Genomic DNA, 47,157 nt, shown 5'->3' with positions numbered 1-47,157 from the left:
CAGGCGTGGATACGGATCAACCGGATTCGGTATCATGCGCCGCGGCGCCCGCTCGAACGAACGTCGCCGGCCGGTTTATCGGCACATCCCGCGTTTCCCCACTTCCCGACCTCGTTCGCAACGGCGGCACTCAGCCGCTGCCCGGAGCGGTCATGCTCAGCACGACCTTCCCGAAGTGGGACCCGCTTTCCATGTGGCGCAGCGCGTTTACGGCGTCCGCGAACGGGAACGCGCGGTCGATGACCGGCCGGATCTGCTTCTCGGTGATGACCCGGTTCATCTCCTCGAACATGGCCCGGGAGCCGACGAACACCCCCTGGAGTCGGACGGCTTTCATCAGCACCGGTACCGGGTTCATCGTGCCGCCACCGGTCAGCACCCCGATGACCGCGACGTGCCCGCCCGTTTTGACCGCCCGGATCGACCGGTCCAGCGTGCCCGCGCCGCCGACCTCGACCACCACGTCCGCCCCCGCGCCGCCGGTCTGCTGCCGCGCCCACTTGTCCCAGTCCGGATCGGTGCGGTAGTTCACCCCGGCGGCCGCGCCGAGCCGCGCCGCCCGCGCGAGCTTGTCGTCACTGCTGGAGGTGATGAGCGCCCGCGCCCCCAGGACCGTTGCCAGTTGGAGGGCGAAGATCGATACGCCCCCGGTCCCCTGGAGCAGCACGGTGGTGCCTGGACCGGTGCTGGCGGCCGTCAGCGCGTTCCAGGCGGTCACCGCGGCGCACGGGAGCGTCGCCGCCTCTTCGTAGCTGAGGTGCGGCGGGACCGCCACGAGCGCGCGCTCGTGAACGGCGATCACTTCGGCGAACACCCCGTCTCGCTCGCTGCCGTATGTCGCTCCGGCCGCGGCGCCGGTGATCGCCCCTTCTTCCCAGAGCGGCATGAAGGTGTTCGCGACCCGGTCGCCCGGTTTGAACCGCGTGACCCCCGCGCCCGCGGCGACCACCTCGCCCGCGGCGTCGGACCCCATCACCCGCGGCAGCGCGAGCTTCGGGTTGTACTGGCCCTTTACGAGCATCAGGTCGCGGAAGTTGAGCGACGCGGCCCGGACCCGCACCAGCACCTCGCCCGGACCGGGCGCCGGCTCCGGGCGCTCCTCGAGCGCAAGGTGTTCCAAACCGAACCCGCCGCGCAGAACGAGTGCCTTCATTGCGTCCCCTCCGCCGTCCATTATGGGTGAGGGTACCCGGGCCGCGGCGAGAGGATTTCACAGAAATCGCGGTTCTGTGTGCCGCCCCGGATATGGTAAACTCGGGTCGGATCGGGTCCGCGGATCGCCCCAAGCTCATGTCCGGTCTCGCACTAATGGATTCGTCCGATTCGCTGAAGCTCGACGAGAACCTCGCGCGGTTCCTGGCGGCATACGACCAGGAACTCGACGGGGGGGACGGTCGCGCGCCGACCCTCCAGGTCCAATTCCCCCCGCTCAGCGACCCGGCCCTCACGCCCGAGCGGCCCGTCACGCCGCTGCCCCCCGGGGCGGCCCACGAGGGGTCGATGAGCGAGGTGCTCCCGGACGCGGGCCGCCCGCTGCACCTGCCGCCGCCGCTCGGCGGGGGGCACCGGATCGGGCGGTTCGAGCTGCGCCGCCAGCTCGGCAAGGGCGGGTGCGGGATCGTGTTCCTGGCCTACGACCCGCGGATGCTGCGCGAGGTGGCGCTCAAGGTGCCGCGGCCCGAAATGCTGATGAACCCGGACGCCAAGCGCCGGCTCAAGCTCGAGGCCCTCGCCGCGTCCGAGTTCGATCACCCGAACCTGGTGCCCGTGTACGAGTGGGGCGAGGTCGGGCCGCTGTGCTTCATCGCCACCGCCTTTTGCCCCGGGCAGACGCTGGCCGAGTGGCTCGACCGGCAGGCGTTCCCGGTCCCGGTGCGGCAGGCGGCGCGGCTCGTGGCGACGGTGGCCGACGCGGTGCAGCACGCGCACGACCGCGGGGTGCTGCACCGCGACCTGAAGCCGAACAACGTGCTGCTCCAGGAAACGACGGTCGAGGAGGGGGACGAGCAGCCGGCGGGCGGGGTGCCGCTCCGCGGCTCGTGCTACATCCCCCGGGTGGTGGACTTCGGGCTGGCGAAGGTGGCCGAGCGCGGCGGCCCGTCGGAAACCGGCACGCGGCAGATCCTGGGGACGCCGAAGTACATGGCCCCCGAGCAGGCGCAGGCCCGCCGCGAGGACATCGGCCCGCCGGCGGACGTGTACGCGCTGGGGGTGGTGCTGTACGAACTGCTCGCCGGCCGCGCGCCCTACGACGGCGCCACCGACGTGGAGGTGCTGCGGCAGTCCGTGGAGGGTCGGCCGGTCGCGCCGCGGCAACTGCGGCCCGACCTCCCGCGCGACCTCGAAGCGATCTGCCTGAAGGCGATGGCGTGTACGGTCGGCGAGCGGTACCGCACCGCGATCGACCTAGCGGACGACCTGCGGCGGTTCCTGGACGGCCGGCCGACGGTGGCCCGGCCGCTCGCGTGGAGCGGTCGCGCCGGCCGGTGGCTCCGCCGCAACGACCAGCTCGTCGCGATCGCGGTCCTGGCTGCCATCGCGCTGTTCGTGACGTCGCTGGGGACGTGGAACTCGTACAAGACCCGGAACCTCCAGACCGACAACAACAAGCTGAAGGACTACCAAGCCGAGCGGAATCGGGTGGACCAGCAGCGCGAGTACGCGCGCCAGGTGCGCGACGGGTATTATGCTTGGCGCGGCGGGAACACCCAGGCCGCCGCGGAGGCGCTGGACTCGGCCCGCCGCGCGTCCGACCTGGTGATGGACGCCCCCGAGTTCGCGCACGACCACCTCGTCCGCCTCACGAGGACCGGCCAGTTGGTGGTCGTGTGCCCCGCGGGGGCGGTGGCGGCGCTCGCGGTGTCACCCGACGGCACCCGGCTGGCGAGCGGGCACGCCGACGGCACGCTCGCGGTGTGGGACCGGGCGACCGGGACCCAACTCGGGACGCTCAAGGCCCACGCGGGCGAGGTGTCGCGTGTCGCGTTCGTTCGCGACGGGGCGCAGGTCGTGACCAGCGGCCCGGTTCCGAACGGCCTCACCGGAATGCTCGCGTGGGCCGTCGGGCGGAGCGGCTCTCTGGCCCCGACCGGCACGGGCGTGCTCGGCGTCGGGTTCGCCGGCGGCGGGCTGATCGCCGCCCCGCCCTGGCCCTTTTGGGTTCGGCCCGCGGGGCGGGGGGCGGTGCTGGCCGTCGCCCCCGACGGGCGAGCGGCCCGGAGCCCGCGCCCGGGGTGGGTCGAGCTGCCGTCCGGCGCCGTCATCGCCACCGACGACACCGGTGACGTGCGCGCCGGGGCGTTCGCGCCCGACGGCGCGACGCTGTTCACCGCCGGCACGGACGGCATCATTCGCTCGTGGGACGTGAACCGCGCCCCGTGGGACCGCGGCGCGACCCCGAGCGACACGCCGGTGGCGGTTGCGGTGTCATCCGACGGCGCAGTGCGGGTGGTCGCCGGGGGCGCTCGCGTCACCCGCTACGAAAACGTCCACGCCCCGGCCGGCGCACCGGTGCTGGAGCGGCCGGTCGCGGCGGTGCGCGTCTACCACGACGGCCGCACCGGGTTCGTGTCGTTCGACGGGGCCACGGTTCAGGTCGCGGACCTCTCGGGCACGGCGGTCACGGAGCGGTTGCGCGCGAAGGTGCCCGGCGGGCGGCTGCCGGTGTCGGCCGCCCTGACGCCGGACGGTGGGAGCGTTGCGGTGGCGGACGACGCCGGGGGCGTGACGGTGTGGTCGGTGGCCGGGCGGAGCGCGGCGGGCCGGTACGACACCGGGTTGCGGCGCCTCGGCGCGGTCGCGCTCTCCGACGACGGCAAGGTGTTGGCGGCGCGCGGCCCGAACGGGGTGCTCGTGTGGACCGTCGGCACGCCGGAGACGCGCGCGGTGATCGCGGTCGACGACCAAGCGGTGTTCCGGTTCCTGCCAACGGGTGACCGGCTGGCGGCGGCCGGGCGGGACGGCGTGGTGCGGGTGTTCAACGCGGCGGGCCGCGAGGAGCACGCGCTGTTCGGGCACGTCGGGCGGGTGACCGCGCTCGGGGTGTCGCCGGACGGGCGCACGCTGGTGAGCGGCGGGAGCACCGGCGAGGTGCGGTTCTGGGACCTGAAAGCCGGCGTGGAACTTTACAGCGCCCGGCGGCACCCGTCCGCGGTGACCGCGATCGAGTTCTCCGCGGACGGCAAGTTCATGCTCACCGGTGCCGAGGGCCAGTTGGCCGCCTGGGACACGCGGTGACGCTTGGCGGGCGCGAGGCTGCCGTCGTCGGTTGAGCCGGTACGCTCCGGCGTGACTCCTGCGCCTGCCGGAGGTGCCCGGCGCGTTTCGGCGGGTGGTGCCGGTACAAGGAATGAGGCAGATGCCGCGGTTACGAATCGCAACGCTGTCCGACGTACCCCGGTTGCAGCGGCTCGTCGAACAGTCGGTCCGCACCTTGAGCGAAGGGTACTACTCACCGTCGCAAGTCGAAAGCGCCCTGCGGTACGTGTTCGGCCCGGACACCCGCTTGATCGCGGACGAAACCTATTACGTGATCGAAGACGCGGGGGAACTGGCGGCGGCCGGCGGTTGGAGCCGCCGGCTGACGCTTTACGGCGGCGATCAGGCGAAGGGAGCGGACGACCCGCTTCTCGACCCGGCGGCCGATCCGGCCCGCATTCGCGCGTTCTTCGTTCACCCGTCCTGGGCGCGGCGGGGGCTCGGCCGGCGGCTGTTCGAGCGGTGCCGCGAGGCCGCCGTTGCGGCCGGGTTCGGCGCGCTGGAACTGATGGCCACGTTACCCGGCGTGCCGCTCTACCGCACGCTCGGGTTCACCGCGGCCGGGCCGACGGTCGCGGAACTGCCCGACGGCGAACTCCTGCCGATGGTACGGATGAGCCGCCCGCTGCCGTAGCACCTCCGCCCGCAGGCGTGTGCCGCCCGATCACCGGCGAACCGTTCACACGAGCCGGTCTCAGGACCAGTTGAGTAAGGCGGTCCAGTCCACCCCCGCGAGCCAGCCGATCGCATCGGACGCGACCGGGGCCGCGCCGGAGACGACCACATCCACCACCGTCGGGATGGCGAAATCGACATCCCCACCGAAGAACGCCGCCCCGACCGCGGCGCGCATGGCGAGGTAGTCGCACGCTTCGCCGGCGTTCGCGTGAAGGGACTCGAACGCCGGGGCGGAACAGTGCAGGACGTAGGCCCAGCACAGGTAGTCGATGCGGAGCGCTCGCTCCAGCGCCGTTTCCTGCACCTGCGCGGGCGTGTAGTGCGGCTGACGGCCGTACTTGGCCCGAAGGGCCGGGCCGAGGTCGGTGAGGTAAGATCGCACCGCCCGGCGCTTGTCGGCGGTGAGTGTGGCGGTACAAGCGGACGCGGGCGACACCGAGGCGGGCGGTTCCGGCGCCAGTGCGTACACGCCGCCGTCGTCGTCGTCGAGTGTGGTCGTTGCCATAAACTCCTCCTCTGTGACGCGCCGCGGTTCCCGAACGGATCGGGAGCCGTTGAGTCTTACGCCCGCCCGCCGGAAAACAGGCCGATCACCCCGCACAGGGTCGCCAGCACGATGCCCGCCGGCCACCACAGGTCGTAACCGTACCGCAAAACCAGAGTGACGGCGAACAGGGTCATGGACAGGCCGATGGCGACCCCGCTGCGCTGCTCGGCGAGCCAACTGAACAGTGAGAACATGCGAAACGCCTTGGTCATCGTGTGGCCGAGCCGGCGTGCCCGCAACGCCGGCCCGCGCCACTTGGTGGGAACGCCGCAAGAGTGACTACGAGGACCACAACCATAACGACCCGCCCGGCGGTTTTCCAGACCTCGCCGGCGCATCTCGGCGCGCACCGCAGACCTTACGGGAGGTTGTTCGCTGGTCGGCCGAGGAAATTGTGCTGTTCGTAGTAAGACCGCGCGCCGGTTGGTGCGATTGCCGGGCTGGAGCGCGGGTCTTCCGGCGTTTGCCCTACTCGGGGACCGGATTCACGTGAAGTTGAAGAAGTAGCACGGCGCGAACAGCCCGCACGAACTCGGGCCGTGCATGTGCCACAGATCGCGGTTCCCGGCCCTTACGGTCGGCGCCTTTGTGGGGCGCGGCCGTAATTGGTCGGGGATCGGACCGCCGTTCCTTAACGCCCCTCCGACGGGCCGCGTTCCGGTTTGCCGAATTCCACGGCCGGCTGCGGGGTTTCGTTGACCGAGAGGCGGAACACGTCCGGGCGGGCGTAGTGGCCGACCGGGTCGAAGTCGAACCGCGCCCGCGGGATCTCGGCCGGGTCCAGGTCGGCGATCAGCACCGCCTCCTCACCGAACACCGGCCCGGCCAGCACCTGCCCGAGGGGCGAGATGACGCAGCTCCCGCCCCGGATCAGCACCGCCGCCGGGTCGTCGCCGTGCCCCCCGTCGTAACCGGGCGGGCAGTCCTTCCGGGTTAAAAACTGGCAGGCCGACAGAACGAAGCACCGCCCCTCAAGGGCGACGTGCCGGACCGTCGGGAGCCACGTGTCGCGGTCGTCCACGGTGATCGCGCAGTACACCTCCACGCCTTTGGCGTACATCGCGGTCCGCAGCAGCGGCATGTAGTTCTCCCAGCAGATCACCGCCCCCGCCTTCCCCGCCGGGGTGTTGACGACCGGGAGCGTGGACCCGTCTCCCTGGCCCCACACCAGACGCTCCATCGCCGTCGGCATGAGCTTCCGGCGCGCGGCGATGAGGGCGCCGTCCGGGCCGAAGAACAGGGCGGCGCAGTACAGCGTCGAGCCGGCGCGCTCGACCGCCCCGACCACCAGGTGAACGCCGTGCTCCCGGGCCGCCGCGCCGATCGCCGCGGTCGCCGGCCCCGGGACCTCGACCGCCGCCTCATAGTACCGGCGGAACTCCTCCCGGCCTTCGGGCGTGCGGGACCCCATCCGGGCGCCGAAGCCGAGCCCCTTCGGGTACCCGCCGACGAACGCCTCCGGAAGGACGACCAGTTTCGCCCCCCGCGCGGCCGCCTCGGCGACCAGACCGCGGAGCTTCTCGAGGGTCGCCGGCGTGTCGAACAGGGGCGGCCCGGCCTGAACGACGGCGACGCGGGTGGCACTCATGAGCGGCAGTTCTCTTTTCTCGCGTTACTCGGCCAGCCGGACGCCCAGGGCTTTCATCCGGGAAGCGAGGGTGGTGGGCTTGAGCCCGAGCAACTCGGCCGCCCCTCCCGGCCCGTAGATTTTACCCGCCGCCTTGCGCAAGGCGGCCCGGATGTTCTGCCGCTCGAGGTCCCGGAACTCGGCCTCGGTCAGCACTTGGTCCCGCGCGCCGGCGGGCGCCGGAGCGGTCGCTCGGTCGGCCGCCGGCACGGCCTCCGGAAGGTTGAGGGCGAGCCGCCGCCCGGCGGACACGATGGCCGCTCGCTCGATCACGTGCTGGAGCTCGCGTACGTTCCCCGGCCAGGGGTACCCCCGCAGCCGCTCGGCGTCCGCCGGGGTGAGCTTCGGCACCGGGCGGCCGAGCCGCTTCGCCGCCTGCTCGAGAAAGTGCTCCCCCAGCGGGACCACGTCCTCGGGGCGCCGGCGCAGTGGCGGCACCTCGATCGGGAACACGCCCAGCCGGAAGTACAGGTCCGGCCGGAACCGCCCGGCCTCGGCCTCGCGCCGGAGGTCGCGGTTCGTGGCCGCGACGACCCGCACGTCCGCCTTCCGGGTCCGCTCCTCCCCGACCCGTTCGAACTCCCCTTCTTGAAGCACGCGCAGCAGCTTCGGTTGGAGGTCGAGCGGGAGCTCCCCCACCTCGTCGAGGAACAGCGTCCCGCCGTCGGCCAGCTCGAACCGCCCGACCCGGTCGCGGACCGCACCGGTGAACGCCCCCCGGACGTGCCCGAAGAACTCGCTCTCGTACAGGTCGCGCGGGACGGCCGCGCAGTTCACTTTGATGAGCGCCCGGGCCGCGCGGCGGCTGCGGGCGTGGACCTCCCGGGCGACCAGTTCCTTGCCCGTTCCGCTCTCCCCGGTGATGAGCACCGTCGCGTCGGTCGGGGCGACGAACTCGACCTGTCGCAGGACGGCGTCGAGCGCCGGGCTCTGCCCGACGAACCGGCCGTAGTGGGCGGCGCGGACCTCTCCCCGGAGGTATTCGGTCTCGAGTTCGAGCTGCCGCCGCAGGGTCTCCACCTCCTCGAACGCGCGGGCGGTGGCAATCGCCGCCGCGGCGTGGTTGGCGACCATCCGGAGCCACCCGAGCGCCTCACCGTCCAGTGGCGCGCGGGTGAACACGGCGAGCACCCCGAGGACCCGGCCGTGGTGGACGAGCGGCTGGCCCCCGAACCCGGTGATCCCTTCGCGCCGGACCCAATCGGAGTCGGCCACCCACGGGGAGTGCGGATCGACATCCGGAACTTCCAGCGGCCGGCCGGAGAGGCCGATCTGACCGACCTTGCGCTCGCCGAGGGCGAACCGGTGGAACGCCCCGTCGATCTGGTCCCACGCCTCTTCGGGGGCCGCGACGGACCGGCCGGCCCCGGCCACCAAGTGGAGGGCCGGTTCGGTGCCCGGTTCCCGACCGCTCTGCCGGCAGATGTCACACGTCCCCGGCGGAAGGGTGAGCCACACCCGAGCCAGGGCCACTTGTGGGGAATCTGCGAGGCGAGCGGCAACCAGCCGCAGAAGGCTATCGACCGAGCGCTGCTCGGCCATTTCGAGGAGCAGTTGCTTGGGGTCCGTAAAGATGGGCTCAGCGGCGGCCATACCGACACGGTAACGAAAAATCGTGCTTTATCAACGAGATTTCGTGGTCAACGATTTTTCGTTGTTCTGGCTTCATTCGGTGATTAGGTCATAAATCGTTTTCAATCATTGACTTGAGTCGAGTAGATGGGGCGGCATACGACTTGCCTTTCTGGCGTACATTCCTCACCCGAGCTTCTGGAGAAGACTATGGCCAGCGTTCGTTGTCCTTGCCACGGTAACCCGGCCTGCCAGTTGTGTCACGGGACGAAGTTCTACGAGTACCAGCCCGGCCCCCGCGGGTGGCTGCCGTTCGCCTGCCCCACCTGCGCGGGTACCGGTTCCACGCGCACCGCCGAGGGAACGCAAGAACGGTGCATCACGTGCAAAGGCTCCTGGAGCATCGACCCGGGGTACCCGCCGATGGCCCCCGGCTGGCGGGGCGCGCTGCGGGCCGGGTGGAAGACGTTCTTCGGCGGCGGCTGATCGCCCCGGCCTTTGACTGGCATCCTTTCCCTCCCACACCCGACCCCGCACCGCCATATGACGACCGAAACCGAGCCCGCCCCGCCCGCGAGCGTGTCACCGAAGCTCTCGGCCGTTGAGGGCATCAAGGCCGGGAGCAAGTACCTCCGCGGCGACTTGGCCGAACAGCTCGCCGCCGACACCGACCACCTGTCCGAAGACGGCAAGCAACTCATCAAGTTCCACGGCAGCTACCAGCAGGAAGACCGCGACGCCCGCAAGTACCGGCAGAAGGCCGGAGTCGGCAAGGCGTACATGTTCATGATCCGGCTGAAGCTCCCGGGCGGGAAGCTGACCGCCGACCAGTACCTCGCCATCGACGATCTCGCGGCCCGGTACGGGAACGGGACGCTCCGACTCACCACCCGCCAGAGCATCCAGCTTCACGGTGTCTTAAAGGTGGATCTGAAGGCCACCATCGCCGGGATCAACGAGGCGCTGCTGTCCACGCTGGGCGGGTGCGGGGACGTGAACCGGAACGTCGTCTGCTGTCCGGCCCCGACCGGTGACCCGGTTCGCACCCAGATGCAGGCCCTGGCTGACGCCGTTGCCGCCCATCTCGCTCCGCACGCCGGGCGGCAGGCGTACCATGAACTGTGGCTGAACGGGGAAAAGGTTCCGGACCCGGTCGCGGTTCCGGTCGAGGAGGCGGAGCCGGTGTACGGGGCGGTCTACCTCCCGCGGAAGTTTAAGACCGCGTTCGCTCTCCCTGAAGACAACTGCACGGACCTTCTGGCCCACTGTCTCGGGTTTCAGGCCGTGGTCGAGGGCGGCCAACCGGTCGGGTACAACCTGTTCGCCGGAGGCGGCCAGGGGCAAACGAACAGCAAGCCCGACACCTATCCGCTCCTCGCCCAGCCCATCTGCCGGGTCGATCCGGACGAGGTGGTGGCCGCCGCGGAGGCGGTGGTGCGGCTGTTCCGGGACCACGGGAACCGCGCGGACCGGAAGCGAGCCCGGCTCAAATACGTGCTCCACGACTGGGGTGTTGAGCGGTTCCGGCAGGTGTTCGCCCGGGACTACTGGAAGCGGCCCCTGCGGCCCCCGGTCGAGCGCCCGATCACCGGGGCGGACCTGCACCACGGGTGGCACCGGCAGCGGGACGGGAAGTGGTTCCTTGGCCTGTCGGTCGAGAACGGCCGGGTCAAGGACGAGGGCGCGGTCCGGCTGCGGAGCGGGCTGCGTGCGATCGTCTCTCGCGTTCGGTGTACGGTGCGGCTGTCGGCCCAGCAGGACGCGCTGCTCGGGGACATCGCGGCGGGGGACCGCCCGGTCGTTGACGCGCTCCTGAGCGAGTACGGGGTTCCGCGGCCGGAAACGCTGCCGATGGTGCGGAAGTGGAGCATGGCCTGCCCGGCCATCCCGACGTGCGGGCTGGCGCTCACCGAGAGCGAACGCGCCTTGCCGGGCGTCGTGACCCAGCTTGAAGCCGCACTGGCGCGGTTGGGGCTGGCCGGCGAGCCGATCAGCGTCCGGATGACCGGGTGCCCGAACGGGTGCGCCCGGCCGTTCCAGAGCGAGGTCGGTCTGGTCGGCCGCGGGGGGACGAAGTACACGCTGTACGTGGGCGGGGACGTGTTCGGCCGGCGGCTGAACTTCGAGCTCGAGGATTCGGTGCCGATCGAGCGGATCGTTCCCAAACTGGCGGCACTCTTCGCGGCGTTCAAGGGTGAGCGGTCCCCGGGCGAGACGTTCGGGAACTACTGCGCCCGCACCGACGTAGAGCGGCTGCGGCAGTTGGCGGCGGGCGCCGGCGGCTGAGCAGAACCGGTCGCACGCCGCCCGCGGCTTGTGGGCGGCGGTCTTTAATTGGGAGCGAATCAGTGGCTGAACATGGTGCCCGGCCCGGTGTGGTGTACCTGGTCGGGGCCGGCCCGGGGGCGGCGGACCTCATCACCGTCCGCGGCCTCCGAATCCTCCGGTCCGCGGACGCCGTTCTGTACGACGCGCTTCTGGCCCCGGACCTGCTGCACGAAGCGAAGCCCGGTGCGGAGCGCGTGGCGGTCGGCAAGCGGGGGTACTGCGTCGGATCGACACGGCAGGAGGCGATCCACGAGGCGCTGGTGCGCCTGGCCCGAGAGGGGAAGTCGGTCTGCCGGCTGAAGGGTGGCGACCCGTGCGTGTTCGGCCGCGGCGGTGAAGAGGCGGAAGCGCTCGCCGGAGCCGGCGTTCCGTTCGAGATCGTGCCGGGCGTAACGGCCGCGATCGGAGCGTGTGCGGCCGCGCTGATCCCACTCACCCACCGCGAGGACGGGCAAAGTGTCACCCTCGTGACCGGGCACCACGACCCGGACTCGCCCGAAGGCGCGCTCGACTGGGCGGCCCTCGCCCGCCTGCCGGGCATTGCCTTCTACATGGCCGTCCGCCACGTGACGGGGATCGCGCGCCAGCTTGTGGGGCACGGGATGACCGCGGACACCCCGGCGGCGGTGATCGAATCCGGAACGCTCCCCGGGCAGCGGGTGATCGAGGGGCCGCTCGACCGGATCGGCCGCCTCGCCGACGAAGCCGGCGTGCGCGCCCCCGCCGTCCTTGTCGTCGGCAACGTCGTGCGCCGACGGGCGAGGCTGCTTGCCCCGGCCCATTCCTTTCGCGAGAGCGGGCACCACGAGAACTTGGACCGGCCGCCGGTTGTGTTCACAACACCCTGAATGGCGACCCGCACGGTAAGAGCGTGAGGGACACAACGGCGGGGGGGCTTCGGCCGCGTGCCCGGGCCTCCGTCCGCTCGCCATTTCGTTTCAGAACCGCGATTGGTGGCCGACTTGCATGTGAAACACGGCCAACAGAAAGGACTGAACTGGGTCGTTCGGGGGGGCGCCGCCCCGGTCTCCTCCGTGGGGGGCTTGGAGGCCCCTCCGGGGAAGACCGGTGGATTTGCTTTCTGCCGCGCCTTAGCCGATCAGCTTGGCGAACGCACGCCGGACGCCCGCGTGTCCCTCGTGAGCGTTGAGCCAGTTCGCGTCCGCTTCGAGCGGCACCCGCAGCCCGCCCTCGCCGCGGTCTTCGGCCCGCGCGAGGTACTCCGGGACCGGGAAGTAGTAGCTGGTCTGCTCCTCACCGTTTTCCAGCAGGAACGCCACAACCGCGTTCACCTCGCCCAGGCCCTTCAAGTCGTCTCGCTTGATGTCGAGGCCCTGGCAGCAGGCCGAGATCTTCACCGGCACGAACTGGGTGTGCGCCCGGTTCGTTGCGACCAGGTTCACGCCCTTGTTGACCACCGACAGGTAGGCCCGCATCCCGTTCACGATCAGCGCGCTGGCGACCGCGCCGCCGTGGCCCTCCAGGTCGAGGATCATCCCGTTATCGACGCGGCGCGTCGGCGCCGCGACCGGGGCTTCGACCGGCTCGAGCGACTCCTCCGGGAGGACTTCCTCTTCTTCGTCTTCGATCCGCGATTTCTTGGTCTTCGTTCTTGGCATAACTCACCTGAACCAGATTCCGAAACGACTAGCGTAGGACGCGGCCCGAACTTGTCGAGCCGGCCCACAAACAGATTTCGCACGGCGCGCGGCGCCGGATGAACTTGCACCATAGCGCAGCGGGCCGCGGAATCAACACCACTTGACCGAAATTCGCGGGCGGCGGTTCGCGCGGCTCGCGCGGGCGTGAATCGTTCTGGAAACATGTTATACGCGCGCCGCGGGCGGGCGCGGCAAGTGTCCGCCCGCGGTCGGGGTGGTTTCGTATCATCCCTCAAGAAGCGTTGGGGACACGAGAGGCGTGAGACGATGGCGCGGTGGCTGCTGGACCTGCGGTCGGTGTGCGGGCACCCGTGGCGGCTCGGGCTGGCGAGCGAGCCGCACGAACTGGATGCCGTGTTCAAGCTCCGGTACGACGTGTTCGTCGCGGAACAGGGGTACAACTACGTCGGCACCGACCGCGGCCCCGGGCGGGACGCCGACCAGTTCGACGCCTGGTGCGACCAGCTCTTCCTGTTCGACGAGGAGCGGCAGCGGGTGGTGGGCACCTACCGGGCGATCAGCGGGCCGAGCGCGGTCGCCAACGGCGGGTTCTACGCCTCCGACGAGTTCGACCTGGCGCCGCTGAAGCCGATCGCGCACGAGATCCTGCAAGGGGGCCGGGCGTGCGTGGCGGCCGAGTACCGCAGCACGCTCGCGTTCCAGTACCTGTCTTACGGCATGGAGCTGCTCCTCCGCGAGTACGGCTGCAAGTACCTGCTCGGCGCCGACAGCTTTCGCGCCGACGCGGACGAGCTGAACCGCATCTACTCCTACCTGCTGCGGCACCGGATGGACCCGGAGTGGGCGGTCGAGCCGTGGCCCGTGAACCGCGTGGAGAGCTTGCGCGAGGTGCCCGTGTCCCCGGCGGACGAGCGCACGCTGCCCGAAATCGTCCGCATGGATCTGCGGCTCGGGTTCTTGGCGTGCAGCCCGCCGGTGTGGGACCCCGGGTTCGGGTGCTACGACGTGCTCATGTTGGGCCGCCGCGACCGGCTCACCCGAGCGTACACCGGCGTGGTGCAGCGGCTCGAACGGCTCATCGCCTCCGGGCGGTCGAACGCGGCGGGCGGGACCGAACCGTAACGGGTCAAGGAGCCAGGGGTGTCCCGCGCGTCGAGCCCGCCCGCCGGCGGTGCTGACGCGCCGAATGAGATTTCTGCTGTCGCGGTTACTGCCGGAAGCGGGCCGGCAGTCGTACCGGCTCGCTCCCGGCACTTCTCAATCCGGAGCAATCACTTCGCCGTCGGCCGGCGTTTCACCTGCGGACCAGTTCGGGTCGCTCACGCCGCTGCTGATGAATCGCACCGAGCCGTCGGCGAACGCCGCGTGGATGCCCGCCGGGCTGATGCTCTGCGACTTCAGGCAGTGGGCGTTGTTCGGCGGCGGCGCGAACTCCGGGCGCAACATGCACCGGCACATCCACGGGGCGGTGCCGGTCCACGAGGTCGTGACCGGGCCGCCCTTGTTCACGAACCCGGTGCGGGGCCAGTAGCCGTTCACGTACAGCGACGTGGCCGCCAGCCCGTTCGCCCACTGCGCGTCGCCCGGGTACTGCCCGCTCGCCAGCGCCGGGGTGAAGTCGTTCGGGATCGTCCGCGGATCGACGCCGTAGCCCCACAGGGTGGCGCCGAACATCGGGTTCCCGCTCGGCCGCGTCGCGACCGCGTACTTCTCGTTGAAGATGATCGTGTTCGACAGCCCGTCCTGAATCTTCGTCAGCCGGGCGCCCTGGTCGCCGAACACCTGCCAGTTGGCCGAGTAGCTGCTCAGCCCCCACTTGGTGTTGGCCGCGTTCGCCCACGCCGGGTACGGGTTCGCGGTGCCGGTCGAGGCGGCCCAGGAGGGCGCGGCCGCGGGCAGGTCGAACACGCCATCGCCGGTCATCGTGCGGTCCGCCGGGTGCCGCAGCACCTTGAGCGGCTGCGCCCGGGCCGGGTCCGGCCCGAGGTTGTACACCGCGCTCTGCTCGAGGTGCGGCAGCAGGTGGTAAAACACCGAGCCCGCGGTGCCGCTGCCGCGCATCTGGCCGAAGATCGGCGGGGTGGTTTCGTGGGTGGCCTCGAAGCTCCGCGTCGCCAGCGCGATCTGCTTCAGGTTGTTCTGCGACTGCGACCGGGCGGCGGCTTCCCGGACCTTCTGGACCGCCGGGAGCAACAGCCCGATCAGCACCGCGATGATTGCGATCACCACGAGCAACTCGATCAGCGTGAAGCCCTTCGACCTTGCATTCCGAACCACGGGCAGTCCTCCTGATGCGAATCCTGTGGCCGATCCGACGCGGATCAGCCCAACCCGTACCGCGCGCGCAGCACGCGCGCGGCCTGTGCGATCGCCCCGAGTTTCGCTTCGGCCACTACGGCCGATGACACGGGGCTGTCCGCGAACGTGGCGAACCCGCAGTCGGGGTTGAGCAGCACCCGCGCGGGGCCGAACAGCTCGGCCGCCGCGGTCGCTTTCGCCACGATCTCGTCGACCGATTCGACGCGGTCGAGCTTCTGGTTCACCACGCCGACCCCGATCCGGCACCCTTTTGGGAGGTCCGCCAGCGGAGCCAGCTCGCCGGCCCGCGGGGTGGCGAGTTCGAGGAAGAGCGTGCCGACCGGCAGTTCCGCGAAGAGCGGCACGAGCGGCGTGTACGGGCCGGACAGCGCGACGCTCTCGTCCCGCGACCAGTTCCCGCGGCACACGTGGAGCGCCACCCGCTCGCGCGGCAGCCCGTCCAGCACCGCGCGGAGGAGCTGCCCCGCGAACGCGAGTTCTTCGGCCGGCGCCCGGCGCTCGCTCAGCGCGCCGCACATGAACGACTGCCGGGCGGTCGGGCGCGCGAACACGACTTCCGTGAGAACGGGCTCGTCGAACTGCACGACCGCCGCGCCGGCGGCGAGGAGGTCGTTGGCCTCAGTGTGGAGTGCCGAAACGATGTCGCGGGCGAGCGCCTCGCGGTCCGGGTAGGCCTTATCGGAAACGCACTCGAGCCACATCGTGCGTGTGAGCAGGTACGGCCCCGGGAGCGCGACTTTGACCGGTTTCGCCGTGACGGCGCGGGCGAAACTCAACTCGTGACCCGCGAGCGGGCGCGAGCGGGCCAGCCGGCCGAACACCGCGGGGTGACGCACTTTTTCGGCGGGCACATCCAGGGCGCGCAACTCGTCTGCGAAGTGCTCCGGGTCCGTGACGTAGGGGAGGAGGTCCGTGATCAGGATGAGCTGGCAGTTGTCGAGCCGGGTGGCGACGAAGCTGGCGTAGTTGTCGCGGCGCTGTTCGCCGTCGGTGACCACGTCAACGCCGGCGCGCTCCTGGGCCGCGACCGCGAGCCGGACCGCGTCGTCGGCGTACTGCTGGAACTCGTCCTCCGGGAACCGCCCCGCCAGGCGCTCGTGCAGCGCCCGGACCAGCCACGCCGGCCGCGGCCAGCTCCCGACGCCCATCACGGCGAAGGGCTTGATCGTGCTCGGGGCCGCGACCGTTCCGGGTGCCGCCGGGCTGCGCTCGCGGTCAACGGGGGGGCGTTCGGGTGCGGTGGCGTTGCGTGGTGCCGGGCCGGCTTTGCGAATCAGGTAGCTGCGCACGTCGCCCGAGCGCGTGCGCGACACCAGCGCGTTGCCGGTGAGCCGTGCCCACGCGGGTAGGTCGTCTTCCACTGACGATTCGGACGAGCGCACTTCCAGCACCTGGCCCGGTGTGAGCGGGTCGATGTGCCGGCGGATCAGCAGGAGTAACCCGTTGCCGCAGTCGAGGTTACCGCCGTCGAAGCTGGCGTCCGGCGGGACCGCATGTCGTTCGGACCAGTCCATCGGTGGAACTCAGAAGTACGGATCGCGGGACACGACCACGGGGGCGCGCAGGGCGACGGCGTACACGGCCTCGCGCTCGCTCGACTTGCCTTTCTTGTCTTTCAACTTCAGGACGACGGTGACGCGGACCACGTCCTTGTCCGAACCGTCCACCTTCCCGACCGTGTAATCGGTGAGGGCGTGCGTCGCGCGCAACTCGTCCGCGAAGTCCACCGGGTCCGGGCGCGCCTTGAGCTTCTCGGGGGCTTCGTTCGCCTTCCATCCGTCGAGCGCGGCGGTCACCGCGGCGCGGGCACGCTCGACCTCCGACGCCGGGCGGCCGGAACTGCCGCACCCGAGCGCGAGTGCGGCGACGGCCAGTGGGATCAGGTTCCGCATGGGTTCCTCGCGCTAGTACGAGAGGCTCGGGCAGCCCGCGCTCATGAACTCCACCAGCTTCGCCCCGCCGACCATGACCGCGCCCGCGACCAGCGCGGTTTCGTCCAGCTTGCGCTTCTTGAAGCACGGGGAGCAGACGTAGATCGTTCCGCCGGCCGCCGCGAAGTTCGCCATCAGCTCTTTGAGCGGGGCGAAGCCCTCCTCGGCCACGTCGTCGGCGTACCCCGCCACCGCGAGCCGGACGCCCTCCGTGCTGAGGAACACCACGGTGTCCTGGTCCGACGCGACGGCGGCGTTGGCGACCACGAACGCCACGGTGGCCTTGTCGGGGTTGTCCTTCGCGCAGGTGAGGCTGATGCAAAACTTGCCGGGCATGTCAGTTCTCTCTTCGCTGGATGACGTAAATCGGGTGCCGGGCCGAAACGAGCGCGTGCCGGGTGAGCCGGCACCACGCGGGGATGTCTTCCGGCGCCGCCGCGTCGGTCGCGCGCACGGTGAACCGTGTGCCCGGGGGCAGCGGCAGCAGTCGCATCCGGAGCAGCATGACCAACTCGCCGCAGCCCATGCCGCCGGCGTCCCAATCGGGTTCGTCGTTCATCCGTGCGCTCAAGGGGAAGGAATCCAGTCGCTTCAAGTTCGGGCGTGCCGCGGTTCCGGCCTGGAGTGTGGTCCGCTCACTCCGTGAGCGGTCGCTCCGCGTATCCGATCCGCTCCGTCGTTGTGCGCAACGCGCGTCCGAGACGCCGAGCGACCGCCCACGGAGTGAGAACGGGTAGCTTTTTGCGGCGCCGTGCGGGCGCACGCTTGTGAAGGCAGTTTTTGACAGGATCGACAGGATGAACAGGATAAAATCGATCGGTCTTCATCCCGTTCATCCTGTCAAAAACTGCCTTCGCATCCCCATCGCGCGGATCCGACCCGCTCCCGGTATCATTCGCTCCGTCGTCGTGCGCAACGCGCGTCCGAGACGCCGAGCGACCGCTCACGGAGTGAGCGGACCACACTCAAAACCAACGCACCGTTCCGAGGTGCGAACCTGAAACGACCGGATCAGTTCCCGTAAACGAGCGTGCCGAAATTCGCATTGCCGCGCCCGCCGCTCGCTTCGCGCGGCGCGGGCGTTGGCTCCCACCTTCTTGCTTGGAGAAGGTTGGGGAAGGAGCGTTCGGGTGCTGTTGGGAAACGGACCGTTTCGAGAGTGACCGCGCATCGGCCGCGGTTACACGGCCCGCACTCAGGTGAAGCCCGTGTCCTCGACCGCGAAGACCGGTACCGCGACGAGTGCGAACTCGTCGCGTCGGGTGCCGGCGTTGGGTCGTTGGAACGGCATCGTGACGAGAATTCCGGCGACGGGGCTCCGGCGCTGTGTTCGGAATAGGATACGCCTCAGGCGGCGGGACCGCAACCGTTCGCGCGGCCTTGTTACCGTCGAGCCGCCCGCACGGAGAACCCGTCATGAGTCGCATCTGCTTCGCCGTCGCGCTGCTCGCACTTGCGGGGCCGCGCGCCTGCGCTCAGAAGCCCGAGTGGGACGCCAAATACATCAAGATGGAGGTTCCGAAAGAGGTCACCGCGGACCAAGTGTTCGTCGCGAAGGTGACGATGCGCAACACCGGCACCCAGACGTGGAAAGAGGCGCGGGACGTGGTCCCGAGTTCGTTGCACTCGGCCGAACCCGCGGACAACCTCACCTGGGGCACCAACTTCTTCATCCAGGGACAGGGCGTGGTCGTGGCGCCGGGGCAGGACGTCACGTACACGTCGTACCTGCGCGCGCCGAGCGAGCCCGGTAAGCACAACTTTCAGTGGCGCGTCCACGGCCCGCAGGGGGCGGTCGGCGAGATCACGCCCAAGCTCGAAATCACGGTGCTGAAGCGCCCGGACGCGAAGGACGAGGCGCTGGCCGCGCGGGCGCCGGACGCGGGCGGCAAGCGCCCGCTCACGTTCGACGACTTCGAGTACCTCGGGTCGTTCAAGGTGCCGGAGACGGTCGGGAAGGGCGGGGCCGCATTCTCCGAGAGCGGGCTCGCGCTCCGCACCCTGAAGGACGGCTCCCGGCGGCTGTTCATGAACTACACCCACCCCGAAACCGTGATGTTCGAGACGGACATCCCGGACCCGGTCAAGTTCGAGAAGGGCGACGCCGGGCCGCTCAAGACCGCCGCCGTGAAAAAGGAGTGGGGGCACCTCACGGGCAAGGACAAGAAGCACGGCGCGAACGGCGGGTTCGTCTGGGACGACGAGCGGCAGGTGATGTACTGGACGTACTACCACGGATACTGGACCGGGGGCGATCTGCCCGTTCTGAACGCGTCGAAGCTGAGCGCGGACGGCACCGTGGCGCCGGTCGGCTCGTGGACGCTGCCGCGGCAGAAGTGGTTCTGGGGCGGGGCGACGCGGCTGCCGAAGTCGTTCGCCGACACGTACACGGGCGGGGCGACGCTCGGGGTCGGGTTCGGGGGGTATTACAGCATCGCCGAGCCGTGCAGCCGCGGGCCGGCGCTCGGTGCCGTTGCGACGCCCGACCCCGCCAAGGGGCAGGCCGACGTGGTGTCGCTGCTCGGGTACGCGCCGACCGCGCCCGCCCCGCGCCCGGGCGACTACTTCAACGCGAACTGCGCGTTCTGGAGCGACCAGCCGACCAGCCGCGCGGCGGGCGCCTGGACCTACTGCGACCACTGCCGCGCCGGGGTGCTGATCGACCTCGCCGACAAACAAGGTTACATCGCGTTCGCGAAGCTGGGCACCGGCCGGCTCGGGTACGACTACGGGCACATCGGCAACGCGGGCGAGGCCCAGTACTGGTACTTCTACGATTCACGCTCACTAGGGGAGACCGCGAAGGGCACGCGGCCGGTCGGCGTGACCGGCCCGTACCTGATGCGAGCCGACACCGGGATGGTCGGGATGGCGTACGGCGCGTGCTTCGACGAGGAGACGCGCACGCTGTACGTGATGCGTGGCGGCGCGTACCAAGTGGGGCGCGAGATGCACCCGCTGGTTCACGCGTACCGGGTGAAGAAGTGATGCGATGCGGGGCAGAACCGGGGCCGCTACTCGGGTTCACAACAGGAGACGGGCGGATGAGTCGGTTCCTTTTGCTCGGTGCGGTTCTGGCGGGGGTGTGCGCGTCCGCTGCGGGGGCGGATCCGTCCCCGGAGTTCGCCGTCATTGGGATGGACGCGCAGATTCGCACGGACCCGCCCAAACTCGCGCCAAGCGGTAAACGCGCTCCGTATGGCGGTCGTGTTACGGTGCTCGAAGAGAAAACGGTTGACGGGAAGGTTTACGCGAAGGTGCAGCAGAGCGGCGGGGCGAAAACGGTGTACGGCTGGACCGCGAAAACGAACCTCGGCAGCCCGAAGGAGTTCGACCCCGCGATGGCCCCGGGCGACGAGGTCGATACCGAGACGCTCAAAGGCATCGATGCGGTGATGGGGTCGATTTACAACGCCCGCGGCAAATACCTGTTCGACCGGGCCAAGGAACTGGGGGCGTCGCCCGCGGCGCTGGCGGCGGTGCTGAAGGTCGAGTCCGGCGGGCGCGGGTTCGGGCCGGACGGGCGAACCATCGTCCGGTTCGAGAACCATACGTTCTGGGGCCAGTGGGGGAAGGCGCACAAGGACACGTTCGACGCGCACTTCAAGTTCAACCCCGACAAGGGCTGGCTCGGGCACCAGTGGCGCAAAACCGCCGCCGGCCCGTGGGTCGATGAGCACAAAAATCAGGCCGGCGAGTGGGAGGTGCTGGAGTTCGCGCAGACGCTGGACAAACCCGCGGCGCTGAAATCCGCGAGTTACGGCGCCGGGCAGATCATGGGCTTTAACCACAAAACGGTCGGGTACGCGACTGTCGAAGAGATGGTGAAGGCGTTCGACCGGGGCATCGGACCCCAGTTGGACGGCATCATCGCGTTCATCAAGACGCACCCGAACTGTCTGAAGGGGCTAAAGGAGAACGACTTTACGCTGTTCGCGGGGTGCTACAACGGGCGCGGGAAGGAGGCGGAGTACGGGCGGCTCATCAAGGACGCGGCCGAAGCGTACACGAAGGTGACGCGGGGAAAAACGCTCGGCGGGTGAAATGGCGGGGGCGTGTCGGGAAAAAAAGAAGTGTTCCGGCATCTGTCCCTTGCCCTCAGAGCGGTCGGGAGTTAAAGTCGTCTATAACTCGCTCTGGTCCACTGTCTGACTCGCGTTCGTTACAACCCATTCTTTTACGCCTCGCAGGGAGAATTCCTGTGCCCGTCCGCCCTACGTCCCACTTCACGTGGCAAGTGCTCCGTACCGCCAAGCGCAGCAAGAAGCCCCTGACCGGCCGCGCGCTCCGGCTGGCCCCGACCCGCAACACCAAGGACGGCACGTTCCTGACCGCGCTGGTGAACGAAGGACTGTTGGAGCGCATGGCCGGGTCCGAGGACGAACCGTTCGACGCCACCTACGCCCTGACGGAGAAGGGCAAGCACGCGGCCGAGTACGGCGAATACGAGTATGACTTGAAGCGGGCCGAGCCGGAGGCCGGGCGGAGCCGGTGAACCCGCGGCGCATCGCGCGACCGCACCTAAAACGGACGGCGGGTCGGGGGCTCCTTGCTCCTGCCCCGGGTGGGTGTGGGCCGACGCGCTAGCGAACTGATCTGATTCTTGTGGACCGCGCCGGAACGGCGCGGTTTACCGACACAAACACCTCAAAGCCGAATCACAGGGCTCGCCGGAATAGGTCGGTGGCGAGTCCGAGTGCGGAACGTGCCGCGCTCGGGTCGTACCGCTCCCCTTCGTCGCGCAGGAACGCGTGCGCGGCGTTGAACTCGTGCCAGGTGAACCACACGCCGGCGTCCGTGAGCGTATCGTAGATCAGCCGCCGCCCCTCGCGCGGAACGTGCGGGTCCTGCCGGCCGAACACCATCAGTAACTCGCCCCGCACGTCCTTCGCCCGCGCGAGCGAATCGCTTCCGCCTTTGCCCAGCGTGCCGGAGTGAATGTCCGTCGGGTAGAAGCACGCCGCGGCCTTCACATCGGGTAGCAGCGCGGCGCGAAAGGCGAGGTGCCCGCCGAGGCAGATGCCCACCGCCCCGACGCTTCCCGTGCAGCCCGGGTGCGCCTTGAGGGCGTCCACCGCGGCGCGGGCGTCCGCGTCGAAGTCGCTCATCGGGATGATCTGCTTGAGGGCGTTGCCGCGGTTCTTGCCGCCGTCGTCGTACCCGAGCACGCACCCGGCCGGTTCGTGGGCGTGGTACACCTCTGGCACCGCGACCAGATAACCCACACTGGCGAAGTTGAGCGCCAGCCGGCGGACCGGCGGGGTCTGCTGGAAGATCTCGGAGTACAGCACCAGCCCCGGGCGCGGCGCGGGCGGGCGGCCCGGTTCGGTGGGGGCGTAGAAGTACGTCCGCATCGGCCCGGTGGGGGTGTCGATGTCGAGCACGGAGTCGGTCACGATCATGAGTGCGTTTTCCGGGGCGGTTTGTGCCAGATCTTATGTCCGAACACGCGGCTGAACTCGTTCACGATCGCCCGGAGCCGGCCGTCGAGCCGCTCCAGCGCCGGCGCGGCGATCTGTTCCGGCACCCCGCCGTAAAACGCTTCCGCGACTGCCCCGGCGATGGCGGCCATCGTGTCGGCGTCGCCGCCGAGCGAGATCGCGTTGCGAACCGCGTCCTCGTAGCTCTCCGATTCGAGGAACGCGACGAGCGACTGCGGCACCGACCCCTGACACGACACGTCGAACGTGTACGCCGGGCGGATGTCGTCGAGCCGGGCGCTCAGGTCGTAACTGAACTCCGATTCGATGTGCGAGCGGATCTCGTCTTTCGACGTTCCGGTGCGGGCCAGGAACACGGCGACGGCGGTCGCCTGTGCGCCCCGCACCCCTTCCGGGTGGTTGTGGGTCGCGTCGGCGCTTTCTCGGGCGTGGCGCATCACGTCTTCGAGCGTGTCGAACGCGATCCCGACGGGCGACACCCGCATGGCCGAGCCGTTGCCCCAACTGTTGTACGGCTCGCGCTCGAACGTCCCGGCCCAGCGGATGAACGTGCCGCCGAACCCCGCCAACGGGTACAGGTGGAAATACCGGTGGAACCGGTTGACGTATTCGCCGCCGTGGAGCAGCTTTTCCGCCACCGCGACCGTCAGCACGGTGTCGTCGGTGAACCGGCTGTCCTCGACGAACAGCGGGAACTCCTTAGTCTTCGTGCCGGAGCCCTCGTGAACCGAGCCGATCACGTCACCGACGATCGCACCGATCATGGCGTGGGCTCCAATTGGTCAGGGCTTGATTCGATGGGTGCTTTCGTTTCGGTTCCGGGACGCTGCGGCGGACCGGTCACTTCGTTACTTCGCGCGATCAGTGAGAACAGCATCGCCCTCGTTTGTGGCGCGTTGAACACGAGTTTGAGCAAGTCTCGCATCTCGGCGGGCGAGTGCGCAAGGCGGCTCAGGTACACCTCATCATTGGAGAGGTTCCAATTGCGGGCGGGTGCCGCTTGCGCGTGTGGCCAACCGGAATCGTCTTTGAAGTCAAACGGTTTGGCGAGCAGCACCACCGGGTAGGGAAAGTCGTGTGCAAAGCGGACGTTCAGGATGCGCTGCCGAACCCCCACCGCCGGTGCCACCAGATCGAAAATGAGTTGCTCGAATTGACCGGCGTTACCGGGGTAAATTTCGCCTCGCACAATGCCCTGCGTTCGCTTCGCCAGCGCTTCCGCTTGCTCGTTCAAAATCATCGTGGGCGACAACACATCCACGACAAGATCGGCTGGCCAGAGGTCCGATTCGTTGGTCGCCATGACGGGCCTCACAGGTTGATCTCAAACCGGATCGGTAGATGATCGCTGATCACGTTTGCTCGCGGCTTGCCTTCCTCGCTGACGAAGGACTCAGCTCCGTCGCCCTCAACGATCTCCAGGTGCGTTAACTGGTCCATCAGCGCGGGACGCAAGAGAACCTGATCGAGCATTTGCCAGAACGCGTTGGCGCGGTCCTTTGTGGTGTCGAGGTAGTAGGTTCCCGGTGGCCGCCGGCGCCCGCGCGGCTGAATCCGGTTCGCGGGCCGGTCGCCGAAGCACGACCACATCGGGTTGTAAAACACCGGAAACCCGTCACGGGCCGAGTGCCTCACCACGACATCCGCGAGATGGCGGCTCATGACCGCGTGCAACGCGGTGGTTTGCACGAGTCCGCCCTCGAACGGGTTCATGTTCAGGTCGCCGACGAGGAGCGTTCGCGCGTGGCCGATGTCGGTTTCGACGGTGCGCACGTCCCGGGCCACATCCCTCGCCCACTCCGCGCGACCGTCGGCGGACAGCATCGGGTACGGCGAATCGAGGTGCGCCCCGATCACCAGAAAACTCAGCGCGCCTCTCGGTTGGCATTCTAACGCGGTGATGCGGTCGCTGACGCCGTCAAAAAAGCGGTCGTGCCAGGTGGCCCCGGTTAACGGACCGGTTTGACGGACAAAGAAGCGGACGCGCGCGCTTTGGCTCGTGACGGCGGCGTACCGGTTCGTGGTCTGGTTGTTCAGCGCTGCGAGCACCGGCGCCGCGTCCGTCGGGCACTCGGCGAACAGGAAAACGTCGATCTCCTGTCCGGCGAGTCGCGCCAGGCACGCCGGGAGACGGCTCCCGCGCAATTGCCGAACGTTCCAGAATAGAAACGTGACTCGCATGACTCGCGGGGCGGTGCTTGGGCGTGCGAGGGACGAGCCCTCGTGTCGGTGAGGTGCTCAGGGTAGCCGGGCGGGGGGAGAATGTCACGCTCGGGGAAAATGTCGCGGGGCGCGAGCTTCGCCCGCGCCCCGCGACGGTTTTTTACTCCAGCACCTCGCTCACGACCCCGCTGCCGACGGTCTTGCCGCCCTCGCGGATCGCGAACCGGCTGCCCGCCTCCAGGGCGATCGGCCGGTCGAGGTTCACTTCGACGCGGGCGTTGTCGCCGGGCATCACCATCTCAACGCCGGCGGGCATCGTGACCACGCCGGTCACGTCCGTGGTCCGCAGGAAGAACTGCGGCTTGTACCCGCTGAAGAACGGGGTGTGCCGGCCCCCCTCGTCCTTCCGCAGCGCGTACACCTCGGCGCGGAACCTCGCCCGCGGGCGGATCGACTTCGGCGCGACCAGCACGTGCCCGCGCTGCACCTGGTCCGCCTTCACGCCGCGCAACCGCACCCCGACGTTCAGCCCCGCCTCGGCCACGGCCAGCGGGCGGTGGAACGCCTCCACCCCGGTGACCACCGTTTCCACGGCGTCGCCCGAGCCGAGGAGTTCGACCTTGTCGCCCGCGGCCACCTTGCCCTGCTCGATGAGGCCCGTCACGACCGTGCCCAGCCCCTCGATCGAGTAGACCCCTTCCACCGCGAGGAGGAGCGGCTTATCGACCAAGCGCACCGGGGCCGGGACGTGCGCGTCGAGCGCGTCCATCAGCTCCGTAATGCACGCCGAGAACGCCGGGTCGCCGGGGTGGTCGAGCGCGCCCTTCGCGTTGCCGCGGACGAACGGCACCGCGTCGCCGGCGAACCCGTACCGCGTGAGCAGGTCGCGGGTCTCGAGTTCGATCAGGTCGAGTAGCTCCGTGTCGCTCACCAGATCGACCTTGTTGACGAACACGACCAGGTGCTCGATGCCCACCTGCCGGGCCAGCAGGACGTGCTCGCGGGTCTGCGGCATCGGGCCGTCCACGGCCGAGATGAGCAGCACTGCGCCGTCCATCTGCGAGGCCCCGGTGATCATGTTCTTCACGTAGTCCGCGTGGCCCGGGCAGTCGGTGTGCGCGTAGGTGCGCGTGTCGGTCTCGTAGCGCACGTGCGCCGCGGCGATGGTGACCGTTTTGGTCTCGTCGCGCCGGGTGCCGCCCTTGGCGATGTCGGCGTACTTCTTGGGCTCCGCGAGGCCCTTGTGGGCCTGCACCGCGAGGATCGCGGCGGTCAGGGTGGTCTTGCCGTGGTCGATGTGGCCGATGGTGCCGACGTTGACGTGAACCTTGCGTGGCTGCATGGTACTGAAGCTCCTCAGCCGCAACGAGCGACTGCGGTGAGCCGGCTTCCCACGCCCGGCCGCAGGTGCGGCCTTTTTTTCACAACGAGTGAATCCAGAGCGGGGCCGCCGGCGGTGCCGACTGGCACAAGACGGACACGCCGCGCGGAAACAGGTTCGCTCCCGGTGCGAGCGTGATACTGTTCGCTTGCGGGACCGGAACCAGTTAACGAAGCGAAACCGCACAAGGTAGATGTCCGGGGTGTTTGTCGTCCACAAGGGCGAACTAGTTTATTGAGCCTTGGCGAGTGGGTTCGGATCGGTCATGCTGAGTGCGAGTCCTTGTCGAAGCGGAGACGGACATGAACCCGAGCGACCTGACAAGATGGGGCGCCAGACTGCTTTACGTTCGGGGCCTGTGCGGTGGGGTGTTCCTGAGCGCTGTCGTCGCCCCATCGCCGAACCCGTGGCTGATGCTAGCCGCGTTGCTCGTGGTTGGTTTGAGTGGCGTGGCCACTCCGATTCTGCGCGCGCTGGGTTGGCGCAGGTTGGCGGAGCGCGTTCAAGACGTGCCGACCGGTCCGTTTCGTGATGAAGTCAAAATCGCCTTGCGTACTGCACTCGGTAGCGGAATGGACCTTCAAGAAGCTGTGAAGTTCCTGCGGGGTGCTACCGGGTGGGATGTCCTCCAACTCTACCCCGTTGTGGCCGAGGTCGCGGGCATTCCCGAGAAGGAAGCCATCCGGCTGGTTGTCTCGACTGTGTGACTCGCCACCGCGGAACCCAGGCGCCACATTTCAGGACTCGGCAGGGCCGCACGGTCTTGGGAGCCGCGACAAGCTGGGAGCAAGGAAGGGAAGCGAAGGCGGTGATTAGCGGGGCAAACGGCTTCGCTGGGAGCGCGAGCGGGCGCGGATTGGTCATGCCGATCGCGAGGGGAGGGCGGGGCGTGGGCGGGGCTACTCTGATGGCGCTGGTGTTTGTCGGTCTGGTCGTCGCCTGCACTGTGTACTCAGCCGGGTGGTGTGTGTGGTGTCTGGTTCGCCCCTTTGCCGTGCGCTACCGACTCTTGACGCCGACACGGGACGATGTGATCACCCGTGCGTGGGGTGCCGAGCGAGCCGGGCAGTGGGACGACGCACTCGTAGCCTACGAGGCCGTGTTACGCGATCGGCCGTGGGACGAGGACGCCGAGGCCCGGCGTGCGGCACTTGTGCAGCGGCGACCGGAATTGCTCCCACGGGCGGAACAATCCCAACGGGATCGGCTGGCCGGCCTTGACCCGCTGGACGTGCTCGACTGCATTCAGCCAAATCATACTGACCGGAGACTGTTACTCTTCGCCGTCGCCTGCTGCCGCTGTGTCTGTTGCACGCCGAGCGACGACTTAGACGCGCTGCTCGCCGAGACCGAGGCCCGCGCTGAGCAAACGCACGCTTCATTGGGCTTGGCAGCGGCCGAGTCGGCGCTTGACGCGCACGAGGAGCTTCAGTTCGCCTCGTCCCAGGCGGAGGCTCGGGTCGCCTTGATAATGGCGTCGGTGTTTCCCTGGGCGGGAGCCCATGCCGCGCTCCGGCTGGCACAGGCTGTACGGTCCCGCGAAGAATGCGCCCGGCTTGTCGAATGCGTTTTCGGCCTGCGTGGCCGCACGGCGGCTCTGGCCCCGCAGTGGCGTACTGGCACCGCCGTTGCGATCGCCGCGGGCATGTATGAGTCCCGCGACTTCAGCGCGATGCCGATTCTGGCGGACGCGCTCCAGGACGCCGGGTGCGACCGCGCCGACATCCTGGACCACTGCCGCGGGCCGGGACAGCACGTGCGCGGGTGCTGGGTCGTGGACCTGGTGCTGAACAAGGGGTAGGCACGGCGGACATTCGGGCGCGTCGAGCTGGCCCTCTGTTGCTGGCCCTTCCGCCGCTTGTCTTTGTGCTCGGCTACACGCGGTACTCGCTTCGGGTGACTGGTCCGAGATGCCAAGGAGGCAGATGCAATGAAGCGTAACGGATTCACGCTGATTGAGCTGATAATTGCGGTGCTGATTATCGCGACATTGATCGGCCTCTTGCTGCCTGCGGTGCAAAAGGTGCGGCAGGCCGCGGGGCGAATCCGCGAGGGGAACAAATTTCGCCAGTTCGCCTTGGCTTGCCACTCGTTCGCCGACGCGCACGGCGGGCAACTCCCCAACACCCTCGGGGTCGCGCCGTCCCAGGGTGAGTCACTGTTTCAGTCACTCATTCCTTATCTCGAGATGGGGAATTTCGGCGAACCGCCTACGACGCTCGACGGGAAGCCGTGGCGGCCCGTTCAGATCCAGAGCGAGTTCGACCCGAGTTTCTCAAACTCCCGGGGCATGCCGTTCACGCCGATCCGAGTTGTCGGTGATAACCAAGAGCAGTCGGGGGATTCGAGCTACGCGTTCAATCACATGGTTTTTAACCGCGGCGCGACACTGACCGCGTCCGTACCGGATGGCACGTCGCAAACGCTTGCCATGACCACGCATTACGCGCGCTGCGGTTCAACGCCGTTCACGTGGGGGCCGAACCCGATCTGCCACACGTTCGTGCTCCCCAGCGGCAGCAAGGTCATACCTTGCTGGACGGCGCCAGACATCTCTCTGCACACGAGTTCCTTCGCCGATGATCCGATGGGGGATGCGGTACCCCCCGGCGTTTCGAAACGAGGTGAGCTGCATGTCAAAACGTTTCAAGTGCTGCCGCTGATGATCGATTGCGATTACCGCGTTCCGCAGGCGCTGCTGCCGGAAGGGCTGATGGTCGCACGGCTCGACGGAAGCGTGAACCTGCTTCGCGTCAGTATCGACGCCGCTACCTTCTGGGGTATGGTGTCCCCTGCCGGTGGAGAGGTTCTGAGAAACGATTGGTGACGTTTTCGGTTGTTGCTTTGCCAGGATCAAGTTGTCGGCGTTCAGCAGACACGGTAGCGGCCCCAGGTGATGAACCCGGGGCCGCTTCGTTTTCTCCATAAGCCCGCGCCGCACGGTGCTTGTGTCGTCCGGCAGGTGCCACTTTGGCACGAAGCGACCCACCGCCGGAAGCCCATCGGTTCACGTTTAACACTCAGTTCGCGGTCGTTCAAGCTGTTTTTCGGGTATGGCGCGCGGCTTGCTAATGGATCGTCTCGTTACCACGTGACGGATCGGCTGTAGGTCGTTTCACGTAATGCGGTTGCGATTGCGTGTGGTGCCTCTGCCGGGACCACGTGTGGTTCACAAATGGTCGTTCCGGACCTACAACGGGCTGGGAACGCCGTCGGTGAACGCGCACGTGACATCCGGTCGGGCGATTGACGTGATGGCAGATCCTATGAGGCAGTCATGAGTGCAAGTGCCGGATCTCCGGAGAGCGGATCAAACGGTTCCCCGACCGCGGCGGCCGGAGGGGCCGCCGCGGGGCCGGGCGGACCCGGGGCGCGGAGGGGCTGGAAACGGGTCGTGCTCGGCGTCGTGGTTCTCGCGGCCCTGGTAGCCGCGGTCGTGTTCGCCGTTCCGGCCGTTCGCGCGGCGATGGACACGGTTTCCACCGACGACGCCTACGTGAACGGGCACGTGACGTTCGTCGCCCCGCGCGTGCCCGGGCAGGTGCTCCGGGTTCTGGTGGACGACAACGCCCGGGTCAAGGCCGGGGACGTTCTCGTTGAACTGGACCCGGAACCGTATCAGGTCCAGGTCAACATCAAGCAGGCCGCGCTCGCGGCGGCCGAGGCCGATAAACGGGCGACCGAGTCCGAGGTGCGGGGGCAACTGGCCCAACTCCGGAGCCAGCGGTGGAAGCTCCAGACCGCGATCGAACAGGTTGACAACCAAATCGCCCTGCTGAACGCCCGGGTGGCCGCGCTCCGCAGCAAAGATGCGACCCTCGCACGCGCGAAATCGGACCTCGCCCGGTTCAAAGAGACGCTCGCCCGCGGGGCGGAGAGCAAGCAGGTGTACGACGCCGCGGTCGAGGCCGTCGGGGTGGCGGAGGCGCAGGTCAAGCAGGCGACGCAGGAGGTGTACGAGGTCCGGGTCGGCCTCGGGCTCCCCCCGCTGCCCCCGGACGGCGGGGCGCTGACCGACGTTCCGGCCGGGCTGAACCAGACGTTCTCGACCGTCCGGCAGGCGGTGGCCGACATGACCCACATCGCCGCGCAGGTGGGTCTCCCGCTCTCGAAGTCCGAGGCGACGCCGACGCAGGTGATCGAGGAGTTCCGCGCGCGGGACGCGAAGGGCGACGTGGACCGGATCTTCGCCGCGCTGGTCCCCGAGGCGCCGGCGGTGAAGCAAGCCGAGGCGAAGGTGCTCCAGGCCAAGCGGGACCTCGATCAGGCCGAACTCAACCGGCGGTACTGCCGGGTGCTGGCCGAGATCGATGGCGTGGTGACCCGGCGGAACGTGAACCCGGGGAACAACGTGCAGGCCGGTCAGCAGTTGATGGCGGTGCGGTCGCTCACCGAAATCTGGATCGACGCCAACTTCAAGGAGACCCAGCTCGCGGAACTCCGGATCGGCCAGCGGGTGGAGGTGTTCGCCGACGCCTACGGGAGCCGGCGGGTGTTCCGGGGGCGGGTCACCGGGTTCACCTACGGGACCGGCTCGACTCTCGCCCTGCTGCCGGCACAGAACGCGACCGGCAACTTCGTCAAGGTCGTGCAGCGGCTCCCGGTCCGGGTCGAGCTGGAAGACTACGACCCGGAAGGCGACACGCTGTACGCCGGGCTGTCGGTTACGCCCCACGTGTACGTCAAGGAAGCGCCGACGGGGCCGAACGCGGGCAAGCGGCTGCAAGCGGCGGGGGCACGGCCATGAGTGCGCCGCGGAAGGTGAACCACTGGCTCGTGGCGGTGGCGGTCGTGATCCCGACGTTCATGGAGGTGCTCGACACCACCATTGCCAACGTCGCGTTGCGGTACATGGCCGGTGGGTTGTCCGCGGCCGAGGTGGACAGCGAGTGGGTGATTACCAGCTACCTGGCGGCGAACGCAATCGTCCTGCCGATGTCGGGGTGGCTGATGGCCCGGTTCGGCCGGCGCAACTACTTCCTTGCGTCGGTGGCCGGGTTCACCCTCAGCTCGCTGCTGTGCGGGCTGGCGACGAGCCTCGATCAACTGGTGCTGTGCCGGATCTTGCAGGGGCTGTTCGGCGGCGGGTTGCAGCCGGGCACGCAGGGCATCCTGCTCGATGCGTTCCCGAAAGAGAAGCAGGGGCAGGGGCTGACCGTCTTCGCGATCGCCGCCCTGGTGGCCCCGGTGATCGGCCCGACGCTCGGTGGGTACATCACCGACAACTATTCGTGGCGCTGGATCTTCTTCATCAACGTTCCCGTCGGGCTCCTCGCGCTGGCCGCGTGTGCCGCATTGGTTGAAGACCCGCCGTACCTGATCGAGCAGCGCGCGGAGGGGCGGAAACACCGGTCGGGGTTCGATGGGATCGGTCTGGGCCTGCTGGTGGTCGTGATGGCGAGCTGGGAGGTCGTGCTCAGCAAGGGGCAGGAGTGGGACTGGTTCGGCGACCCGTTTTACCGGGTCCAGGTGCTGAGCGCCCTGTTCGTCGCGGGGCTGGCGGGGCTGGTGGTGTGGGAGTTGCGCCGCCCGCACCCGCTCGTCGATTTCCGCCCGCTGGCGGATCGCAACTTTGCGGTCGGGGCGGTCGCCATCGGGTGCGCGTACGCCGTCCTGTACGGCCAAACGAACTCGCTGCCCGCGCTGCTCCAGACCCTGTTCGGGTACGACGCCACGCACTCGGGGCTGGTCCTGTCGCCGGCGGGCGTGGCGGCCATCGCCCTGCTGCCGATCGTGGCGTTCCTCCTCGGCCGCGGGACCGACGCGCGGTTGCTGGTGGTGACCGGCCTCACGCTCATGGCGGCCGGGAACTACTGGCTGAGCCGGATGAACCTGGACATCGGGCCGTGGGACGTGGTGTGGCCGCGTGTCATTACGATCGCCGGGCTGGCGCTGCTGGTCACCCCGCTGAACGTGGCCGTGTACCAGAACATTCCGCTACACCTGCGCGGGGCGGCGGTCGGGCTGTTCAGCTTGGTTCGGAACGAGGGCGGGAGCGTGGGCACGTCGCTGGCCCAGACGATCCGGGAGCGGCGGGTGCAGTTCCATCTGGAACGCCTGAACGACTACCTGGACCCGCTGAACCCGAACCTCCGGGACTTCCTGACGGGGCTGCGGTCGAGCCTCCAACCGCTGACGGGCGATTCGGTCGGCGCGGACGCCATGAGCTACCAGCTCGTCGAGAACCTCCGCCAACAGCAGGCCTTATCGCTGGCGTACTTCGACGTGTTCTGGGTGTTCGCGGTGGTCGCCGTCGCGCTGATCGGGCTCGCCCTGCTGATGCGCCGCTCCGTTGCCGAGAAGGGCGCGCACCTTGCGGCCGAGTGATTCCACATCCGGTTCCGACGTTCCACAGCCGTGATTCTGTTCGCCCCCCCTGCCCGCGCCCTGCGGGCGGGGCAGGGGGGGCACTCCTCTCGAACGCGCGACCGGTTCCGGTCCGATAGCACCGACTGGAAACGGACTAGGGTGCGATAGTTTTGCAAGGCAAAGGCACTTTCGCTAAGGCTCATCGCATTTCAGTCAGTACGGGCCGACAGTGGCACGCGCTCTTCTTCAGCAAACAGCTTTCGGGTAAGCAGGAACCACGTGTCGCTGTGCTTGATCTCTTCCAGTTCAGGCGTGTCGTCCTCGTCATGCCCGTAATACTCGCAGACTGATTTCCACTGGCTGCTGATGTCGCGGAAGGCCGACTTATTCAGCCGATCCGCGTTGTACCAGAGGTATAGGTCGGTCCACAGGATGGCGACCGATCCCTGCATGTACAACTTGTCCAGAGCCGCGTAGAGAGCCGCTTCGTGGTCACGACGCATAAAGCCTCCTAGTTTTGAACATCGCCTATTTAAATAAGATGAAGTTAAATTTTCAAGGCTCGATTGTTGACTTAGATCGTTCTTCCTCCAGTGTCCTTTCCGCTGTTCCGCGGCTTGTTCCTTAATCCACTCCGGAAAAAGGGAACCGGCCACTACTTCGCCTCAACCTTCTCCTCTCGCTTCAGGGTCGAGAAATGGGGCGCATCTCGTGGACAAGTGACACCGAGCCCCGTGGTTTTCAGCCGGAAGTAGCAGGGGGGCGAACGAGTGCCCTGCTGCGTGGATCGGTCAGGTGTTCGGCCTGCTGCAACGATCGAAACGACTGACATGTCCTTCTGCCGCCTGCGGTGAGGTAGGCGGCAGTAGGCGGTGACGGTTCCCCAGATCGGCTTACCGGCTGGTGACCGCTGCCATCAGTTTGGTAGGGGGCGCGTGCGCGCCGCCGGACGGTGTGGATGGCTTCGTCATTCGGTAGCTCCAAACAGGGAGCACTCTCCGGTGCCCCCGAAGGGCGGTGAGGTGTAACGTGGGTTACAGTGCCCGCGACAGGGCACCAGTAGGGCTCTCAAGTGGCGGAAAGGTGCCAGTTCGCTACCAAGCCGCTCCTCATTCGCTACCCGGTTGCTACCCACGAAGCGCCCGCACAACCCGCAAAACCGGACCACGCGAGAGACCCAACGTGATCCCGTTCGCACCTGGAATATTGGCGTAAAGTGATATGAGGGGACGGTTTATGCGAGATGATTGGCGCACGGCCTATCGGGGGCGGTTGACGAAAAACCGCAAGCAGGCAGCGGGCGGGAAGCGAGTGAATCGCGGAGATGCCGGTGATTCCCTTGGCAGTCCGCTGAAGTTCCATTCGGCTGTTGTGCCGAGCCGCAGAGTTGTCTGGCTTCAACGAGGGAGGCCGGACAACTTTGCGGCACCGACGGCCGGGGCGCTTTACCCCGGGTCACACCCACTTCATCAGCACGCCGAGGTAGTTGTCCTTGTCCTTCAGCAATCCCTCGTAGGCGTCGCCGAGTTGCTCGGGCGTGATCGTGTGCGTCACCAGCCCCGCGAGGCTCAGGCGCCCGGCCGCGAGTTGCCGGATCAGCCAGTTCTGCGCCTTGTTGATGTCCCACGCCCCGGCCAGTCGCGTGTGCGCGGGCTCGAACAGCATGTTCCCGTGGGCGCCGGTCACCTCGATGTAGCGGCGGTGCAGGTCGTCGTAGAAGTTGACCTCTTTGGCGCGGCCGCGCGGGCTGCCGACCACCACCACCTGCCCCGCGTCGCACGCGAGGCTCATCGCGGTCGGGATGGCGTCCGGAACGCCGGTGGCGTCGCCGACGATCTCCGCGCCCTTCGTGCCCAGGAACGCGTTCAACTGCTGCTTGATGTCGCCGGCGGTCGGGTCGATCACGTGATCGGCCCCGGCGGCGAGTGCGGCGTCGCGGCGCATCTTCACCGCGTCGATGCCGACCACCGGGCCGGCCCCCGCCGCGAGCAGACACCGCAGCGAGAACTGCCCGATGATGCCCAGCCCCAGAACGGCGGCGCTGCGGCCCACCGTCAGGCCGGCGCGAACGGACACGCCCATCCCGTACCGCGAGATGCACGCGATGGCGGCCTTATCGAAGGTCAGGTTGTCCGGAATCTTCCACACGCGGCACCGTTCGTGCCCCACGGTGAGCAGTTCCGCGGAGGCGTGGTTGCCGGGGTAACTGACGCGGTCGCCTTCCTGGAACCCGCCGGGGAACTCCTTGCCCACCTTCAGCACGCGGCCCGCGGCGGAGTACCCGCTGCGGAACGGGAACTTCCAGTCCGGCATCGCGGGGTCTTTGAGCCACTGGTGCGTGCCCGTGTACACCGCCAGCTCGGTCCCGGCGCTGATCGCGCTGTACTCGGCGCCGATGAGAATCTGATTCGGCGCCGGATCGGGGATCTCGACCTCGCGAACCGTCGTCTTGAACGGCTCGGTGATGACCGCCTGGCGGGCCTTAACCATTGCTCGGAACCTCGGGAGGGGGTAGTGCGATGGGCTGAATTGTAGACGCCCGCGCGAAGAAACCCACCCCCGCACTCCCCGTGGGGTGAAGACGCCGGGCGGGTTTCCGGCGCAAGCGCGGCCGGCTGTTGAGTTCGGGTAACGATACAATCGTGAACGCGAGCGCGGACACGCTCCGCTCGTTCGCGGCACGAATGAGGGCGCAGCAATGACGCGGTTCGGCTTCGGGTTCGCACTCGTGTTGGCACTCGCGGCGGGCGCCGTGGCCCAGCCGCCCGGCGGCAAGGCTTCGCCGGTGGTGCAGTTCAAGCAGTTCGGGACGACGCCGGAACAGTTCTGGCAGTCGTCCGTCGCCCGGTGGACCGGTCAGATCGCGCTCGACCTCGAAACCGTCAAGGGAGAGGTGGCGGCGGCGAAGATCACCCCGCTCGGCCGGGCCGCGATCAACGCCCAGATCGAGAACTCGCTGCGCCAGGTGTACGAACTCGATCAGTCGGTTCGGAAGGGCGCTCCCAAGGACAAGGTGTTCGCGGAGTTCGGCGAGGCGGAGCGGGCGCTCGGCGGGCTGCTGAGCGCCATCGAGCAGAGCCCCGCCGCCCGGCAAGCGGCCGGGCCGACGCTCGCGCGGATCGACACCGCGAACCAGCAACTCGCGGCGGCGGTGGGGGCCGGGGACAACAGCCCGGAGCGGACCAAGCGCCGGCTCCTGCGCCTTGCGGAAGCGGTCGATGACAGCACCGAAGAGTTGCGCACCCGGGTCGTGGACGAAATTCCCACGGAGCGCGGGCTCGACCGCGCACTGGCCACGTCCGCCCGCGAGGCCCGGCTGCTGACCCGGCGCCTGCGCGACGACGCGAACCCGGAACTGCTGCGCCAATCGGCCACGGTCATGATCGAGCGCTGGGCGGAAGCGGTCGCGATCCTGTCGCGCCTGCGCAACCTGCCGCCGGCGGTCACCGCGCAGGTGACCAAGGTGGACGGGCTCCAGCGCCGGCTGGCCGGCGCGCTCGGTGGGGCGGTCCCCGCGCCGCCCCCGCTGCCCGAGGTGCGCCGGTTCGCGTTCGCGGTCGGGGCCGACGCCGGGGCGCAGCCGCGGGTCACCGTGTTCGCCGACGAGAAGGGAACGGTGGCGTACAACTTCTTCGCCTACGACCTAGCGTTCGACGGCGGCGTGCGCGTGGACATGGCCGACCTCAACGGCGACCGAATTCCGGACCTGATCGTGGCGCCGGGGCCGTCCAAGAACCCGGTCACGCTGCCGGTGCGCGTGTACGACGGTCGCGACCTGAACCTGCTCGTCGAGTTCGTTCCGTTCGCGGGGTGGAAGGGCGGGCTGTACGCGGTCGGCACGGACCTCGCCAAGGACGGCCGCGCGCTCATCGCCATCAACGCGGAGGGCACGCAGCACGTCAAGGTGTTCAACCTCGCCACGGGTAAAGAAACCGACAGCTTCTTCGCCCACAACCAGAACGTGACCGGCGGGGTGCGGATCGCGTGGGGGGACGCGAACGGCGACGGCGTCGCGGACCTGTTCACGGTGAACGGGCCGGGGAACGCGGTCACCACGGTGAAGGTGTTCAGCGGGAAGGACCGCGCGGTCCTCGCCGAGTTCCCCGCGGTGGACAACCGGTACACGGGCGGCGCGTTCATCGCGGCCGGCGATCTCACCGGAAACGGGCGCGCCGACGCGATCGTGGGGATGGACGCGGGCACCATCCCGCTGGTGCGGGTGCTGGACCAGCGGGGCAAATCGCTGGTGGAGTGGCTCGCCTACGACGAGCGGTACCGCGGCGGGGTGCGGGTCGCCCTGGGCGTCCGCAACCGCGTGGTCACCGCGTCCGGGGGCGGAATCAAGAACAGCCCGGTGCGGGTGTTCAACACCGCGAACGCGAAAGCCCCCGTCGCCGAGATCGTCCCGTTCCTCGGGTTCGACGGCGGGCTGAACGTGGGCGGCCGGTGATGCCCGTTCGGTACTGGGCGCACACGGGCAGCAGCCTGTGTGCGTTGTTTGGCAAGCTCAGGTTGCGATATGGCGAAATTTTACGCTAGTGCCGCGCACGCCTGAGTGATGGCGTCTGATCCATAACCGAGTGCCCCTAGCGCGTCTGTAAGTTTCGAGCGCTTTTGATCGGTCGCCATGTTGGTGAGTACCCAGATGTCGCCTGTTGGGATTTGCTCTGGATGCGTACTCTTTCCCGTGTTCTCGATCTCCGAGCGTTTCCGAGCGAAGTAAACGCGCTCGCGACCCCCAGGGAGTTCAAGCAATTGTGCGACGCCTTTTTCGTTTTTGTCACAGGCGCGTATTAGGATTGCGAGGTATTTCTTGGTCGCTGTCTTAATCGCGCGAAATTGTGACGAGTTAATGTAGCGCAGCATTTCCTCATCCCGCTGCGATTGTCTCGTGGTCACTGAGGCTTTGCCAATTTTCAGTTCGCGGCGCAGAACGTCATTTGCACTCTCCCCCAGTCGCTTGGTTGCCCTGAGTAAATGCTCATAGACCTCGTCGTCGATGTCGATCTTGTGCATAGTGCCTTCCTCAGTGTTGTGAATGTTTATAAAGCTTATATTGCTTAAAAAGACTTGTCAACAGGATTCGCGGGTGCATCACGAACACGGCTAATGGCCTATTGGTAGGTCAGCAAGGCTGGGCGCTGCATAATGCGAACTCGCAGACCGCTGTTGCGGTGGGCGTGGCCGGTAAGCTTGTTGTTCGTGGACGAACCGCGCTCTTGGCTTGCTTTCCAGTTCGGGGTACGCTCAACGGCCCCGCACCCGGAGCGAACTCATGCCCCGCGCTGTCGTACCCTTCCTGCTCACGCTCGCACTTGCACCCGGGCTCCGGGCCGCGGACTGGCCCACGTTCCTCGGGCCGACGCGCGACGGCGTGTCGGCCGAGAAGGGGATCATCGCCCCGTGGCCCGCGAAGGGCTTGAAGGTGGTGTGGGAGTGCGAACTGGGGATCGGGTTCGCCCCGCCGGTCACCGCCGGCGGGAAGCTGTTCCACGCCGACCGGTTCGGTGACGACATCCGCCTCACCGCACGCGACGCCGCAACGGGCAAGTTCCTCTGGAAGTATGAGTACCCCACCGAGTACGAGGACCGGTACGGCTACGACCCCGGCCCGCGGGCCTGCCCGGTGGTTGATGGCGATCGCGTGTACCTCTACGGCCCCGAGGGCGTGCTGGTGTGCCTCAGCACCGCCACCGGCAAAGAGGTGTGGAAGGTCGAGACCCGCGAGAAGTACTTCTTCCACCAGAACTTCTTCGGGTGCGGGAGCGTGCCCGTTGTTGACGGCGACCTGCTCATTCTGCCGGTGGGCGGCAGCGTGAAGAACGTTCGCCCGGTCGACTTCCGGCAGGTGAAACCGAACGGCACGGCGCTGGTCGCGTTCGACAAGAAGACGGGCGAGGTGAAATACGCCGCCGGTGACGAACTCGCGAGCTACGCCAGCCCCACCGTAGCCACCATCAACGGCAAGAAGACGGGGCTCTACTTCGCACGCGGCGGGCTGCTGGGGTTCGATCCGCAGACCGGCAAGACCCTGTTCCACCACCCGTGGCGGGCGAAGATCATGGAGAGCGTGAACGCGAGCAACCCGGTCGTGGTCGGCGATAAAGTTCTGCTCACCGAGTGCTACGGGGCCGGCAGCGTGTTGCTAGATCTCAAGGGCGGCAAGCCGAAAGAGGTGTGGAGCGACGGCGACAAGGACGCGGGCGATCAGTCGCTCATGTGCCACTGGAACACGCCGATCCATGTCGCCGGGTACGTCTACGGGAGCAGCGGGCGCCACACCGAGGACTCGGACATCCGGTGCATCGACCTCACGACCGGTGACGTGAAGTGGCGCCAGAAGCGCACCAAGCGGTGCAGCCTGACGCTCGCCGACGGGCACTTCATCAGCCTGTCGGAGTACGGTGAACTGGCGCTTCTGAAAGTGAACCCCGCCAAATACGACGAGGTGTCGAAGTACGACACCGGGCTCGAATACCCGTGCTGGGCGGCCCCGGTCCTGAGTAACGGGCTGCTTTACATACGCGGTAAAGGCAAGCTCCAGGCGCTGGAACTGACCCCGGCCAAGAAGTAGGCGCCCGGGCGCGGCGGCTATGGCCGGCGCGCTCGTTCCTTCAGTGCGTCCAGAACGGGTTGCGGTAGGAACTTTGTCAGGTTCCCGTTGAGGGCGGCGATCTGCCGGAGCAGCGACGAACTCACGTGCGAGAACTCTTCCTTGGCCATCAGGAATAGCGTTTCGATCGCCGGGTCCTGCGCCAGGTTCATCAGGGACATGGTGAACTCGTACTCCATGTCCGAGAGCGTGCGCAGTCCGCGGAGCATGATGCGGGCGCCGCTGTCGCGGACGAACCGCACCGCCAGCCCCTCGAACGACTGCACCTCGACGTTGGGCCACCCGGCGGCGACCGTTTCGATGAGCCGCACCCGCTCCTCGATCGTGAAGAGGGTTTTCTTGTCCGGGTTGATGCCCACCCCCACGATGAGCTTGTCGAACAGCTTGCTGCCGCGCTCGATCACGTCGAGGTGCCCGTAATGGACCGGGTCGAACGTCCCCGTGTACACCGCGATCCGTGGGCTGAGGTTGCTGTCTGGCATACGGCCCCTTGGTCAGAGTGCGGCGAGGAAGCGGTCGAGTTCGTCGGTCGTGTTGTACGCGTGCGGGCTGACGCGCACGCGCCCGGCCCGGCTGTTGACGATCACCCGCGCGTGCTTGGCACGGGCCACCACCTCGTCCGGCGGGAGCGTCGGGTGGAGCAGGGAAACGATGCCGGACTTCTCGCCGTCGGCCCGCGAGCTGAACACCGTCCATCCGCGCGCCGCCGCCCGGTCGCACAGGTGGTCGGTCAGTTCGGTCACGCGTTGCTGCACGTTGGCGATCCCGGCGCCCAGGAGCAGTTCGAGGCTCGCGCCGAGGGCGGTGATGCCGGGCACGTTGTACGCGCCGCCTTCCCAGCGGCCCGCGTGCGGCTTCAGTGTGAAATCGATGGTGCTGAACGCCAGCGGGTTCGCGACGCTGTTCGCGCCGACGCCGATGGGGTGCAACCGCTCGACCCACTCCCGCCGGACGTAACCGAACCCGGCCCCCTCCGGCCCCAGCATCCACTTGTGCCCGTCCGCCGCCAGGGCATCGATTGGGGTACGCTGTACGTCCACCGGGAACGCGCCGAGCGCCTGAATCGCGTCCACGAAGAAGAACACACCCCGTGCCCGGCACAACTCGCCGAGGGCGTCGAGGTCGTTGCGGAACCCGCTGGCGAACTCCACGGCCGACACCGTAAGCACCCGGGTGCGGTCGGTGATCGCGGCGCGCACGTCGTCGATCGAAACGCGGTTCCCGCGGCTCGGGACCACACGCACCTCGACCCCCAGGTGGGCGAGGTTCATCCACGGGTACTGGTTCGACGGGTACTCTTCCGCCGCCAAGACGACGTTGTCACCGGCCACCCACGGGAACCCTTCGGCCACGACCCCGATGCCGTGGGTGGTGTTGGGCACGAAGTACACGTCGGTCGGGTCCGGGGCGTTGATCAGTTGGGCCGCCAGCGCACGCACCTGGGTGACCCGCTGGAACCACTCGCGGACCGCCGCGATCCCGTTCGCGGCCAGGCTCTGGGCGTACTCGTGCAGCGCTTGCACGGCGGGGCGCGGCAGCGGGGCCACCGCGGCGTGGTCGAGGAACGCCCAGTGCTCCGTAACCGGGAACTGCTCGCGGAACGCGGTCCAATCCATGCGTCACCTCGGCTGGGCGCGGAGATTGTGGCTCACGCGCCACACACATACAATCGAAAACGGAAGCCGCGCACATCAGACCTTCATCACAGGTGCCCAACGTGCTGGTCGAACCGGAACGAACGCCCTACGACCTACGGTTCCGCGCCTTCGGGTTCCCGGTGCGGGTCCACCCGTGGTTCTGGATCGGCTCCGCCCTCATGGGCTCTCAGCTCTTGAAAGCCGGCCCCGAATTCCTGCTCGCGTGGGTCGCCGTGGTGTTCGTGTCGCTGCTGGTCCACGAGCTGGGACACGCCATCGCCTTCCGGCGGTTCGGGTCGCACGCCGATATCGTGCTGTATGCGTTCTACGGGCTGGCGATCCCCACGCACGAAGTGTACGGCCGCGGGCGGAAAATCATCATCTCACTGGCCGGTCCGTTTGCCGGCTTTGCGCTCTGCGGGCTGGTATACGGATCTCAACAGGCGTTCGAGTGGGCGGACCCGCGCCGCTCAGTGCTGGTGTGGTTCGTGTACGACCGGTTGTTTTGGGTGAACATCGTTTGGGGGGTGTTGAACCTGCTGCCGGTGTTCCCGCTGGACGGCGGACAGGTGAGCCGCGAGTTATGCGGGCGGTTCTGGGGGCCGCGCGGGAAACGTATTTCGTTGAAAATCTCGTTCGGTTGCGCACTGTTGATGGTGGCCTACTCGATCTTCTGCGTAATGGACATGCGAGGCGCGGGCGCGGGCTTCACCGCTCTGTTCCCTTCGTGGTTTCCGCCGGGCACCGTGTTCACCGCGATCCTGTTCGGCTTCCTCGCCTACCAGAGCTATCAACTCCTTGGTCGCAGCGCGTGGGAAGATCACCACTGGGACGACCGGGTGCCGTGGGAACGCTGACCCTTGGGCGGTCGGCGCCGTCCGCTACTGAAGGCGGCGCAGCCGGTCCGCGAGTTCGTCGTCGGCCGCTTGCGACCAGGTGAAGTCCGGGGGCGGCACGAACCCGCCCTCGCCGTTGATCCGCGCTGCGGGCACTGGCCGCAGCGACGCAACCGCCAGCACGCGCCCGCCCAACCGCAACTCGAACCCGCTCACGCGCGCGAGTGCGGACACGTCGAACAGCACCGGGGCGAACACCATCTGTCCGTCCGTGATGACCGCCTCGGCCGTGTGTTGGATGTTCGGGTCCGGGCCTGCGCTGGCGAACGCCACGATCTCGAACCGGCACACGCCGACCGCCCCGGGCTCGCCCCCGGCGAGCACGAAGCACGGTCCGATCTTGCCCGCGTCGCTCAGCACGGGCGGCTGCTTTGCGGTGTGAACGGTGCCGCTCGCGTCGAGCAGCGCGAAGCGGATTTCGAGCACCCGCACACCCAGTTCGAACTTCTCTTCGGGCACCACCTGGAGCCGCTGCGCCGCGAGGGTGCGGTCGCCGGCGTGCCACACCACCCACCACGGACCGGCCGGCTGCGGGTGTTCCGGGCATACGGCCGTCACCAGCGCTTCCGACCGCGCCAGCTGCGCCGCGCCCAGCGCCACCACCGCAGGGTACTCGGTGCCCGAACGGGAGTCGTGGAACGCGACCCGCAGCCCCAGTTCCGCGAGCGGTGCCAGGCCGGTCGGGCTTCGTAGCAGGGCGACCGCGAGTAGCCCGTCGTACCGATCCCGACCGATCGCGGACGCCGGCGCGGTGGTCCCACCGAACCGCACCGCGACGGTCGCGTCGGTGAGCGTCAGGCCGGTAAGGAACCGGGCTGGGTTCAGCACGGGGACGAGGAGCGTCGCGACCACACGCCCGCGCCACAGCAGGTCAGCGGACAGTGAGTCCGGCGGCACCGGGAACCGGAACGTGACGTGGAATCGATCGTCCCCGCCGGGGCGAACGGCGTCGGCGGGGAACGTGGTGCCGGGGAGGCGCAGCGCGAACTCGGATTTGTGACGCGCGCGGAGGGGGCCGCGGAACCCGACATCCAGCGCCACCGCGTCGGCGGTCCACGGCACCGGGGACTCCCAGCGCGTGGCGCCGGCGCGCTCGAACCCGACGGTCACGCCCGTCAGAAGCGGGCGCCCACCGCGGAGCAGCTTAGTTCGCGCCCAGACGGCCCAGCGCGCCAGCCAGTGCGGCGTCAAGTGCGTCTCCGGCGGGGAGCGGGTTGGCGTTCCCGCAGGTGAGGCAGGCGGGCGAGCGCGGGACCTTCATTCGGTGCGCGCGGAACGCTGCGTCGAACACGCCAGGGACCGGTTGGAGCGAGAACAACAGGCTGGTGAAGTCGCTTGCCGGGCGCGAGGCGATTTCCCCCAGCGTTACGAGGGCGTGTAGTCCGGCGACGGTCGCGATGCTCGCTTTGCCTGCGGGGATCGTCGTTTCCGGTTGTGTGCCGTTCGGGTTGCTGTAGTCCGGCGGTGGGCCGGTCGGTTGCTCGGTCACCTCGCGCTTTAAATGGCTTGCGACGCAGCCGTAACACGCTTCACCGGGTGCGAACCGGTGGACCCACCCGCCGATGCCCCCGCTCAGCACCTCGCCGAGGGTCCACGGCTTACCGGCGGCTCGCATGAGTGCGTCGAACGCGAACTTTGCGGCCTCGTTGTCGGCCGCGCACACGCCCACGTCGCACTCGGCGGCAAGAGCGGCGAACTCGGCTTGGCGCGTCGGATCGGTGATATCGGAAACGAGCGCCGTGACCTGGAGGTCGGGGCGTAGCGCCCGCAGCCATTCGGTTGCCAGATCGGCCTTCAACCGGCCGACTGCGGCGGGGGGGAAGAGGTGCCGGTAGACGTTGTGCGCGGCGTACACGTCCGGTTCGATGAGCGTGACCCGGGTGACCGCGGGGTCGCGCGCGAGCAGGTCGAGCACCGCCATCCCGCCGCTGCCGGCGCCCACCTGAAAAACGTGGCTCATGCGTACCGTCGGCCTCAACGAATCAAGGCGCGACCCTCTGTTGTGACCTTCTCGAGTTCCGCGGCCGTGCCCTTGACCTGCTGGCTCAGGCCCCGGACCTCGGCGAGTTTGGCTTCCGCCCGTCCGCGCATCACAGCAAGCCGGAACGTCTTGTGAAAGTCCCTGGCGGCGCGGACCTGCTCGTCCATCTTCTTGAAGTTGCTGTGTGCCTCGGCGACGGTCGCCAGCCACCGGCGCTGAAGGTCCGCGTTCTCGCTCAACTCCTCGGCCCGTGCCTGCGGCGAGTCGATCGTGCGGGCCACGCGCTGCATGCGCACGAACTGTCGGTCGAACGACTTGGTCAACCGAGCGAGCTGCTTTTTCAGCTTCCGCACTTCGCGTTCGATGTCGTCCCACTCCTCCTTCCACTCCGCCGCGAATTGCTCGTGGGCGGTCCGGTCGTCGGGCACATCCCAGGCAGCGAGGCGAGCGTCGATTGCCTCCATCCGATACTGGACGGAGGCGCGGTTGGCCTCGAACTCGTCGACGGCGGCTGGCGGATCGACGACCGGCGCAGGCTCACACCCACCGACGCCGACGACCGCGCACGCGGCGAGCGCCAGTAAGGGGTTCACGTTCGGGCGGCGCATGGCGGCTCCTCACAGTTGCGGGTACTCACCAGTGAGTACGCCGCGCGGAGCGCCGGATTTAACGAAACGCGCTCATTTCGCTTCGGGCAAGGGCCACTCGCCGGTTTCGTGCCACAACTCGTAGCACAGCAGCCACCGCCACGCCGCGACCACCGCGAACACGCACGTGAACTGGCTCGCGTCCCAGCGGCTGGTCGCCCGCGTGGACCCCTGGCGCCACAGGCACACCGTCTGCCCTTCGAGAAGGTGCGGGCAGTGCTTCAGTGGCGTCAGCACACGGGTTTCGGGCGCCATGATCGGGTAACTGGACAGGAGCCGGGTTTCGAGTAGGTACGTGTTGTGGCACGGTTTGAGACAGTACGACAGCGTCAGCCCGCCGCCGACCTTCGTGACCGCGATGCGGTACTCGGTGGCACGGCCCGCGTTGTAGCGCTCGATGGCCGGCAGCTCGACGGCCAGCAGCCGGCGCTTACCCGGTTCGGAGTCGAGAAGTCCCATAGTTCGGGATGCGAGGTTCGGAGCACAGAACTCGGAATGAAAGTACAGAACGAATGACGGTGGTTTTGTCCGCCGTTGTTGATTCCGCGTTGTGCGTTCCGAACTCCACACGTTTCAGTAATGCACAGGGACCGACTTCACGGCGGTAATAACCTGCTCGTCTGGCACGTCGTCGGCGGTGCCCGCGAAACTGGTGTCGTTGGGGTCGATCAGCAGGGCGGTGCCGCGATCGGCGTGCCCGCGGAGCGCGGTAAGGAGCTGGCGGCGCTCCGCTTCGGCAAGGGGTCGGAAGTCCATGACAGGTCCCTGAAAAGGTGAAAAGGGCGACGGTTCGCGGGCCGTCGGTCGTGCCGGGCGCGGCGAGGCGCCCGAAGGTGCGTCGGAGCAGTGTCGCGTGGCCAGTGGGGCCGCGCGGCGCGGTTGTCACTGCGGCCGTCGTCGTGAGAGGCGGCGGTCGTGGGCCACCCGGCGAGTGCCGGTGCGGCGCTTGGAAAAGGGCGGCCGTGCGTCGGGATCGGGCGCCGGCCGCATCAACCTGCCACCATCATACCCGCGCGCCGCCGGCACACAAGAGATGCGCGAAAATGACCGACGGCAACGGCCAAGAAGAAGCCTCTCCCGCCCCCGCACCTCGGCACGAAATAAAAAAGGACCGCGGGCACCGTCGGCCCGCTGAACGGCACCCGAGAACGGTCAGCGACGTCGAGCGGCACGCGGCCCTTGACGAGAAACCGGTAAGGTGCCCTTGATTGTTTTTAAGCCAATTGAGGTGGGTAGTCGTGTACGAATCGGTCGTCTCGGTCTCGCTTCCGTCGGGTGGGGCGCTGGCCGGCACCTATCAGCCCGGGACGCGGGCCGATTTCGCGGTGCTATGGGTCCACGGGTTCGGGAGCCACCGGGGGGGCGAGAAGGCCGAGGCGGTCCGCGCCGAGTGCGCGCGCCGGGGGTGGGCGTTCGCGGCGTTCGACTTCCGCGGGCACGGTGATTCGCCTGGGCAAATCGCGGATCTGACGTGCTCCGGGTTGCTTGACGACCTCGCGCTCGTTCGCGCGTGGCTGGCCGGCCGCGGGCACACGAAACTGGGGCTGATGGGGTCGAGCATGGGCGGGTTCGCGACGGCGTGGTTCGCGAAGCAAAATCCGGTGTCTGTTGTGGGGTGCGTGTTCCTGGCGCCCGCGTTTCTATTCCTGGAACGCCGGTGGAATCGCCTGACGCCCGAGGAGCAGATCGCGTGGGTGCGCACCGGCCGGTTGGCCGTGAAGAACCAGTGGTTGGAGGCGGAAATCGGCATCGGGCTGATGGACGAACGCGCCCGCTTCCGCCCCGAGGAGCTGGTGAAGGACTGGGCAACGCCGGCGCTGCTGTTCCACGGGATGGCGGACGACGTGGTCCCCGATTCGGACAGCCTGTTCTTCGCGCGCAACGTCGGGTACCCTCGTGTGGAACTGCGGCTCATCAAGGACGGCGATCACCGGCTCACCGCGCACAAGGACGACATCGCCGGCGCCGCGGGCGCGTTCTTCGCGCGGCTCCTTTCGGGGTGACCGGTAGCGGGCATTCGGTGTACTCATCCGGGTTGTCGTGCTGTGGCGGCGGATCGTGCGTCCGGTGCGGTCAGCGGCCGGGCACTCAGCCGGGCGGCGGGACGGTCCCACGGCCGGGAGTCGCGCCGCGGACGAAAACTGCGCTCCTGGTTCTCAATCCGTCCCGCTTTCCTCGCTCGAACTGCGACGTTCTGGCGCGCGCGATTGGGTTTCTCGCGGGGCGTGACTTAGGGAACAGTCATCTCGACTCACGCCCACGAGCCCCTCACGCCGCCGGCGACCTGCCGATACACACGACCGACATCTCCGGAGCGCCGATGCCGCCTCGCTGGATGAAGTCCTTGCTTTCCGCCCGGCTCGTTGCCCCGCGGGGCGGCCCGTTCCGGTTCGACGCGCTCGAGGACCGTGTGGTCCCGGCCAGTTACGCCACCGGTGCCGCGGTCGGCGAGGTCGCCGTCGTGTGCGTCATCGACGGCGGCACGCAACAGCAGGTCGCGGCCCTGCGGCCCTACGACGGCTTTCTCGGCGGCGTGAACGTGGCGATGGGCGACGTAACCGGCGACGGCGTCGCGGACGTCATCACCGGCACCGCGACCGCTTTCTCGCACGTCAAGGTGTTCGACGGGGTGAGCTTCCGGGAACTGCGCAGCTTCGTCGCGTTTCCGGGGTTCGCCGGGGGCATCGCCGTCGCGTCCGGGGACGTGGACGCGGACGGCCGGGCCGATGTCGTCGTGGGCACCGCGACTGCCGCCGCGCACGTCAAAGCGTTCAGCGGGGCGACCGGCGCCGAACTGACGAGCTTCCTAGCGTACCAGAACTTCGCCGGCGGCGTCCGGGTCGCGGCCGCGGACGTGGACGGGGACGGGGCGGCCGATGTCGTCACCGCCAGCGGGCCGGGCGCCGGCGCGCACGTGAAGGTGTTCCGGGACGGGACGCCCGCCGAGATCCGCAGCTTCCGGCCGTTCGGTGACTTCGCTGGCGGGGCCAACGTGGCCGCCGGCGATTTGGACAGGGACGGCATGGCCGAAGTCGTGGTCGGCGCCGGGCCGGGCGCTGGGTCGGGGCCGGCACACGTCAGGACGTTTGACGGCGCGACCGGCGCGCAAGCGGGCAGCTTCTACGCCTTCGACCCCAGGTTCCTCGGGGGCGTGGTCGTGGGGGGGGGGGGCCGCCCCCCCCCGGCCGGGCCCCCCCCCCCGGCCGCG

The 47,157-nt window shown here is 68.4% G+C and carries 45 protein-coding genes; 19 read left to right on the top strand and 26 right to left on the bottom strand.

The window, feature by feature from the left end:
- Nucleotides 1-130: 130 nt before the first annotated feature.
- Entirely contained in the window at nt 131-1,153 is a 1,023-nt protein-coding gene (locus tag R5W23_RS23745) for a zinc-dependent alcohol dehydrogenase family protein (RefSeq protein ID WP_320688453.1), read from the bottom strand.
- Between the two features lie 137 nt (nt 1,154-1,290).
- Here R5W23_RS23745 and R5W23_RS23740 point away from each other — a divergent pair, with 137 nt between their 5' ends.
- Complete coding sequence (locus R5W23_RS23740) at nt 1,291-4,236, top strand: serine/threonine-protein kinase (RefSeq protein ID WP_320688452.1); 2,946 nt, start codon at nt 1,291-1,293, stop codon at nt 4,234-4,236.
- Nucleotides 4,237-4,357: 121 nt separating this feature from the next.
- Nucleotides 4,358-4,891, top strand: a complete 534-nt coding sequence (locus R5W23_RS23735) for a GNAT family N-acetyltransferase (protein ID WP_320688451.1) — start codon at nt 4,358-4,360, stop codon at nt 4,889-4,891.
- A 60-nt stretch (nt 4,892-4,951) separates the two neighbouring features.
- Here the strand turns inward: R5W23_RS23735 and R5W23_RS23730 are convergent, their stop codons facing one another.
- From R5W23_RS23730 to R5W23_RS23715, 4 genes are all read right to left on the bottom strand, one after another.
- Nucleotides 4,952-5,440 (bottom strand): DUF6559 family protein, encoded by a 489-nt coding sequence (locus R5W23_RS23730; RefSeq protein WP_320688450.1) that lies wholly within the window; start codon nt 5,438-5,440, stop codon nt 4,952-4,954.
- A 56-nt stretch (nt 5,441-5,496) separates the two neighbouring features.
- Complete coding sequence (locus tag R5W23_RS23725; protein WP_320688449.1) at nt 5,497-5,676, bottom strand: hypothetical protein; 180 nt, start codon at nt 5,674-5,676, stop codon at nt 5,497-5,499.
- Between the two features lie 437 nt (nt 5,677-6,113).
- Nucleotides 6,114-7,070 (bottom strand): carbon-nitrogen hydrolase family protein, encoded by a 957-nt coding sequence (locus R5W23_RS23720; protein WP_320688448.1) that lies wholly within the window; start codon nt 7,068-7,070, stop codon nt 6,114-6,116.
- A 24-nt stretch (nt 7,071-7,094) separates the two neighbouring features.
- The gene (locus tag R5W23_RS23715) at nt 7,095-8,702 is read right to left on the bottom strand and encodes a sigma-54-dependent Fis family transcriptional regulator (RefSeq protein WP_320688446.1); all 1,608 of its coding nucleotides are present in this window, start codon (nt 8,700-8,702) and stop codon (nt 7,095-7,097) included.
- 189 nt (nt 8,703-8,891) lie between these two features.
- Between R5W23_RS23715 and R5W23_RS23710 the strand changes: the two genes are divergently transcribed.
- The 3 genes from R5W23_RS23710 (at nt 8,892) to cobA (ending at nt 11,857) form a co-directional block, all read left to right on the top strand.
- On the top strand, nt 8,892-9,167 hold the full coding sequence (locus tag R5W23_RS23710; RefSeq protein WP_261184869.1) for a hypothetical protein: 276 nt from the start codon (nt 8,892-8,894) through the stop codon (nt 9,165-9,167).
- A gap of 57 nt (nt 9,168-9,224) precedes the next feature.
- On the top strand, nt 9,225-10,967 hold the full coding sequence (locus R5W23_RS23705) for an NADPH-dependent assimilatory sulfite reductase hemoprotein subunit (RefSeq protein WP_320688445.1): 1,743 nt from the start codon (nt 9,225-9,227) through the stop codon (nt 10,965-10,967).
- A gap of 62 nt (nt 10,968-11,029) precedes the next feature.
- Nucleotides 11,030-11,857: a uroporphyrinogen-III C-methyltransferase gene (cobA, locus tag R5W23_RS23700; RefSeq protein ID WP_320688444.1), complete on the top strand. Its 828-nt coding sequence runs from the start codon at nt 11,030-11,032 to the stop codon at nt 11,855-11,857.
- A gap of 243 nt (nt 11,858-12,100) precedes the next feature.
- Here the strand turns inward: cobA and R5W23_RS23695 are convergent, their stop codons facing one another.
- Complete coding sequence (locus R5W23_RS23695) at nt 12,101-12,628, bottom strand: hypothetical protein (protein WP_261184864.1); 528 nt, start codon at nt 12,626-12,628, stop codon at nt 12,101-12,103.
- A 309-nt stretch (nt 12,629-12,937) separates the two neighbouring features.
- Between R5W23_RS23695 and R5W23_RS23690 the strand changes: the two genes are divergently transcribed.
- Nucleotides 12,938-13,753: a GNAT family N-acetyltransferase gene (locus R5W23_RS23690; protein WP_320688443.1), complete on the top strand. Its 816-nt coding sequence runs from the start codon at nt 12,938-12,940 to the stop codon at nt 13,751-13,753.
- Between the two features lie 135 nt (nt 13,754-13,888).
- Here the strand turns inward: R5W23_RS23690 and R5W23_RS23685 are convergent, their stop codons facing one another.
- Genes R5W23_RS23685 through R5W23_RS23665 form a run of 5 tightly spaced genes read right to left on the bottom strand, consistent with a single transcriptional unit; the run spans nt 13,889 to nt 17,440 of the window.
- A complete protein-coding gene (locus R5W23_RS23685; RefSeq protein ID WP_320688442.1) occupies nt 13,889-14,908 on the bottom strand; it encodes a DUF1559 family PulG-like putative transporter in 1,020 nt (339 codons plus the stop codon).
- A gap of 44 nt (nt 14,909-14,952) precedes the next feature.
- Nucleotides 14,953-16,464, bottom strand: a complete 1,512-nt coding sequence (locus tag R5W23_RS23680) for a sulfurtransferase TusA family protein (protein WP_320688441.1) — start codon at nt 16,462-16,464, stop codon at nt 14,953-14,955.
- A gap of 9 nt (nt 16,465-16,473) precedes the next feature.
- On the bottom strand, nt 16,474-16,842 hold the full coding sequence (locus R5W23_RS23675; protein WP_261184857.1) for a hypothetical protein: 369 nt from the start codon (nt 16,840-16,842) through the stop codon (nt 16,474-16,476).
- A gap of 12 nt (nt 16,843-16,854) precedes the next feature.
- The gene (locus tag R5W23_RS23670) at nt 16,855-17,217 is read right to left on the bottom strand and encodes a DsrE family protein (protein WP_320688440.1); all 363 of its coding nucleotides are present in this window, start codon (nt 17,215-17,217) and stop codon (nt 16,855-16,857) included.
- A 1-nt stretch (nt 17,218) separates the two neighbouring features.
- Nucleotides 17,219-17,440 (bottom strand): sulfurtransferase TusA family protein, encoded by a 222-nt coding sequence (locus tag R5W23_RS23665; RefSeq protein WP_320688439.1) that lies wholly within the window; start codon nt 17,438-17,440, stop codon nt 17,219-17,221.
- A gap of 857 nt (nt 17,441-18,297) precedes the next feature.
- Between R5W23_RS23665 and R5W23_RS23660 the strand changes: the two genes are divergently transcribed.
- The 3 genes from R5W23_RS23660 (at nt 18,298) to R5W23_RS23650 (ending at nt 21,376) form a co-directional block, all read left to right on the top strand.
- Complete coding sequence (locus R5W23_RS23660) at nt 18,298-19,869, top strand: NBR1-Ig-like domain-containing protein (RefSeq protein ID WP_320688438.1); 1,572 nt, start codon at nt 18,298-18,300, stop codon at nt 19,867-19,869.
- 56 nt (nt 19,870-19,925) lie between these two features.
- Nucleotides 19,926-20,924 carry an N-acetylmuramidase domain-containing protein gene (locus tag R5W23_RS23655; protein WP_320688437.1) on the top strand — a complete coding sequence of 333 codons (999 nt, stop codon included), beginning with the start codon at nt 19,926-19,928 and terminating at the stop codon, nt 20,922-20,924.
- 158 nt (nt 20,925-21,082) lie between these two features.
- Nucleotides 21,083-21,376 (top strand): hypothetical protein, encoded by a 294-nt coding sequence (locus tag R5W23_RS23650; RefSeq protein ID WP_261184846.1) that lies wholly within the window; start codon nt 21,083-21,085, stop codon nt 21,374-21,376.
- A 163-nt stretch (nt 21,377-21,539) separates the two neighbouring features.
- Here the strand turns inward: R5W23_RS23650 and R5W23_RS23645 are convergent, their stop codons facing one another.
- From R5W23_RS23645 to tuf, 5 genes are all read right to left on the bottom strand, one after another.
- Complete coding sequence (locus R5W23_RS23645; protein ID WP_320688436.1) at nt 21,540-22,283, bottom strand: dienelactone hydrolase family protein; 744 nt, start codon at nt 22,281-22,283, stop codon at nt 21,540-21,542.
- Nucleotides 22,280-23,086, bottom strand: coding sequence for an ADP-ribosylglycohydrolase family protein (locus R5W23_RS23640; RefSeq protein WP_320688435.1), 807 nt, complete (start codon nt 23,084-23,086; stop codon nt 22,280-22,282). The genes R5W23_RS23645 and R5W23_RS23640 overlap by 4 nt, the downstream gene beginning before the upstream one ends.
- A complete protein-coding gene (locus R5W23_RS23635) occupies nt 23,083-23,625 on the bottom strand; it encodes a hypothetical protein (RefSeq protein ID WP_320688434.1) in 543 nt (180 codons plus the stop codon). The genes R5W23_RS23640 and R5W23_RS23635 overlap by 4 nt, the downstream gene beginning before the upstream one ends.
- 8 nt (nt 23,626-23,633) lie before the next feature.
- Nucleotides 23,634-24,467, bottom strand: a complete 834-nt coding sequence (locus R5W23_RS23630) for a hypothetical protein (protein WP_320688433.1) — start codon at nt 24,465-24,467, stop codon at nt 23,634-23,636.
- Nucleotides 24,468-24,645: 178 nt separating this feature from the next.
- Nucleotides 24,646-25,827 carry an elongation factor Tu gene (gene tuf / locus R5W23_RS23625; protein WP_320688432.1) on the bottom strand — a complete coding sequence of 394 codons (1,182 nt, stop codon included), beginning with the start codon at nt 25,825-25,827 and terminating at the stop codon, nt 24,646-24,648.
- 341 nt (nt 25,828-26,168) lie between these two features.
- On the opposite strand from tuf, the gene R5W23_RS23620 reads away from it, so the two are divergent.
- The 5 genes from R5W23_RS23620 to R5W23_RS23600 all read left to right on the top strand — a co-directional run bounded on the left by R5W23_RS23620 (nt 26,169) and on the right by R5W23_RS23600 (nt 32,193).
- Entirely contained in the window at nt 26,169-26,573 is a 405-nt protein-coding gene (locus R5W23_RS23620; RefSeq protein ID WP_261184840.1) for a hypothetical protein, read from the top strand.
- Between the two features lie 938 nt (nt 26,574-27,511).
- Complete coding sequence (locus tag R5W23_RS23615; protein ID WP_320688431.1) at nt 27,512-27,667, top strand: hypothetical protein; 156 nt, start codon at nt 27,512-27,514, stop codon at nt 27,665-27,667.
- A gap of 129 nt (nt 27,668-27,796) precedes the next feature.
- A complete protein-coding gene (locus R5W23_RS23610; RefSeq protein WP_320688430.1) occupies nt 27,797-28,693 on the top strand; it encodes a prepilin-type N-terminal cleavage/methylation domain-containing protein in 897 nt (298 codons plus the stop codon).
- Between the two features lie 567 nt (nt 28,694-29,260).
- The gene (locus R5W23_RS23605; RefSeq protein WP_320688429.1) at nt 29,261-30,613 is read left to right on the top strand and encodes an HlyD family secretion protein; all 1,353 of its coding nucleotides are present in this window, start codon (nt 29,261-29,263) and stop codon (nt 30,611-30,613) included.
- Nucleotides 30,610-32,193: a DHA2 family efflux MFS transporter permease subunit gene (locus R5W23_RS23600; RefSeq protein WP_320688428.1), complete on the top strand. Its 1,584-nt coding sequence runs from the start codon at nt 30,610-30,612 to the stop codon at nt 32,191-32,193. Before R5W23_RS23605 ends, R5W23_RS23600 begins: the two co-directional genes overlap by 4 nt.
- Nucleotides 32,194-32,384: 191 nt before the next feature.
- Here R5W23_RS23600 and R5W23_RS23595 read toward each other — a convergent pair whose 3' ends face one another.
- Nucleotides 32,385-32,678 carry a hypothetical protein gene (locus tag R5W23_RS23595; protein WP_320688427.1) on the bottom strand — a complete coding sequence of 98 codons (294 nt, stop codon included), beginning with the start codon at nt 32,676-32,678 and terminating at the stop codon, nt 32,385-32,387.
- 952 nt (nt 32,679-33,630) lie between these two features.
- On the bottom strand, nt 33,631-34,665 hold the full coding sequence (locus R5W23_RS23590) for a zinc-dependent alcohol dehydrogenase (protein WP_320688426.1): 1,035 nt from the start codon (nt 34,663-34,665) through the stop codon (nt 33,631-33,633).
- A gap of 208 nt (nt 34,666-34,873) precedes the next feature.
- Between R5W23_RS23590 and R5W23_RS23585 the strand changes: the two genes are divergently transcribed.
- Entirely contained in the window at nt 34,874-36,625 is a 1,752-nt protein-coding gene (locus R5W23_RS23585; RefSeq protein WP_320688425.1) for a hypothetical protein, read from the top strand.
- Nucleotides 36,626-36,705: 80 nt separating this feature from the next.
- Here R5W23_RS23585 and R5W23_RS23580 read toward each other — a convergent pair whose 3' ends face one another.
- The gene (locus R5W23_RS23580; protein WP_320688424.1) at nt 36,706-37,191 is read right to left on the bottom strand and encodes a hypothetical protein; all 486 of its coding nucleotides are present in this window, start codon (nt 37,189-37,191) and stop codon (nt 36,706-36,708) included.
- Between the two features lie 259 nt (nt 37,192-37,450).
- Here R5W23_RS23580 and R5W23_RS23575 point away from each other — a divergent pair, with 259 nt between their 5' ends.
- Entirely contained in the window at nt 37,451-38,749 is a 1,299-nt protein-coding gene (locus tag R5W23_RS23575) for a PQQ-binding-like beta-propeller repeat protein (protein ID WP_320688422.1), read from the top strand.
- A gap of 17 nt (nt 38,750-38,766) precedes the next feature.
- On the opposite strand, the gene coaD is transcribed toward R5W23_RS23575, so the two are convergent.
- Entirely contained in the window at nt 38,767-39,270 is a 504-nt protein-coding gene (gene coaD, locus R5W23_RS23570; RefSeq protein WP_320688421.1) for a pantetheine-phosphate adenylyltransferase, read from the bottom strand.
- A 12-nt stretch (nt 39,271-39,282) separates the two neighbouring features.
- Nucleotides 39,283-40,404 (bottom strand): aminotransferase class V-fold PLP-dependent enzyme, encoded by a 1,122-nt coding sequence (locus R5W23_RS23565; protein ID WP_320688420.1) that lies wholly within the window; start codon nt 40,402-40,404, stop codon nt 39,283-39,285.
- Between the two features lie 101 nt (nt 40,405-40,505).
- Here R5W23_RS23565 and R5W23_RS23560 point away from each other — a divergent pair, with 101 nt between their 5' ends.
- A complete protein-coding gene (locus tag R5W23_RS23560) occupies nt 40,506-41,282 on the top strand; it encodes a site-2 protease family protein (protein WP_320688419.1) in 777 nt (258 codons plus the stop codon).
- Nucleotides 41,283-41,306: 24 nt separating this feature from the next.
- Here the strand turns inward: R5W23_RS23560 and R5W23_RS23555 are convergent, their stop codons facing one another.
- The 5 genes from R5W23_RS23555 to R5W23_RS23535 form a co-directional block, all read right to left on the bottom strand.
- Complete coding sequence (locus R5W23_RS23555; protein WP_320688418.1) at nt 41,307-42,512, bottom strand: hypothetical protein; 1,206 nt, start codon at nt 42,510-42,512, stop codon at nt 41,307-41,309.
- A complete protein-coding gene (locus R5W23_RS23550) occupies nt 42,466-43,281 on the bottom strand; it encodes a HesA/MoeB/ThiF family protein (RefSeq protein ID WP_320688417.1) in 816 nt (271 codons plus the stop codon). Before R5W23_RS23550 ends, R5W23_RS23555 begins: the two co-directional genes overlap by 47 nt.
- Nucleotides 43,282-43,295: 14 nt before the next feature.
- Nucleotides 43,296-43,910, bottom strand: a complete 615-nt coding sequence (locus R5W23_RS23545) for a hypothetical protein (protein WP_320688416.1) — start codon at nt 43,908-43,910, stop codon at nt 43,296-43,298.
- Between the two features lie 72 nt (nt 43,911-43,982).
- Nucleotides 43,983-44,408 (bottom strand): hypothetical protein, encoded by a 426-nt coding sequence (locus R5W23_RS23540; RefSeq protein WP_261184811.1) that lies wholly within the window; start codon nt 44,406-44,408, stop codon nt 43,983-43,985.
- Nucleotides 44,409-44,522: 114 nt separating this feature from the next.
- On the bottom strand, nt 44,523-44,705 hold the full coding sequence (locus tag R5W23_RS23535; protein WP_320688415.1) for a hypothetical protein: 183 nt from the start codon (nt 44,703-44,705) through the stop codon (nt 44,523-44,525).
- 482 nt (nt 44,706-45,187) lie between these two features.
- Between R5W23_RS23535 and R5W23_RS23530 the strand changes: the two genes are divergently transcribed.
- Together R5W23_RS23530 and R5W23_RS23525 are read left to right on the top strand one after the other, a co-directional pair.
- On the top strand, nt 45,188-45,952 hold the full coding sequence (locus R5W23_RS23530) for an alpha/beta hydrolase (RefSeq protein WP_320688414.1): 765 nt from the start codon (nt 45,188-45,190) through the stop codon (nt 45,950-45,952).
- A gap of 317 nt (nt 45,953-46,269) precedes the next feature.
- Nucleotides 46,270-47,157 (top strand): FG-GAP repeat domain-containing protein (locus R5W23_RS23525; protein WP_320688413.1); only part of this gene is annotated, 888 nt, incomplete at its 3' end.

This window comes from Gemmata algarum (genome assembly GCF_034097035.1).
Classification (GTDB): Bacteria; Planctomycetota; Planctomycetia; order Gemmatales; family Gemmataceae; genus Gemmata; species Gemmata algarum.
The sequence above is the reverse complement of the archived record's forward strand: the minus strand, read 5'-3'. Positions and strand labels throughout refer to the sequence as shown.

What these genes read in the sequence shown, in the direction of transcription:
- R5W23_RS23660 (WP_320688438.1), top strand. Translation starts at nt 18,298, where the DNA reads ATGAGTCGCATCTGCTTCGCCGTCGCGCTGCTCGCACTTGCGGGGCCG.
- R5W23_RS23550 (WP_320688417.1), bottom strand. Translation starts at nt 43,281, where the DNA reads ATGAGCCACGTTTTTCAGGTGGGCGCCGGCAGCGGCGGGATGGCGGTG.
- R5W23_RS23705 (WP_320688445.1), top strand. Translation starts at nt 9,225, where the DNA reads ATGACGACCGAAACCGAGCCCGCCCCGCCCGCGAGCGTGTCACCGAAG.
- R5W23_RS23670 (WP_320688440.1), bottom strand. Translation starts at nt 17,217, where the DNA reads ATGCCCGGCAAGTTTTGCATCAGCCTCACCTGCGCGAAGGACAACCCC.
- R5W23_RS23610 (WP_320688430.1), top strand. Translation starts at nt 27,797, where the DNA reads ATGAAGCGTAACGGATTCACGCTGATTGAGCTGATAATTGCGGTGCTG.
- R5W23_RS23585 (WP_320688425.1), top strand. Translation starts at nt 34,874, where the DNA reads ATGACGCGGTTCGGCTTCGGGTTCGCACTCGTGTTGGCACTCGCGGCG.
- R5W23_RS23565 (WP_320688420.1), bottom strand. Translation starts at nt 40,404, where the DNA reads ATGGATTGGACCGCGTTCCGCGAGCAGTTCCCGGTTACGGAGCACTGG.
- R5W23_RS23600 (WP_320688428.1), top strand. Translation starts at nt 30,610, where the DNA reads ATGAGTGCGCCGCGGAAGGTGAACCACTGGCTCGTGGCGGTGGCGGTC.
- R5W23_RS23595 (WP_320688427.1), bottom strand. Translation starts at nt 32,678, where the DNA reads ATGCGTCGTGACCACGAAGCGGCTCTCTACGCGGCTCTGGACAAGTTG.
- R5W23_RS23665 (WP_320688439.1), bottom strand. Translation starts at nt 17,440, where the DNA reads ATGAACGACGAACCCGATTGGGACGCCGGCGGCATGGGCTGCGGCGAG.
- R5W23_RS23635 (WP_320688434.1), bottom strand. Translation starts at nt 23,625, where the DNA reads ATGGCGACCAACGAATCGGACCTCTGGCCAGCCGATCTTGTCGTGGAT.
- R5W23_RS23690 (WP_320688443.1), top strand. Translation starts at nt 12,938, where the DNA reads ATGGCGCGGTGGCTGCTGGACCTGCGGTCGGTGTGCGGGCACCCGTGG.
- R5W23_RS23580 (WP_320688424.1), bottom strand. Translation starts at nt 37,191, where the DNA reads ATGCACAAGATCGACATCGACGACGAGGTCTATGAGCATTTACTCAGG.
- R5W23_RS23655 (WP_320688437.1), top strand. Translation starts at nt 19,926, where the DNA reads ATGAGTCGGTTCCTTTTGCTCGGTGCGGTTCTGGCGGGGGTGTGCGCG.
- R5W23_RS23715 (WP_320688446.1), bottom strand. Translation starts at nt 8,702, where the DNA reads ATGGCCGCCGCTGAGCCCATCTTTACGGACCCCAAGCAACTGCTCCTC.
- R5W23_RS23740 (WP_320688452.1), top strand. Translation starts at nt 1,291, where the DNA reads ATGTCCGGTCTCGCACTAATGGATTCGTCCGATTCGCTGAAGCTCGAC.
- R5W23_RS23695 (WP_261184864.1), bottom strand. Translation starts at nt 12,628, where the DNA reads ATGCCAAGAACGAAGACCAAGAAATCGCGGATCGAAGACGAAGAAGAG.
- R5W23_RS23620 (WP_261184840.1), top strand. Translation starts at nt 26,169, where the DNA reads ATGAACCCGAGCGACCTGACAAGATGGGGCGCCAGACTGCTTTACGTT.
- R5W23_RS23675 (WP_261184857.1), bottom strand. Translation starts at nt 16,842, where the DNA reads ATGCGGAACCTGATCCCACTGGCCGTCGCCGCACTCGCGCTCGGGTGC.
- R5W23_RS23745 (WP_320688453.1), bottom strand. Translation starts at nt 1,153, where the DNA reads ATGAAGGCACTCGTTCTGCGCGGCGGGTTCGGTTTGGAACACCTTGCG.
- R5W23_RS23590 (WP_320688426.1), bottom strand. Translation starts at nt 34,665, where the DNA reads ATGGTTAAGGCCCGCCAGGCGGTCATCACCGAGCCGTTCAAGACGACG.
- R5W23_RS23725 (WP_320688449.1), bottom strand. Translation starts at nt 5,676, where the DNA reads ATGTTCTCACTGTTCAGTTGGCTCGCCGAGCAGCGCAGCGGGGTCGCC.
- R5W23_RS23645 (WP_320688436.1), bottom strand. Translation starts at nt 22,283, where the DNA reads ATGATCGTGACCGACTCCGTGCTCGACATCGACACCCCCACCGGGCCG.
- R5W23_RS23615 (WP_320688431.1), top strand. Translation starts at nt 27,512, where the DNA reads ATGTATGAGTCCCGCGACTTCAGCGCGATGCCGATTCTGGCGGACGCG.
- R5W23_RS23735 (WP_320688451.1), top strand. Translation starts at nt 4,358, where the DNA reads ATGCCGCGGTTACGAATCGCAACGCTGTCCGACGTACCCCGGTTGCAG.
- R5W23_RS23680 (WP_320688441.1), bottom strand. Translation starts at nt 16,464, where the DNA reads ATGGACTGGTCCGAACGACATGCGGTCCCGCCGGACGCCAGCTTCGAC.
- tuf (WP_320688432.1), bottom strand. Translation starts at nt 25,827, where the DNA reads ATGCAGCCACGCAAGGTTCACGTCAACGTCGGCACCATCGGCCACATC.
- R5W23_RS23710 (WP_261184869.1), top strand. Translation starts at nt 8,892, where the DNA reads ATGGCCAGCGTTCGTTGTCCTTGCCACGGTAACCCGGCCTGCCAGTTG.
- R5W23_RS23640 (WP_320688435.1), bottom strand. Translation starts at nt 23,086, where the DNA reads ATGATCGGTGCGATCGTCGGTGACGTGATCGGCTCGGTTCACGAGGGC.
- R5W23_RS23535 (WP_320688415.1), bottom strand. Translation starts at nt 44,705, where the DNA reads ATGGACTTCCGACCCCTTGCCGAAGCGGAGCGCCGCCAGCTCCTTACC.
- R5W23_RS23575 (WP_320688422.1), top strand. Translation starts at nt 37,451, where the DNA reads ATGCCCCGCGCTGTCGTACCCTTCCTGCTCACGCTCGCACTTGCACCC.
- coaD (WP_320688421.1), bottom strand. Translation starts at nt 39,270, where the DNA reads ATGCCAGACAGCAACCTCAGCCCACGGATCGCGGTGTACACGGGGACG.
- R5W23_RS23720 (WP_320688448.1), bottom strand. Translation starts at nt 7,070, where the DNA reads ATGAGTGCCACCCGCGTCGCCGTCGTTCAGGCCGGGCCGCCCCTGTTC.
- R5W23_RS23545 (WP_320688416.1), bottom strand. Translation starts at nt 43,910, where the DNA reads ATGCGCCGCCCGAACGTGAACCCCTTACTGGCGCTCGCCGCGTGCGCG.
- R5W23_RS23540 (WP_261184811.1), bottom strand. Translation starts at nt 44,408, where the DNA reads ATGGGACTTCTCGACTCCGAACCGGGTAAGCGCCGGCTGCTGGCCGTC.
- R5W23_RS23730 (WP_320688450.1), bottom strand. Translation starts at nt 5,440, where the DNA reads ATGGCAACGACCACACTCGACGACGACGACGGCGGCGTGTACGCACTG.